Annotated in this window: 48 protein-coding genes, 1 tRNA gene and 1 pseudogene (2 of these 50 only partly in view); 26 read left to right on the top strand and 24 right to left on the bottom strand. The window is 67.2% G+C overall.

Annotated features, from left to right (window positions below):
* A protein-coding gene (locus tag AC5P7R_RS09820) for a M13 family metallopeptidase (RefSeq protein WP_111102211.1) crosses the window boundary here: on the top strand, positions 1 to 123 show its end. Its footprint begins 1,884 nt before the window's first position; the window shows 123 of its 2,007 coding nt (coding positions 1,885-2,007); the start codon falls outside the window, past its left edge; the stop codon is at positions 121 to 123.
* 132 nt (positions 124 to 255) lie between these two features.
* On the opposite strand, the gene AC5P7R_RS09815 is transcribed toward AC5P7R_RS09820, so the two are convergent.
* Positions 256 to 3,285 (bottom strand): TonB-dependent receptor, encoded by a 3,030-nt coding sequence (locus AC5P7R_RS09815; protein ID WP_227854017.1) that lies wholly within the window; start codon positions 3,283 to 3,285, stop codon positions 256 to 258.
* An 842-nt stretch (positions 3,286 to 4,127) separates the two neighbouring features.
* On the opposite strand from AC5P7R_RS09815, the gene AC5P7R_RS09810 reads away from it, so the two are divergent.
* On the top strand, positions 4,128 to 4,622 hold the full coding sequence (locus AC5P7R_RS09810) for a VOC family protein (protein WP_021203393.1): 495 nt from the start codon (positions 4,128 to 4,130) through the stop codon (positions 4,620 to 4,622).
* A 76-nt stretch (positions 4,623 to 4,698) separates the two neighbouring features.
* Positions 4,699 to 6,282 (top strand): phytoene desaturase family protein, encoded by a 1,584-nt coding sequence (locus AC5P7R_RS09805; protein ID WP_134729847.1) that lies wholly within the window; start codon positions 4,699 to 4,701, stop codon positions 6,280 to 6,282.
* A 104-nt stretch (positions 6,283 to 6,386) separates the two neighbouring features.
* Here the strand turns inward: AC5P7R_RS09805 and AC5P7R_RS09800 are convergent, their stop codons facing one another.
* From AC5P7R_RS09800 to AC5P7R_RS09770, 7 genes and pseudogenes are all read right to left on the bottom strand, one after another.
* Positions 6,387 to 7,061: a rhomboid family intramembrane serine protease gene (locus AC5P7R_RS09800; RefSeq protein WP_005410509.1), complete on the bottom strand. Its 675-nt coding sequence runs from the start codon at positions 7,059 to 7,061 to the stop codon at positions 6,387 to 6,389.
* Between the two features lie 76 nt (positions 7,062 to 7,137).
* Positions 7,138 to 7,584 carry an MGMT family protein gene (locus AC5P7R_RS09795; protein WP_425605106.1) on the bottom strand — a complete coding sequence of 149 codons (447 nt, stop codon included), beginning with the start codon at positions 7,582 to 7,584 and terminating at the stop codon, positions 7,138 to 7,140.
* Complete coding sequence (locus AC5P7R_RS09790) at positions 7,491 to 8,411, bottom strand: DMT family transporter (RefSeq protein ID WP_019660628.1); 921 nt, start codon at positions 8,409 to 8,411, stop codon at positions 7,491 to 7,493. The genes AC5P7R_RS09795 and AC5P7R_RS09790 overlap by 94 nt, the downstream gene beginning before the upstream one ends.
* A gap of 159 nt (positions 8,412 to 8,570) precedes the next feature.
* Positions 8,571 to 9,929, bottom strand: coding sequence for a glutathione-disulfide reductase (gorA, locus tag AC5P7R_RS09785; RefSeq protein ID WP_019660629.1), 1,359 nt, complete (start codon positions 9,927 to 9,929; stop codon positions 8,571 to 8,573).
* Positions 9,926 to 10,069 (bottom strand): annotated as a pseudogene (locus AC5P7R_RS09780) (amino acid dehydrogenase); the annotation flags it as partial. The pseudogene AC5P7R_RS09780 and the gene gorA, both read right to left, overlap by 4 nt.
* A 15-nt stretch (positions 10,070 to 10,084) precedes the next feature.
* Positions 10,085 to 11,329 (bottom strand): DUF418 domain-containing protein, encoded by a 1,245-nt coding sequence (locus AC5P7R_RS09775; RefSeq protein WP_155029912.1) that lies wholly within the window; start codon positions 11,327 to 11,329, stop codon positions 10,085 to 10,087.
* 99 nt (positions 11,330 to 11,428) lie between these two features.
* Positions 11,429 to 11,911 carry an FKBP-type peptidyl-prolyl cis-trans isomerase gene (locus tag AC5P7R_RS09770; protein ID WP_111098588.1) on the bottom strand — a complete coding sequence of 161 codons (483 nt, stop codon included), beginning with the start codon at positions 11,909 to 11,911 and terminating at the stop codon, positions 11,429 to 11,431.
* A gap of 111 nt (positions 11,912 to 12,022) precedes the next feature.
* Between AC5P7R_RS09770 and AC5P7R_RS09765 the strand changes: the two genes are divergently transcribed.
* Together AC5P7R_RS09765 and AC5P7R_RS09760 are read left to right on the top strand one after the other, a co-directional pair.
* A complete protein-coding gene (locus AC5P7R_RS09765; protein ID WP_031270212.1) occupies positions 12,023 to 12,562 on the top strand; it encodes a C40 family peptidase in 540 nt (179 codons plus the stop codon).
* A gap of 131 nt (positions 12,563 to 12,693) precedes the next feature.
* Positions 12,694 to 13,467, top strand: coding sequence for a C40 family peptidase (locus tag AC5P7R_RS09760; protein WP_005414115.1), 774 nt, complete (start codon positions 12,694 to 12,696; stop codon positions 13,465 to 13,467).
* A 220-nt stretch (positions 13,468 to 13,687) separates the two neighbouring features.
* Here AC5P7R_RS09760 and AC5P7R_RS09755 read toward each other — a convergent pair whose 3' ends face one another.
* Positions 13,688 to 15,022 (bottom strand): dicarboxylate/amino acid:cation symporter, encoded by a 1,335-nt coding sequence (locus tag AC5P7R_RS09755; RefSeq protein ID WP_019660634.1) that lies wholly within the window; start codon positions 15,020 to 15,022, stop codon positions 13,688 to 13,690.
* A 153-nt stretch (positions 15,023 to 15,175) separates the two neighbouring features.
* Between AC5P7R_RS09755 and AC5P7R_RS09750 the strand changes: the two genes are divergently transcribed.
* The 5 genes from AC5P7R_RS09750 (at position 15,176) to AC5P7R_RS09730 (ending at position 20,595) form a co-directional block, all read left to right on the top strand.
* Positions 15,176 to 16,882, top strand: a complete 1,707-nt coding sequence (locus AC5P7R_RS09750) for an alkaline phosphatase (RefSeq protein WP_019660635.1) — start codon at positions 15,176 to 15,178, stop codon at positions 16,880 to 16,882.
* Positions 16,879 to 17,424, top strand: a complete 546-nt coding sequence (locus AC5P7R_RS09745; RefSeq protein ID WP_021203387.1) for a WG repeat-containing protein — start codon at positions 16,879 to 16,881, stop codon at positions 17,422 to 17,424. The genes AC5P7R_RS09750 and AC5P7R_RS09745 overlap by 4 nt, the downstream gene beginning before the upstream one ends.
* 719 nt (positions 17,425 to 18,143) lie before the next feature.
* Complete coding sequence (gene tilS, locus AC5P7R_RS09740; protein ID WP_227854016.1) at positions 18,144 to 19,430, top strand: tRNA lysidine(34) synthetase TilS; 1,287 nt, start codon at positions 18,144 to 18,146, stop codon at positions 19,428 to 19,430.
* A 36-nt stretch (positions 19,431 to 19,466) separates the two neighbouring features.
* Complete coding sequence (locus AC5P7R_RS09735) at positions 19,467 to 19,727, top strand: exodeoxyribonuclease VII small subunit (protein WP_005410522.1); 261 nt, start codon at positions 19,467 to 19,469, stop codon at positions 19,725 to 19,727.
* Positions 19,717 to 20,595 (top strand): polyprenyl synthetase family protein, encoded by an 879-nt coding sequence (locus AC5P7R_RS09730; RefSeq protein WP_058982172.1) that lies wholly within the window; start codon positions 19,717 to 19,719, stop codon positions 20,593 to 20,595. The genes AC5P7R_RS09735 and AC5P7R_RS09730 overlap by 11 nt, the downstream gene beginning before the upstream one ends.
* A 111-nt stretch (positions 20,596 to 20,706) precedes the next feature.
* Here AC5P7R_RS09730 and AC5P7R_RS09725 read toward each other — a convergent pair whose 3' ends face one another.
* Both AC5P7R_RS09725 and pmbA read right to left on the bottom strand, forming a co-directional pair.
* The gene (locus AC5P7R_RS09725) at positions 20,707 to 21,078 is read right to left on the bottom strand and encodes a DUF4870 domain-containing protein (RefSeq protein WP_019662100.1); all 372 of its coding nucleotides are present in this window, start codon (positions 21,076 to 21,078) and stop codon (positions 20,707 to 20,709) included.
* An 87-nt stretch (positions 21,079 to 21,165) separates the two neighbouring features.
* Entirely contained in the window at positions 21,166 to 22,533 is a 1,368-nt protein-coding gene (gene pmbA, locus AC5P7R_RS09720; RefSeq protein WP_478435937.1) for a metalloprotease PmbA, read from the bottom strand.
* A gap of 67 nt (positions 22,534 to 22,600) precedes the next feature.
* On the opposite strand from pmbA, the gene yjgA reads away from it, so the two are divergent.
* Complete coding sequence (yjgA, locus tag AC5P7R_RS09715; protein WP_021204304.1) at positions 22,601 to 23,191, top strand: ribosome biogenesis factor YjgA; 591 nt, start codon at positions 22,601 to 22,603, stop codon at positions 23,189 to 23,191.
* Positions 23,192 to 23,232: 41 nt separating this feature from the next.
* On the opposite strand, the gene tldD is transcribed toward yjgA, so the two are convergent.
* From tldD to AC5P7R_RS09695, 4 genes are read right to left on the bottom strand one after another with little or no spacing between them, the layout of a single operon-like run.
* Complete coding sequence (tldD, locus tag AC5P7R_RS09710) at positions 23,233 to 24,678, bottom strand: metalloprotease TldD (RefSeq protein WP_019662103.1); 1,446 nt, start codon at positions 24,676 to 24,678, stop codon at positions 23,233 to 23,235.
* A 60-nt stretch (positions 24,679 to 24,738) separates the two neighbouring features.
* Positions 24,739 to 28,593 carry a YhdP family protein gene (locus AC5P7R_RS09705; RefSeq protein ID WP_478435938.1) on the bottom strand — a complete coding sequence of 1,285 codons (3,855 nt, stop codon included), beginning with the start codon at positions 28,591 to 28,593 and terminating at the stop codon, positions 24,739 to 24,741.
* Positions 28,594 to 28,623: 30 nt separating this feature from the next.
* Positions 28,624 to 30,111, bottom strand: a complete 1,488-nt coding sequence (rng, locus tag AC5P7R_RS09700) for a ribonuclease G (protein WP_019662105.1) — start codon at positions 30,109 to 30,111, stop codon at positions 28,624 to 28,626.
* Positions 30,104 to 30,712 carry a Maf family nucleotide pyrophosphatase gene (locus AC5P7R_RS09695; protein WP_021204306.1) on the bottom strand — a complete coding sequence of 203 codons (609 nt, stop codon included), beginning with the start codon at positions 30,710 to 30,712 and terminating at the stop codon, positions 30,104 to 30,106. Before AC5P7R_RS09695 ends, rng begins: the two co-directional genes overlap by 8 nt.
* Positions 30,713 to 30,842: 130 nt before the next feature.
* On the opposite strand from AC5P7R_RS09695, the gene AC5P7R_RS09690 reads away from it, so the two are divergent.
* The 4 genes from AC5P7R_RS09690 (at position 30,843) to arcD (ending at position 37,019) form a co-directional block, all read left to right on the top strand.
* Positions 30,843 to 31,580: an SIMPL domain-containing protein gene (locus AC5P7R_RS09690; RefSeq protein ID WP_227854013.1), complete on the top strand. Its 738-nt coding sequence runs from the start codon at positions 30,843 to 30,845 to the stop codon at positions 31,578 to 31,580.
* A gap of 217 nt (positions 31,581 to 31,797) precedes the next feature.
* Entirely contained in the window at positions 31,798 to 32,448 is a 651-nt protein-coding gene (locus tag AC5P7R_RS09685) for an energy transducer TonB (RefSeq protein ID WP_111099030.1), read from the top strand.
* Positions 32,449 to 32,639: 191 nt separating this feature from the next.
* On the top strand, positions 32,640 to 35,468 hold the full coding sequence (locus tag AC5P7R_RS09680) for a TonB-dependent receptor (RefSeq protein WP_021204309.1): 2,829 nt from the start codon (positions 32,640 to 32,642) through the stop codon (positions 35,466 to 35,468).
* 129 nt (positions 35,469 to 35,597) lie between these two features.
* Positions 35,598 to 37,019 (top strand): arginine-ornithine antiporter, encoded by a 1,422-nt coding sequence (gene arcD, locus AC5P7R_RS09675; RefSeq protein WP_031270779.1) that lies wholly within the window; start codon positions 35,598 to 35,600, stop codon positions 37,017 to 37,019.
* Positions 37,020 to 37,120: 101 nt separating this feature from the next.
* On the opposite strand, the gene AC5P7R_RS09670 is transcribed toward arcD, so the two are convergent.
* From AC5P7R_RS09670 to AC5P7R_RS09635, 8 genes are all read right to left on the bottom strand, one after another.
* Positions 37,121 to 37,197 (bottom strand) — tRNA-Asn (locus AC5P7R_RS09670).
* A 22-nt stretch (positions 37,198 to 37,219) separates the two neighbouring features.
* Positions 37,220 to 37,690, bottom strand: coding sequence for a 23S rRNA (pseudouridine(1915)-N(3))-methyltransferase RlmH (rlmH, locus tag AC5P7R_RS09665; RefSeq protein WP_019662111.1), 471 nt, complete (start codon positions 37,688 to 37,690; stop codon positions 37,220 to 37,222).
* Positions 37,691 to 37,754: 64 nt separating this feature from the next.
* A complete protein-coding gene (gene rsfS / locus AC5P7R_RS09660; RefSeq protein WP_005410536.1) occupies positions 37,755 to 38,165 on the bottom strand; it encodes a ribosome silencing factor in 411 nt (136 codons plus the stop codon).
* Between the two features lie 57 nt (positions 38,166 to 38,222).
* On the bottom strand, positions 38,223 to 38,888 hold the full coding sequence (gene nadD / locus AC5P7R_RS09655; protein ID WP_019662112.1) for a nicotinate-nucleotide adenylyltransferase: 666 nt from the start codon (positions 38,886 to 38,888) through the stop codon (positions 38,223 to 38,225).
* Positions 38,889 to 38,891: 3 nt separating this feature from the next.
* Positions 38,892 to 39,929 carry a DNA polymerase III subunit delta gene (holA, locus tag AC5P7R_RS09650; protein WP_019662113.1) on the bottom strand — a complete coding sequence of 346 codons (1,038 nt, stop codon included), beginning with the start codon at positions 39,927 to 39,929 and terminating at the stop codon, positions 38,892 to 38,894.
* Between the two features lie 9 nt (positions 39,930 to 39,938).
* The gene (locus AC5P7R_RS09645) at positions 39,939 to 40,523 is read right to left on the bottom strand and encodes an LPS-assembly lipoprotein LptE (RefSeq protein ID WP_019662114.1); all 585 of its coding nucleotides are present in this window, start codon (positions 40,521 to 40,523) and stop codon (positions 39,939 to 39,941) included.
* A gap of 136 nt (positions 40,524 to 40,659) precedes the next feature.
* Complete coding sequence (leuS, locus tag AC5P7R_RS09640) at positions 40,660 to 43,302, bottom strand: leucine--tRNA ligase (RefSeq protein WP_026347280.1); 2,643 nt, start codon at positions 43,300 to 43,302, stop codon at positions 40,660 to 40,662.
* A 105-nt stretch (positions 43,303 to 43,407) separates the two neighbouring features.
* Positions 43,408 to 44,010, bottom strand: a complete 603-nt coding sequence (locus AC5P7R_RS09635) for a DUF998 domain-containing protein (protein WP_019662116.1) — start codon at positions 44,008 to 44,010, stop codon at positions 43,408 to 43,410.
* A 124-nt stretch (positions 44,011 to 44,134) separates the two neighbouring features.
* Here AC5P7R_RS09635 and trxA point away from each other — a divergent pair, with 124 nt between their 5' ends.
* From trxA to AC5P7R_RS09615, 4 genes are all read left to right on the top strand, one after another.
* On the top strand, positions 44,135 to 44,992 hold the full coding sequence (gene trxA, locus AC5P7R_RS09630) for a thioredoxin (protein WP_019662117.1): 858 nt from the start codon (positions 44,135 to 44,137) through the stop codon (positions 44,990 to 44,992).
* A gap of 107 nt (positions 44,993 to 45,099) precedes the next feature.
* Entirely contained in the window at positions 45,100 to 46,800 is a 1,701-nt protein-coding gene (locus tag AC5P7R_RS09625; RefSeq protein ID WP_478435939.1) for a FecR family protein, read from the top strand.
* Entirely contained in the window at positions 46,797 to 48,422 is a 1,626-nt protein-coding gene (locus AC5P7R_RS09620) for a CHASE2 domain-containing protein (protein ID WP_227854011.1), read from the top strand. The genes AC5P7R_RS09625 and AC5P7R_RS09620 overlap by 4 nt, the downstream gene beginning before the upstream one ends.
* Positions 48,423 to 48,499: 77 nt before the next feature.
* A complete protein-coding gene (locus AC5P7R_RS09615; protein ID WP_019662120.1) occupies positions 48,500 to 48,952 on the top strand; it encodes a DUF4442 domain-containing protein in 453 nt (150 codons plus the stop codon).
* Positions 48,953 to 48,959: 7 nt separating this feature from the next.
* Here AC5P7R_RS09615 and AC5P7R_RS09610 read toward each other — a convergent pair whose 3' ends face one another.
* Positions 48,960 to 50,276, bottom strand: coding sequence for a hypothetical protein (locus AC5P7R_RS09610; RefSeq protein WP_111099027.1), 1,317 nt, complete (start codon positions 50,274 to 50,276; stop codon positions 48,960 to 48,962).
* A 76-nt stretch (positions 50,277 to 50,352) separates the two neighbouring features.
* On the opposite strand from AC5P7R_RS09610, the gene AC5P7R_RS09605 reads away from it, so the two are divergent.
* The 7 genes from AC5P7R_RS09605 to metG form a co-directional block, all read left to right on the top strand.
* Positions 50,353 to 51,048 (top strand): DUF502 domain-containing protein, encoded by a 696-nt coding sequence (locus tag AC5P7R_RS09605; protein WP_005414135.1) that lies wholly within the window; start codon positions 50,353 to 50,355, stop codon positions 51,046 to 51,048.
* Entirely contained in the window at positions 51,045 to 51,830 is a 786-nt protein-coding gene (locus AC5P7R_RS09600) for a queuosine precursor transporter (protein WP_164145225.1), read from the top strand. Before AC5P7R_RS09605 ends, AC5P7R_RS09600 begins: the two co-directional genes overlap by 4 nt.
* 94 nt (positions 51,831 to 51,924) lie before the next feature.
* Positions 51,925 to 53,865: a DUF885 domain-containing protein gene (locus AC5P7R_RS09595; protein ID WP_227854010.1), complete on the top strand. Its 1,941-nt coding sequence runs from the start codon at positions 51,925 to 51,927 to the stop codon at positions 53,863 to 53,865.
* Positions 53,866 to 53,881: 16 nt separating this feature from the next.
* Complete coding sequence (locus AC5P7R_RS09590) at positions 53,882 to 54,952, top strand: serine hydrolase domain-containing protein (RefSeq protein ID WP_227854009.1); 1,071 nt, start codon at positions 53,882 to 53,884, stop codon at positions 54,950 to 54,952.
* Positions 54,949 to 55,353 (top strand): SMU1112c/YaeR family gloxylase I-like metalloprotein, encoded by a 405-nt coding sequence (gene gloA2 / locus AC5P7R_RS09585; protein ID WP_227852895.1) that lies wholly within the window; start codon positions 54,949 to 54,951, stop codon positions 55,351 to 55,353. The genes AC5P7R_RS09590 and gloA2 overlap by 4 nt, the downstream gene beginning before the upstream one ends.
* Before the next feature lie 377 nt (positions 55,354 to 55,730).
* The gene (locus tag AC5P7R_RS09580) at positions 55,731 to 56,174 is read left to right on the top strand and encodes a DUF2147 domain-containing protein (RefSeq protein WP_005410552.1); all 444 of its coding nucleotides are present in this window, start codon (positions 55,731 to 55,733) and stop codon (positions 56,172 to 56,174) included.
* A gap of 102 nt (positions 56,175 to 56,276) precedes the next feature.
* Positions 56,277 to 57,671, top strand: the 5' portion of a protein-coding gene (gene metG / locus AC5P7R_RS09575; RefSeq protein WP_021204691.1) for a methionine--tRNA ligase. 681 nt of this gene lie beyond the right edge of the window; 1,395 of the gene's 2,076 nt are visible here — the first part of the coding sequence; its start codon is at positions 56,277 to 56,279; its stop codon lies beyond the right edge, outside the window.

Here is a 57,671-nt window from a genome sequence, read left to right as displayed (position 1 = left end):
CCGGGCCTGTGGCGCAGCAACGGCACGCTGGCGAACCTGCCGGCGTTCGGTGCTACCTTCAGTTGCAAGGCCGGGCAGCCGATGCAGCGCAGCGAAGCCGACCAGATCAAGGTCTGGCGCTGAGGTCTGATGGTTTGTTATTGATGAAAGGGCGCCTCCGGCGCCCTTTCTTTTGCGGAAACGGAGGGAAAAAGGCCCTGACGGATCAGGGCCAAACCAACCCTTGCGGCGAGAGAGAACCGCTGTTCGCGCAGGTCAGAAGTCGTATGAGGCGCTCAGGCGCACTGTCCGCGGTGGTGTGAAGTAGCTGCCCATACCGTAGATGTTGGAGACCGTGTCGGGTCCGGTCTGGTACTTGGCAGTGGACTGCAGCTGGCGCCGCTGGTTGAGCACGTTGAAGATGTTCAGTCCCAGGCCAAGCCGGTTGTCAGCAAACCCGGGGCGATACATCACGCCCATGTCCAGCTGCGCCGTCCACGGCTGCCGGCCCGCGTCGCCGGGACGCGAAGGCTTGCCATTGCAGTAGTGGTAGGCCGAGCCGTAGCCATTGAGTGGATCGGTCTGATCACTGCCGTAGTAGCCCAGACAGCTTTTCGGCATGCCCGACATCACCCGAACCGTGGCAGAGGCTGTCCATTCGTCATCGATCTGGTAGGCACCGAACGCCTTGAACTGGTGCCGGCGATCATTGGCGAGGTAGCCGCCGGCGTACTCCATCAACGCCGCCGCATCCCAGTCTTGGGTCTTGGACACATCGCTCTGGCCGATATCCGATCTCACCTGCCCTTCGGTGTTGCCGAAGCTACGCGACCAGGTGTAGTCCAGGCGGCCGGACCAGCCGTCGGACATCGGACGTTCGATGAACAGATCCAGTGCCACGTACTGGCGCTTCGCCTTCTTGCCGTCGTAGCCCCAGTCTGTCGAACTCATGCTGACCGGCGTGTAGCCGGAGCCATCACGGTGCCGTAGCTGGAAAGTGTTGGTGGCACCCGGATTGAAGATCACGCAACCGGGCAGATCGAAAGTGTCGGCATCCAGACCCATGCCTGCAAGTCTGTCGACGAAGCGGTCTGAATCGCAGGTATCGTCAATGGCCGACTGCAGCTTGCGGTAGGTGACCTTGGCACCGCTGTTCCAACGGCTGCCCAGGGTTTTCTCGAAGCCCAGGATCAGCTCGTCCTGGTACTGCGACTTCAGGTCGGTCGGCGCGACGGCCAGCGGATCGGGCGCCTGCCCGTACTCGCCGTTGGCCGACACCGGACCCGGCCCCAGTGGTGTGAGGCCGGTCGGGTTGCCGTTGGCGTCGATGCCGGTATAGGCGAAGTATTCGCGCGTGTAGGTCGATGCGGAGGCGCCGCGGATAGCCACGCTGTTGGGCAGCGCCAGGTAGTAGCGGCCCAGGTTGGCAAACAGCTTCAACGAAGCATCGCCGAATACATCCCAGCTGGCGCCCAGGCGTGGCGCCCACTGGTCGCCGCTCTCCACGTAGGCGCGGCCGTCGCTGTTGAAGTTGGTGAAGCGGTCGTTGCGAAGGCCAAGCGTCAGCAGCCAATCGGGTGTCAGCTGCCAGCGGTCTTCCAGGTAGTAGGCCCGCTGCTTCACCGACATGCTGGTGGTAGTGGAGAAAATGTACTTCTGCACGAAATAGCCCTCGCCCCCCGGCGGGGCGATGCCGAAGCCCGGGCTGGGCGATGCGCCCGGATTGCCACGCGAATAGATCCAGGCATGACCGGGGCCTGTCATGGACTGCCCTTCGTTGTTGGCCCGGTAGGTCATGTTGTCGACGCCGGCAGTCAACTCGTGGTTGCCGATGCGGTATTGCAGGTCCATGCGCAGCCCGTGGGTCGTGCTGCCCGCATCAGGTGCCTTGCTGTAGAGATCGGGCTGATCGTTGCGGATCGGCGTGCCACCGTTCAACGAGGGATCCTGGTTGCCGGCACCACTGATATAGGGGTTGCCCGAGTCCAGCGGATTGAATTCAAGGTTGCTGGTACGCGCGCGCCCCCACACGGCACTGAAAGTCAATGCATCGTTGAGGTAACCGGTGTACTTGAAGATATCGACGTCGGTACTGGACTTGACCAGGTTGGGGAACGTACCGGTGCGATCCCCCTCGGACAGTGTCTTGTAGTCGAACTCCCGGTAGTAGCCAGCGGTACGATCTGTGTCCTGGAAGCGGGTGTACTCCAGCGTATTGCCGTCGTTGATGTTCCAATCGATCTTGCCGTAGAACTTCGGCGTGTCAACGCGGTAGTGGTTGCGCACCTGCTGCGCGGCGGCTTCGTTGGCGGTTGCAACGCCTTCGCGACGGTTCGATTCGGCAGCAAGGTGGATGAACAGCCTGTCTTCGATCAACGGGCCACTGGCATAGCCGCTGTAGGTCGTCGTGGTTGCCTTGTCACCGCGCCGGTAGCGGTACAACGTGCCCGGCTTGGACGGATTCTCGAAGGCATATCCTTCAGGAAGGGTCATGTCCGGGTAGTTCACCGATGCCGGAGACTCGGCCAGCCCGGCCGGCGACCAGGTGACCTGCGCACCGAACCGCCACGCGTTGGTGCCACGCTTGCCTACCTGATTGATGACACCACCGGTGGAACGGCCATACGCCGCGCCGTAGCCGCCGGTGAAAGTTTCCTGCTGGTCGATGGAGCCGTACGGCAGGCTGATGCCGCCCAGATAGTTGAGCGGGTTGGTGACGTTGAAGCCGTTGAGGTAGTACGCATTCTCGGTGACGCTGGCGCCGCCAAACGACAGCACCGAGCGCGAGCCATTGCTGAAGGAGCCACTACCAGCGACCACGCCCGGCGCCAGCAGCGCGATGGATTCAGCGCTTCGCCCCAGCGGCAACACATCCAGCTGCTCGGAGGTGATGACCGACTTAGAGACGGTGTGGGTCACATCGATCTTCGGCATGTGGGCGACCGTGACATTGACCGCATCAAGCGTGGTCGCCGGGCCTTGTGCGGCGAAGCTCACTTCGGTACCGCTGCCCACGCGCAGCTGCACATCATCGCGCTGTTCGATGATGCGCCCGTCGCGCTGCAGGCTGATGCTGTAGCGCCCCACCGGCAACGCACCGAAGCTGTAGTGCCCCTGGGCGTCGATGACTGCCCTGCGCTTGAGGCCACTGTCGCTCTGCGCAACGACGGTCGCGCCTTCGGAGCCGCTAGCATTGCCGTACAGCGTGCCGGTCGTGCTCTGCGCGGCAACGCTGCCAACGATGGAAAACAATATTGCCGAAAGTGCGCTGCGCTTTAGCACGCGATGTATGGATGCAACTGCCATGAATTCCTCTCCGTTGATGGAACTACCGGGGAGTTATAGGCACGGGTCTGCCGCGCAAGGCAGTGCTGCAACCGGCGATGAATCGGGTGGAATACGCCACGATGCAAGCCTCGACGCGGCCCATGGTTCAATCCATGCACTTGAAAAGCCTGGATATTCAGTGGACCAAGCAACGACAGGTACGGATGCACGACGCACGCCACGACAGACAACATACGTCACGCCAGAGTGCTGACGCACAACATGCAGCGTCCAAAGCGACAGCATGTCGTTCCGATTCCGACACACCCACTGCAGACATGCTCGCCTGCGTCACCCGTCACGCAGGCTGCAGCGTGCCCCGGTAAGGCACGATGCACCTGACCAGCGGCGCGCCGATTTTCTACATCGAACACGAACTGCCCGTCCACGTCGTACTCGAAGCTGATGTCGCCAGGCAGCAGTGCGCGTGGCAGCGCGATGCCCAGCAGCGGCCAGCATCGTGGCATCAACTGCAGGCGCCCCCACCCACCACCAGCGCAAGGCCGACCGAGACCGCGCCGAAACGCTCGACCAGCGGCGCGTCACCACGACCACGGCCCTTGGTCTGCAGGGTCGGGCCGCTCGGCCTGCAGCGCCGGCGCCAGAGTACGCCAGGCCACCAACAGCTCCAGCTCCGGCAGGTCCGTCAGCAGGTGGATCAGCCGCCCACCAAGCACCCCAATCCATCCAGGATCAGGGGCTGCACGCTTCGTCCTTCGTGCTGCCGTTGACGGGAACTGCTTTCCCCTGCGCTGCAGCACGATGCCGCATTAACACCAGGCGTGCTATCGCTGCGCCTTCGTCCGCTGCGGAGCCCGACCATGGCACACAAGAACACCATCTGCGTGTGGTACGACAAGGAAGCGCTGGAGGCCGCCACCTTCTATGCCAACACCTTTCCCGACAGCGCGGTGACCGCTGTCCACCACGCCCCGGGCGACTACCCGGACGGCAAGGAGGGCAACATACTGACCGTTGAATTCACCGTCTGCGGTATTCCCTGCGTCGGCCTCAACGGCGGCACCGCGTTCAAGCACAGCGAAGCATTTTCTTTCCAGATCCAGACCGAGGACCAAGCCGAGACCGACCGCCTGTGGAACGCGATCGTCGGCAACGGTGGACAGGAGAGCCAGTGCGGTTGGTGCAAGGACCGATGGGGCGTTTCCTGGCAGATCAGCCCACGCATGCTGATCGAAGCGGTGACCAGCCAGGACAAGGCACTGGCCAAGCGCGCCTTCAACGCGATGATGCCGATGAAGAAGATCGACATCGCCACCATCGAAGCGGCAATCAAAAAAGGGGACGGAGGGGATTAAGTCGTTATTCCCCATTGTCTGTGACCCAATGCGAATTGCGACTTAATTCCCTCCGTCCCCTTTTCCCGAGGTGCTGATGTCCTGGGATGCGATCATCATCGGTGGTGGCCACAACGGCCTGGTCTGCGCGGCCTATCTGGCGAAGACCGGGAAGAAAGTGCTGGTCCTTGAACGGCGCGGTGTGCTCGGCGGCGCTGCGGTCACCGAGGAGTTCCATCCCGGCTTCCGCAACTCTGTGGCGTCGTACACGGTATCGCTGTTGCAACCGAAGGTGATCGACGACCTGCAACTGCATGCGCATGGGCTGCGCATTGTCGCGCGCCCGGTCAACAACTTCCTGCCATTGCCCGACGACCGCTACCTGTTGTCGGCACCTGGCCGCGCCCAGGCCGAAGTCGCGAAATTCTCCGAACGCGATGCGCAGGCGCTGCCAGCGTATGAAGCACGCCTGGGGATCTTCGCCGACGTACTGCGCGCATGGGCCCTGCGCGCGCCGCCGGACCTGGGTGTAGCAGGCGGTTGGCGTGCGCTGCCCGCGCTCTGGCAGATGGGCCGCCTCGGCCGCGAACTGGCAACGCTGGATGCTTCGCTACGCCAGGAACTGCTGGACCTGTTCACGCTGTCGGCGGCCGAGTACCTGGACCGCTGGTTCGAGAGCGAGCCGATCAAGGCCCTGTTCGGCTTTGATGGCATTGTCGGCAACTATGCAAGCCCGTATACACCGGGCAGCGCCTACGTACTGCTGCACCATGTGTTCGGCCAGTGCAATGGCGTGAAAGGTGCGTGGGGCCATGCGATCGGCGGGATGGGCGCAATCAGCCAGGCCATCGCCGCCGCTGCACGCGCGGCTGGCGCGGAACTGCACGTGGACGCCGGCGTGCGACGCGTACTGGTTGAACACGGCAGTGCCGTGGGAGTGGAACTGGCCAACGGTGAAATCCTGCGTGCACGCGCGGTGATCGCCAACGTCAACCCGAAGCTGTTGTACGAGCAGATGCTGGCCCCGGCACAGGTACCAGACGCGACCCGCGAACGCATGGCGAACTGGCGCTGCGGTTCCGGCACGTTCCGGATGAACGTGGCGCTGTCGCGGCTGCCGGACTTCCGCGCCCTGCCCGGGCCAGGCGATCACCTCAGCGCCGGCATCATCATGGCGCCCAGCCTGGAGTACATGGACCGCGCCTGGCTGGATGCGCGACGCGACGGCTGGTCGCGCGAACCGATTGTGGAGATGCTGATTCCCAGCACGCTGGACGCTTCGCTGGCGCCGCCCGGCCGGCATGTGGCCAGTCTGTTCTGCCAGCACGTGGCACCGGTGCTGTCCGATGGACGTCACTGGGATGATCACCGTGACACGGTGGCCGATCTGATGATCGCGACCGTCGACCGGTATGCACCGGGCTTCGCCGACAGCGTGCTTGGCCGACAGGTGCTGTCACCGCTGGATCTGGAGCGCACCTTCGGCTTGATCGGCGGCGACATCTTTCACGGAGCGCTCAGTGCCAACCAGTTGTTCTCGGCACGGCCGATGGTTGGCCAGGCTGGCTATCGTGGCGCCCTGCCCGGCCTGTATCTGTGCGGGTCGGGAACACATCCCGGGGGCGGCGTGACCGGTGCGCCGGGGCACAACGCGGCACAGGTAGTGCTGCAGGATCTCTAGAGCCGTGCCGACCAACGGTCGGCACCTACCGCGTCAGATGATCCTGGCCAAGGTGTGCCAACCGAGGTTGGCACCTACCCGCGTGAAGCGAGGCGCATCGCGCCTCACTTCACGCTGCGCAGATGGTTCGGGCGCTTCGGCGGGCCGGGCGGGCGACGCTTGTTGAACGGCGGCTGCCCGCGCCAGTAGCGGATCAGCAACCACCCGAACAGCATGCCGCCCAGGTGCGCGAAGTGGGCCACGCCTGGCTGCCAGCCGGTCATGCCCAGCACCAGTTCGCCCACACCGAACAGGATCACGAAGGTGCGTGCCTTCATCGGGATCGGCGGGAACAGCAGCATCACCCGCTGGTTCGGGAACAGCATGCCGTAGGCCAGCAGCAGGCCGAACACGCCGCCGGAGGCGCCCAGCACCGTGGCCGGATTCTCCAGCAGCGTTCCCACCAGCAGCTGGCAGACACCGGCACCGGCCACGCAGACCAGGTAGTACAGCAGGAAGCGCTTCTCGCCCCAGGTCTGCTCCAGTGGTGCGCCGAACATGAAGACCGCCAGCATGTTGAAGAACAGATGGCCGAAGCTGCCATGCAGGAAGCCATAGGTCAGCAGCTGCCAGGGCTGGAAGTTGCCGCCTGGCGAGAACGCATCGAAGCCCTGCTGCAGCGGTTGCAGCATGAACGGCTCGAAGGTCTGCATGCCGAGCAGGAACGGCTGCTGCAGCAGGAACAGGATCGCGTTGGCGATCAGCAGGGCCTTGGTGACGGTAGGCAGTCGCGGGAACATGGGAGCACCGGCATGGAACGGCCTCCATCATAGCCGCAGCACCGTGTGATGTTGGCGCGCCCCCGGGATGCCCTGTTCAGTCGCCAGCGATGCTCAGCCGGGCCCCCCACACAGCAGCATCCAGCGCCGCCGCCGGATCGGCCGCCGGCATCCGCACCCGGCCGTTTTCCACCTGCACGCCCTCGGCACGCAAGCGCTGCGACTGCTCGCGCCAGCCGGCCGAGCCTTCTGCCATGGCGATGCGGCCATCCGAACGCAGCACGCGGTGCCAGGGCAGGCCCGGGTCGTCGTTCTGGCCCAGAATGCGCGCGGTCAGGCGTGCACGCCCGGGCAGGCCCGCGCGCATCGCCACCTGGCCGTAGCCCATCACCTGCCCCGCCGGGATCGCGCGGATCACCGCCAGGATGCGCGCCCGCGCCTGCTCCGGGGTCAGCGTCGCAGGCGGGTCACCAGCAGAACGCCGATCAGCACCAGTACGGTGCCGGCGATCTGCGCCGGCCCCATCGGTTCGTCGAGCAGCCATAGGCTCATCACGATGGTGGAAACAGGGCCCAGCATACCGACCTGCGCGGCAAGCGAGGAACCCACGCGCTGCACCGCCAACATGATCGCCAGCACCGGCAGCACCGTACAGACAGTGGCATTGACCAGCGACAGCCACTGTACCGGCGCCGGTGCCTGCCACAGCAGTGGCAGCGGATGGGTCACCGCGAAATGCAGCAGCACCAGCACGCTGGCCACGCAGCTGGCATAGGCGGTCAGCCGCACTGCACCGATGCGCGCGACCACCTGCCCGCTGCCGAACAGGTACAGCGCGTAGCTGAGCGCACTGCCCAGCACCAGCAGGCTGCCGACGATGATCTGGCCGCCCTCGCGCTGCAGGTCGTGCCCGAAGGCCAGCAGCACGCCGAGGTAACTCAGCACCAGCGCGCCGATCTGCCAGCGTCCCGGCCGCTGGCGCGCCAGCAGCACGTTGATCAGCAGCACCAGGGTCGGGTTCAAGTACAGGATCAGCCGCTCCAGGGTCACACTGATGTACTGCAGGCCCTGGAAGTCGAGCAGGCTGGACAGGTAATAGCCGGTGAAGCCCAGCCACAGCACGCGGGCGCGATCAGCCCAGGACAGCGGCTCGGCCCGGCGCGCGGCCCACAGGGCCATCAGTACGAACAGCGGCAGCGCCATCAGCATGCGCAACGCGAGCAGCGTGGTGGCATCGACGCCATGGCGCAGGCCGAGCTTGACGATGATCGCCTTGCCCGACGCGGCAATGGCGCCGATCGCGGCGAGGCCGATGCCGCCCAGCGCAATGCGCGGGGAAGCAGTGGCGATGCGGGAAGCGGGAGTGGACATCAGGAGGACGGCGGGCCGCGCAGGGCGGCCCGGTAAGACGTGGGGACGCCCATTGTCGCATGGGGGCGCCCGCTGCCCTGTAGAGCCGAGCCCGCGCTCGGCTTCGCCAGGCCGGGGCGAAAGGCAGCCGAGCAGGGCTCGGCGCCACAACGGCCCGGCTCAGCGCATCAGCACCACTTCTTCGGCCGAGGTCGGGTGGATCGCCACAGTGTCGTCGAACTGGGCCTTGGTCGCGCCCATCTTCACCGCCACAGCAAAGCCCTGCAGGATCTCGTCGGCCGCTTCGCCCAGCAGGTGGATGCCCACCACGCGTTCTTCCGGGCCGGCACAGACCATCTTGAACAGGCTGCGCTGGGGGCCGTTGGCCAGCGCCTGCAGCATCGGGCGAAAGCGGCTGTGGTAGACGCTCACCTGGTCGAAACGCCGGCGCGCTTCCTCCTCGCTCATGCCCACCGCGCCCAGCGGCGGATGCGAGAACACCACGCTGGCCACGTTCTCGTAATCCATCTTCGACTGCGGGCGGCCCCCGAACAGCCGGTCCATCAGCCGCCGCGACGCGGCCACCGCCACCGGGGTCAGGCCGACCTTGCCGGCGATGTCGCCGACCGCATGCACGCTCGGCACACGGGTGGTCTGCCACTCGTCCACCTGCACCTGCTCGTGCTCGCCGATGTCGATGCCGAGCGCTTCCAGACCCAGGCCACGGCTGTTGCCGCGGCGGCCGGCAGCGAAGAACACCGCATCGAACACGCTGTCGAGCGGGCCATCATGGCCGAATGCACGTACGCGCTCACCATCGCGCTGCAGTTCGCGCAGGCGATAGCCGAAATGGATGCGCACGCCCTGCTGCTTCAGGTTCTCGGCCAGCTGATCGGTCAGCTCGTAGTCGAAGCGATCCAGCAGCCGCTGACCGCGCACCAGCAGGCTCACCCTGCTGCCCAGTGCCTGCAGCAGGCCAGCCAGCTCCACCGCGATGTAACCGCCACCGATGATCGCCACCTCGGCCGGTGCCGCGCGCAGATCGAAGAAATCATCGGAAACCAGGCCCAGTTCCGCGCCGGGAATGTCCGGGCGCAGCGGGTGCGCGCCGGTGGCGATCAGGATGTGTTCGGCGCTGTAGCGCACGCCATCGCTGCAGGCCACGGTGTGCGCATCGAGCAGATGGCCGCGCGCCGGAATGCGCACCACGCCGGTTTCGTCCAGGCGCTTGTGGTAGCTGGTATGGATATTGCTGATGTAGGCCTGGCGATGTATCACCAGTTCCTTCCACGACAGCGCCGGGCGCGCTTGGACATCGAAGCCCATCGCACTGGCCAGGCCGATGCGCTCATGCAGGTCAGCTGCCAGCCACATGGCCTTCTTCGGCACGCAACCGACGTTGACGCAGGTCCCACCCAGTTCGCCCGGCTCCAGCAGCGCCACGCGCTTGCCGTGCTGCGCGGCGCGGATCGCACCGGCCAGGCCGGCGGAGCCGCCGCCGAGGACGATCAGGTCGTAGTCATAGGGTGCAGTGCTCATCGGAATCGCTCGGGTCGGTAGGGGGCAGGGTCGATCACCGGCGTACGGACGCAGACGAGATCGGCGATCAGCTGGCCGTTGCCGGCGCTCATGCTGATGCCGAGCATGCCATGCCCAGCTGCAAGCCAGACGTGAGGATGCGCGCCCTGCATCGATCAGCCCTGCCCGGCTCCACGCCGCATCGGTGGCCACTGGCGGTAGGTCATTGCACGCCATAGCCATTCCACCGGACCAAAGCGGAAGCGCGCCAGCCACGCGTGCGAAACAGCCACCTGCGCTGCGAATACCAGCAGCGCGAACAGCAACTGCACGCTGCGCGGCATCCGCTCGAACCCGCCCAGGCCATAGTGGTAGAACAGCCAGGTACACAGCAACGACTGGGCCAGGTAGTGGGTCAATGCCATGCGCCCCACCGGCGCCAGCCATCCCAGCCGCGCGCGCCAACGCACGATCCACGCCAGGTAACCCAGGCACATCGGCAGCCCGCCGATCGTCACCAGTGCCATCGCTGCGGTCACCGGCAGGTCGTAGGCGCCCGGTGCCAGATACGGCTTCCAGGCAACGCCGAGCAGCGTGACCGCCAGGCCCAGCGGCAGCGCCACCCAACGCAACAGCACGTACAGCCGTGGGAAGCGCTCGGGTGATACCAGTGCACCGCTGCTGGCGAACCAGCTGCCGATCAGGAACATGCCCAGCACTTCCGGACCGGTAATCAGCAGCGCGCCCATCGACGATCCGAACTCGTGCAGGCGCTGCGCGGTGGCCTGCATCCAGCTGCCGTGCCCGTACACCAGGCGCTGCTGCGCGATGGCCTGCTGTGCTTCGGCAAGCATCTTCTGCATGTCTTCGGCCGAAGCCATCGACACCATCGCACCCACCAGCAACATCATCGCTACACCGCCGAGGTAGACGATCACGCCCATCCACGGCAGCCAGCTGCGCGGCGCCTCGCGGCAGGCCAGCAACGGCAAGGAGACCAGTGCATACATCACCAGGATGTCGCCGGACCAGACCAGCAGTGCATGGCACAGGCCGATCAGCAGCAGGCCGGCGCTGCGGCGCAGGTAGAACGGGGTGAAGTCGCGCCCGGCCACCTCGGCGCGTTGCGCCATCACCGCAAAGCCGGCACCGAACAGCAGCGAGAACAGGGTGAAGAACTTGCCCTGCACGAACACATAGACGAAGGCGTCGGCCCAGTGATCGATGCCCCGCCAGTGCACGTCAATGCCGGTGAAGGCCAGGTCCAGCGGACCGCTGAAGGCCTCGATGTTCATCAGCAGGATGCCCAGCAGCGCGGCACCACGCAGCACGTCCAGCACGGCGATGCGTTCGCCGGAAGCCACCGGCTGCAGGGAAGGAGAGACAGCGTTCACGGGGCGTCCGTCAGGCAGGTCCGCCATTATGCCGCCGGCCCGCGCGCCATGGATGGCCGCGCCATGTTCCAGAAACGCAACGGCCCGCCGAAGCGGGCCGTCGCATCCATCACGATCGCGCTGCGATCAGTGCTGGTGACCACCGTCGCCGTGGACGTGGCCGTGGTCGAGCTCTTCCTTGCCGGCTTCGCGCACATCGACGATTTCCACGTCGAAGTGCAGGTCCTTGCCGGCCATCGGGTGGTTCAGGTCGACGTCCACGACGCTCATGCCGACCTTCTGCACGGTCACCGCACGCGGGCCGAAGTTGGTCTGCAGCACCACCTGCTGGCCCGGGGCCAGCTTGGTGTTGCCGAAGTGCTTCTTCGGCACGCGCTGGGACAGGCCCTCGCGGCGCTCGCCGTAGGCATCGGCCGCCTTGACGTCGACGCTGAAGGTCGCGCCGGCTTCCTTGTCCATCATGGCGTTTTCCAGGCCCGGGATGATGTTGCCATGGCCGATCAGGATCGCCAGCGGCTCGCCGCGGTCCTTGGACGATTCAATCGGCTCCTGGCCGACTTCGGAAACGGTGTAGTGGAAGCGGACAACGCGGTCTTTTTCGATCTTCATGCGCAACTCTGTCTGGATCTGCCGGAGGCAGGCGGGTTGGGGCGGGTTGTCGCCCGACGGGGACGCCGCCATCATGACGGCCATTCCAAGGTGGCGCATTATCCGGAGATCATGCACATCACGCCAGTTTCGTCCGGCCCGCGCCGGTTTCTCGCCCCGGCCCTGCTGCTGGCCCTGCCCGTGTTGATGACCGCCTGTGGCGGCGGCAAGGCCACCCGCCCGGCGCCGCCCCCGCCGACGGCGAACTGGCCCAAGACCGTGCCGGACAACCCCGAGGCCGCCAACTCGGTGCTGATGCGGGCCATCAGCCTGGTCGGCACGCCCTACCGCTATGGCGGCAACACCCCGGACTCGGGCTTCGACTGCAGCGGGCTGGTCGCCTATGTCTATCGCGAGATGCTGGACCTGCGGTTGCCGCGCACCTCGCGCGACTTGGCGGCGGTACAGGGCCCCAGGATCGATCCGCAACGCCTGGCCACCGGCGACCTGGTGTTCTTCGGCAGCCGCGGCAGCGTCACCCACGTGGGCATCTATGTAGGTGAAGGGCGTTTTGTGCACGCGCCGAGTACCGGCGGTACGGTTCGCCTGGACTCGCTCAGTGGCCCCTACTGGAAAGACCACTACACGGGCGCGAAACGTGTCCTTCGCTAAGCTGAACAGGCGATATGTCTAAAACTGTGACATACGTCACTATATAAATAACGATTTTATAACGGAATTTTTAACTTATCCGCGCTTTTACAGGGCATGATGCCCCATCGTTTTTTTCCTGTGACCGACGCGTGACGACTGACGACCTGAAAAGCGAAGGCCAGACTTCCGTATCTTCACGTAGTGCCCGCCCGCTGTTGCTTGGCCTGGCACTGTGCCTGACCAGCCTTCCGGCCTGGTCGCAGACTGCTCCAAACCGTTCCGATGTGACCCCGGCCCCGGTGGCCGAGAGCACCGCCCGACCGGCCGCCAAGGCCGAGGCTGCCGCTCCGCAGCGCAGCCGCGTCGATGCCGCCGCCAGTGCCACGCTGGCCGCCCTGCTGCCGCACCTGGCCGCCAACGACACCATTCCGCTGATGGATCGCTCGGCCGTGGTGGCCGGTGACCTCAGCCGCCTGCTCGCCAACTACGACACCAGCAGCGCCGCCAATGGCAGCGTCGTCGGCACCGCTGCCGACAACGGCAAGGTGCAGTCGCTGCTGCGCCGCGCGATGACCCTGCTGGGCACCCCGTACCGTTGGGGTGGCAGCAACCCGGACAGCGGTTTCGACTGCAGCGGCCTGGTCGGCTATGTGTTCCGTTCGGCGCTGGGCATCGAGTTGCCGCGCGTCTCGCGCGAGATGGCGCACGATGACAACGCCGAACTGATCAACGACCGCACCGCGCTGGCGGCGGGCGACCTGGTCTTCTTCGGCCGCAAGGGCCGCGTCGACCACGTCGGCATCTATGTCGGCGACGGCCGCTTCCTGCACGCCCCCAGCTCGGGCAAGGATGTGCGCGTGGACACCCTGCTCAGTGGCTACTGGGGCAACAAGTTCATGCAGGCCCGCCGGGTGGATCTCTGACCCGCTGGCGCTACAGCGCCGCCTGATGCGAGAAGCCGCTGCCCTGCAGCGGCTTTTTTGTTGGGCCCGTAATGGTGGGTGGCTGCCGACCTTGGTCGCCACCGGCTCCATCCATGCATGGTGTGGATCAAGCGGAGGCCGCCTTGGCCGACACCGCCTCGGCCATCCCCAAACAAAAGGCCCGCCGGTCAGGGCGGGCCTTTCAATTCAGCACACCACCTCAGGCGCGTGGTGGTGTCGGGTCGGGATCATCCACGCCCACGTTGCTGGACGGGTTGTCGTACACCGCCTGGTCAAGCAGCCCGGTCTCCTTGGCCACGATCACCGGTACCAGCATCTGGCCCGTCACGTTCGTCATCGTGCGCATCATGTCCAGGATGCGATCAATGGCATACAGGTAGCCGATGGTCTCCAGCGGCAGGTTGGCCGCACTCAGCACCACCGTGGCCATGATCACCGCAGTACCCGGCACGCCGGCGGTACCGAAGCTGCCCAGCACCGAGGCGATCAGCACCACCACGTACTGCTCCGGAGTCAGCGGCACACCGCTGTACTGCGCGATGAACACCGCGCACAGCGCCGGGTAGATCGCGCCGCAGCCGTCCATCTTGATGCTGGCGCCCAGCGGCACCGCAAACGAACCGTAATCCTTGTTCACGCCCAGGTTGTGGGTGATCGAACGCAGTGCCACCGGCATCGCCGCGAAGCTGGACGAGCTGACGAACGCAACCTGCATGCCCGGCGCCGCACCACGGAAGAACTTCAGCGGGTTCAGTCCATGCGCCAGCAGCAGTGCGCTGTAGACCACCACGATGTGCAGGGCGCAGGCCACGTACAGCGCCAGCACGAAATGCCCCAGCGGCAGCAGCTTCTCGAACCCGTAGCTGCCGACCAGACCGGCGATCAGGCCAAAGGTGCCGATCGGGGTGACTTCCAGCACGAAGCGGGTCACCTGGATCATGATGTCGCTCATCTGGCCGACCAGCTTGCGCGCCTCGGTCACCTTCTCGCCGAGCTTGACGATGGCGAAGCCGACCAGGCCAGCGAAGAAGATGACTGGCAGGATCGAGCCACGGCCGGCGGCCAGCACGGTTTCGCCGGCCGCGTTGACCTTGGTGCCGATACCGGACAGCGCGTAGAAGACATTGGCCGGCACCACGTCCAGCAGCACCTGCACCACGCTGGGGACCTCGCGCGGCACGTAGTTGCTGGCCATGGTCAGCTGCAGGCCACCGGCGCCGGGCTGCAGCACGGTACCCACGCCCAGGCCGACGCATACCGCCAACGCGGCGGTGATCACGAACCACAGGAAGGTGCGGCCACTGAGCGCGGCGACCGACTTCTGCCCGTGCAGCGATGAGATAGCGTTGATGACCGCGAAGAACACCAGCGGCACGGCGATCATCTTGATCAGGGTGACATACAGCTCACCCAGCGGGCCAAACCACGTTTCTGCGGCCGGGCCAAGCGCCCAGCCGGCCAGCGCACCGAGCACGAAGCCACCGACCACGCGCTGCCAGAATGGAATCCGCAGCCAGGCAGAGACCAGCTTCATAGGCAATCCAGAGGGAAGGAAGGGATGCTGGCACGATAGTCCAAAGCGGCCTGCGGAACGACCGCCGGGCCGGCAAATCAGTGTGTCATCGGCGTGCCTTGCGAGGGCGGGCATAATGAACGTCCCGTTACAGTTTGTGAGATCCCAGCGTCCATGCGCCGTTCCGTCTCCCTGTTGGCCGCCTGCGCCACCACCCTGCTGCTGGGCGCCTGCGCCAGCACCACCCCCGCCTCTGCCCCGGCCGGCCTGAAGGTCGCCGTCGATCCCGTCGCCCACCCGGCCGGCGAAACCCCGCAGTGGTGGTACCGCAGCGGCGCTGCCCAGGCCGCCGCCAACGGCGCGATGTCCGGCAAGGCCAAGAACGTCATCCTGTTCCTCGGCGACGGCATGAGCCTGACCACCGTGGCCGCCTCGCGCATCTACGAGGGCCAGCGCAAGGGGGGCTCCGGTGAAGAGAACCTGCTGTCCTGGGAGCGCTTCCCGGCCACGGCCTTCAGCAAGACCTACAACACCGATTCGCAGACCCCGGATTCGGCCGGCACCATGACCGCCATCACCACCGGTGTGAAGACCCACATGGGTGCGATCGGCGTCAGCGCCGGCAGCCGCACCGACTGTGCCGACAGCCTGTCCAAGGGCCTGCTGACCTGGCTTCAGCTGGCCGACAGCGCCGGCCTGGCCACCGGCGTGGTGTCCACCGCGCGCCTAACCCATGCCACCCCGGCCGCGACCTACGCGCACTCGCCCGAGCGCAACTGGGAAAACGATACCGACCTGACTGAAGCGGCGAAGGCGGCCGGCTGCAAGGACATCGCCCAGCAGCTGCTGTCGACTTCGCGCTACGGGCGCGGCCCGCTGGTCGCCCTCGGCGGCGGGCGCGGGGAATTCACCACCGTGGAAGAGCGCGACCCGGAGTACGACGACAAGGTCGGCCAGCGACTGGATGGGCGCAGCCTGGTGCAGGAATGGCAGCAGGCCCATCCGCACGGCGCCTACGTGTGGAACAGCAAGCAGCTGGCCGCCGCCGCCAACGCACCGGCGATCCTCGGCCTGTTTGAACCGGACCACATGCGCTACGAGTACGAGCGCCCGCAGGATCCGGGCGGTGAGCCGAGCCTGGCCGAACTGACCGCAGCGGCGATCAAGAATCTGTCGAGGCACCCGGAAGGCTACGTGCTGATGATCGAAGGCGCACGCATCGATCACGCCAACCACAGCGGCAACGCCTACCGTGCACTGACCGAAACCGTGGCGCTGTCCGATGCGGTGCGCGTGGCCAGCGAGCTGACCTCGGCCGACGACACCCTGATCATCGTTACCGCCGACCACTCGCACACGCTGAACTTCGTCGGCTACCCGGCGCGCGGCAACCCGATCCTGGGCAAGGTGAAGGACAAGGGCGGCGAAGATGGCGCCGGCAAGCTGGACTACGCACTGGACGGCACCGGCCAGCCGTACACCACGCTGAGCTACGCCAATGGCCCGGGCCACACCGGCAGCAGCAACCAGCAGCCGGCCGGCCCGAAGCGCTATCCGCACAACCCGAGCAGCTTCGAACCGGCCAACGGCCGCCCGAACCTGCGCGAGGTCGACACCGAGCATCCGGACTACATGCAGGAAGCGCTGGTGCCGATGAAGTCCGAATCGCACGGTGGCGAGGACGTCGGCATCTGGGCACGCGGCCCGGGCAGCAAGGCGATCCGCGGCACGCTGGAACAGAACGCGATCTATCACATGATCGTGCAGGCCACCCCGGCCCTGCGCGAGCGCCTGTGCCAGGCCGGCACCTGCGATGACAAGGGCGTGCCGGTGCAGCTGCCGGCACCGACCGCGTTCGAGCGCAAGGCCGAGGCCAAGTGATCGCACGGCAGGCCCGCCCTGACGCTGCCAGCGGCTGCTTCGCGCGGTCGCTGGCCCTGCTTGGCATGCTGGTCAGCGCCACTGCAGCGGCACAGGCACCGGCATGCAAGCTGCTGACCGACGAACACGGGTTGTGGCCGCTGCCCAACTGCGAGGTGATCGATCACCGGCCGAAGATCAGTACCGAGACGTTGAAGGGCCTGAACTACGACGACCACGGTCTGGCGGTGGTGTACGCCGACCAGGGTTTCCACTACGTCGACCGCAAGGGCCGCAGCCTGCCGGTGCTGACCTGGGACAACGGCCCGGAGACGCCGCAGGAAGGCCTGTTGCGCGGCCGCGTAGGCAACCGCGTGGGTTACTTCGACCTGACGTTCCGCCAGGTGGTACCCGGCACGTTCGATTTCGCATGGCCGTTCCAGGACGGCGTCGCCGAGGTCTGCAATGGTTGCCGTCGTGGTACGCCGGATGCCGATGGCCACACGCCGATGGAAGGCGGAGAGTGGTTCCGCATCGACCGTTCGGGCCGTCGGGTGAAGTAGGTTTTCGGCAGGGCTGCGCCCTGCACCTGCAGACGCAACGGCAACGGCAACGGCCGGAAGCAACAGCAACAGCGTGCATTCCATGGGATGGCGGGGCACTGTGGGTGTGCGGGGACGGCGCGAGTACGTCCATGTAGCCTTGGTCGCCGCATCCATGCGGCTCACACCCCGCAAACCCACAGTGCCCAGCCTTCGACAGTTTTCCGGCGGCTGTTGGTAGGTGTCGACCTTGGTCGACACATCTGTCAGATATCGAATGAGTCATCCACGCATGGCGTGAATCTACTGTGTCCACCAAGGTCGACACCTACCAAAGTGGTGCAAGACGCCGTTCCGACAGATCGCGGCAATCTGTCGAAGGCGGGGTGGGTCCGGTTGCGGGGGCGTGAGCCGCATGGGCCCGAGGCATGCCTCGGGCGGGTTGGGCAGGACGCCCAACCCCGGTCTTGCCGTGTGCGCAGGACTGCGCACACGTGCAAGCGGCGACCGAGCTTACATGGGTGAGGGCGCTTTGCTTGCGAAGCACTGCTTCGCAAGCGCCCGAACGCACAGCCGCCAGCGGCTGGGCCGGGCCCCGGAGGGGGACTTGCAGCGGCCCCCGCAACCGGACCTACCCCGCCTCCCCTCAGGAGGCCAGCTTCTGCTGTTGCTGTTGCTGTTGCTCTGGATCGTAGCGGGTGCAGGGCGCAGCCCTGCCGAGCAACCCTATACTTGCCGCCGTGACCGCCTTCCCTGCCCTCGTTCCGCTGGATGTGCCGCTGCTGGTGGGCTACAGCGGCGGTGTCGACTCGACCGTGCTGCTGCACTGGCTGTGGCGCTGCGCTCAGCTTTCCGGCACGGCACTGCGTGCGGTGCACGTGCACCATGGCCTGCAACCGGCCGCCGATGACTGGGTGCTGCATTGCCAGCAGCAATGCGCAGCACTGGGCATCGAACTGGCCGTGCATCGCGTGCAGATCGACAACCGCGCAGGCCTCGGCCTTGAGGGCGCAGCGCGGCATGCCCGGCGTGCGGCGTTCGCGGCCGAGCTGCGCGACGGCGAAACGCTGGCACTTGCGCAGCACCAGGACGACCAGGCCGAGACCTTCCTGCTGCGCGCGCTGCGCGGTTCAGGCGTCGACGGCCTTGCAGCGATGTCTGCACACAGCCATCTTGGCGAACATCCCCTGTGGCGACCACTGCTGTCGACGTCGCGCGACGCGCTGCTCCACTACGCCCGGCAGCACGCGCTTCAATGGATCGAAGACCCCAGCAACGCGGAAGACCACGCCGATCGCAACTTCCTGCGCCTGCAGGTGTTGCCGTTGCTGCGCCAGCGCTGGCCGCACGCGGCGTCGGCATTGGCCGGCAGCGCGACGCATTGCCGGCAGACCCGCGAACTGCTGGACGAGGAAGACGCCGAGCTGATCGCACATCTGGAAGTGGCACCGCGCGTGCTGTCATTGGAACTTCTGCGCCAAGTGTCGCCGGGCCGCGCCGCACGCGTGCTGCGCGTCTGGGTGCTGGGCCATGCTGCAGCACCGTTGCCGGCCACGGTGCTGAAACAGGCGCTGGACGAACTGCTGCCGGCCGGCAACGATCGCCAGGCACGTGTGCGCTGGCACGATCACGCGATCCAGCAATGGCGCGACCATGCCTACCTGCTGCCAGCCCGGCTACCTGCGCTCCCCCCCGCGTGGCAGGCCGAATGGGACGGACGCGCGCCATTGGCGCTGCCCGATGGCGGACAACTGCGCCTGCAGGGCGCCCCGGCCTTCGAACGCCCATTGCAGGTACGTGCGCGCGCGGGCGGTGAGCGCATCCTGCTACCCGGTCGCCAGCATTCGCACGCGCTGAAGGACTGCCTGCAACGTGAGCGTCTTGCCCCGTGGCGCCGCGCGCAGCTGCCGTTGATCTTCGATGGCCCGCAGTTGCTGGCCGCCGCCGACGTGGTCATCGCCGCGCCCCTGCAGGCCTGGTTGCAGGCGAACGGGGCACAGCTGCGTTGGCATCCCGGCGGCTGGTGAATTGACCCCCGCGCGCGGCCCGTCCACACTTGCCGCATGGCCAAGAAGTCCCCCGAAAACGCCTCCCCGGTCGCCCAGTTCGAGCAGTCGCTTGAATCGCTGGAACAGCTGGTGGAGCAGATGGAAACCGGCGAGCTGAGCCTGGAAGCCTCGCTCAGTGCTTACGAACGTGGCGTCGGTCTGTATCGCCAGTGCCAGCAGGCGCTGGAACAGGCCGAACTGCGCGTGCGCCTGCTCAGCGATCCGGCGCAGCCGGAAGCATCCGAGCCGTTCGATCCGCCCAGCCATGACGGCTGAAGCCCTGTTCGCGCGCTGGCGCGACCGCATCGAGAGCCAGCTCGACGCCGCCCTGCCCTCGCCCGCCGAGGCCCCGCAACGCCTGCACCAGGCGATGCGCTACTCGGTGCTGGGTGGCGGCAAGCGCATGCGGCCGCTGCTGGTGTACGCCAGTGGCCACCTGTTCGGCGCGCAACTGGAGCACCTGGACGCGGCGGCGATGTCCGTCGAGCTCATCCACGCCTATTCGCTGGTACATGACGACCTGCCGGCGATGGACGACGATGCCCTGCGCCGCGGCAAGCCGACCACCCACATCGCCTTCGACGAAGCTACCGCCATCCTCGCCGGTGACGCCCTGCAGACCCGTGCCTTTGGCCTGCTGGCCGATGCGCCGCTGACGGCCACGCTGCGCGTGGCCTGCCTGCAGACCCTGGCCCACGCGTCCGGTGCCTCCGGCATGTGCGGCGGCCAGGCGCTGGACATCGATGCCACCGGCCAGCAACAGACCCTGGCGGCACTGACCCGCATGCATGCACTGAAGACCGGCGCACTGATCCGCGCGGCGGTGCGCATGGGTGCGCTGTGCGGCCAGGCCCACGAACCGCAGCTGGCCCAGCTCGACAGTTTCGCCGATGCACTCGGCCTGGCCTTCCAGGTCCGCGATGACATCCTGGATGTGGAAGCCAGTTCTGAACAACTGGGCAAGACCGCCGGCAAGGACCAGGCACAGGAAAAGAGCACCTTCCCGGCGCTGCTGGGCATGGACGGCGCCAAAGCACAGCTGCGCGAACTGGCAGCGCGCATGCAGGCAACCCTGGCCGGCCATGGCGAGGAAGCCGATCCGCTGCGCGCGCTGGCAACGCTGGCGGTGGAGCGCAATCACTGATTGCTGGCGGCGACGCTGCCGCACTGCGCTCACCGCGCTTGGCCCGGCAGGAGCGCCAAACAACAACGCCCGGCAATGCCGGGCGTTGCATGTATCCGCGTGCGGACGAACTTACTTGATCAGGCGCAGCGCGAACGGGTAGCGGTACGCCTCGCCGTTGTTGGCCTTGACGGCGGCAATGATGCAGAACACCAGGCTGACCAGACCAACGATCGGCATCAGGATCGCGCCGATGACGACGATGGTCAGGATCATGCAGATGACCATGGCGATGGCCACGGTGATCTGGAAGTTCAGCGCTTCCTTGGCCTGGTCGGTCACAAAGGCCTTGCCCGCATCATCCTTGTTGATCAACCAGATGATCAGCGCGCCGATGAAGCCGGTGAAGATGCCCAGCAGGTGCGCAGCCAGCGCCATCGTGCGCTGGTCGGCCGGGGCCTCGGTGGTCGCCGGCGGCGGCGGGACGTTATCGAATTCGCTCACGACAAAACTCCTTTTCATTGGGTGGTCTTGACCCACCAGCACCAAGCTGGCTGCGTCAGGCGGGCATAGCTTACGCCATCGACGCCATCAATCATTACCGGCAATGGTCATCCGCCCCACCAGGATCGAGCCGGTGCGGATGTGCGAGCGCGGGTCAACATCACTGCCCACCGCTTCGATGCTGCTGAACATCTCGCGCAGGTTGCCGGCGATGGTGATGCCATCCACCGGATACTGGATCTCGCCATTCTCGACCCGGAAGCCACCGGCGCCCCGCGAATAGTCGCCGGTCACCCCGTTGACGCCCTGCCCCATCAGCTCGGTCACCAGCAGGCCATTGCCCATCTGCCGGGCGATGTCCTGCAGCGCGCCAGCATTGGCGGCCAACTGCAGGTTGTGCACGCCACCGGCATTGGCGGTGGTCTGCAGGCCCAGCTTGCGTGCCGAGTAGCTGCCCAGCACGTAGCGCTGCAGGACGCCGTCACGGACCAGCGCCGAAGCTCGGGTGGACACGCCATCGCCATCGAAGGCGGCCGAACGCAGGCCACGGCGCAGATGAGGCAGTTCCTCGATCTGCATCCAGCCGGGGAACAACTGCAGGCCGACGCTGTCCAGCAGGAAGCTGGCCTGGCGGTACAGGGCACCGCCGGACACCGCCGACAACAGGTGGCCGACCAGGCTGCGCGCCACTTCCGGGGCGAACAACACCGGCATGCTGCCGGTGGCCATCGAGCGAGGCTGCAGGCGAGCGACGGTGCGCTCGGCAGCACGACGACCGACCAGGCCCACCTCCTCCAGATCCTCGCGGGCCAGCGCACTGGTGTACCAGCCATCGCGCTGCATGCCATCGCCCTGGCCGGCAATCAGCGCACAGCCCACCGAATGATGGGTGCCGCGCTCACGGCCGATGAAACCATGCGAATTGGCATAGACCGACAGGCTCTGCATGCTTGACACCGAAGCGCCGTCGGAATTGCGGATCTGCGCATCGGCCTCGCGGCCTGCGTTCTCACAGGCCAGGGCCAGGTCCACCGCCTCGTCGGCCTGCAGCGCCCACGGGTGCCAGGCATCCAGATTCGGGAAGTCGGTGGCCATCAACGCGGCCTCGGCCAAGCCGGCAGCCGGGTCATCTTCGGTATGCCGGGCGATCGCACAGGCCTGTTCGACCGTGGCGGCAAGGCTGGCCTCGTTCAGGTCGCCAGTGCTGGCACTGCCCTTGCGTTGCCCGAAATAGACGGTGACGGCGATACCGCGGTCACGGGTGGACTGCACGGTCTCAACCTCGCCAAGGCGGACATTGACCTCCAGGCCACGATCCTCGCTGCAGCTGACCTCGGCCTGGCTGGCGCCCAGCGCGCGGGCACGGTCGAGCAGCTGCTGGGAGAGGTCGGCCAGCCGTTCCAGCCGGGCCGCGCTGTCGTCGCCGACGGCCACTTCAGGGGCGATCACGTTCAATGCTTTATCCTGTACGGGTTGGGCCCGGCATCACGCCGGGCGACTTTTTTGAAATCAGGTATGGACGATGCGCGGACGCGACGAAGAAACCGGTGAATTCCACGACAAGAGCCGCAGCCAGAACCGGCGCGACGCGCTCGACGTCCTGGCCCTGGGCGAGAAGCTGGTGTCGTTGACCCCGGCCCAGCTGGCGCGCCTGCCGATCCCGGAAGACCTGCTGCCGCATATCGCCGAGTGCAAGCGCATCACCGCCCACATCGCCCACAAGCGCCAGCTGGCGTTCCTGGCCAAGCACATGCGGCGCGAAGAAGAGGCCACGCTGGATGCGATCCGCGACGCGCTGGACGCCAACAGCGAGACCGGCCGCCGCGAAGTGGCAATGATGCATCGCGTTGAGGGCTGGCGCGACCGCCTGCTGGCCGAGGGTGACAAGGCACTGGCGGCCCTTCTCGACGATTATCCGCAGGCCGATCGCCAGCAGCTGCGCACGCTGGTGCGCAACGCGCAGGCCGAAAAGGCCAGGAACAAGCCGCCGCGCGCCTACCGTGAGATTTTCCAGGTGCTGCGCGGCCTGATGCTGCCGGCCGCGCTGGGCCTGAAGACGGCGGGCGACGAAGACGCCGGCCACGTCGAGACCGACGAAGCCGACGAGGACTGAGTCCGCGCCGGTCGGGGCGGTGGCGCTGGCCATCGCCCGGCTCAGGCCTGGGTACCGCCGACGGTGATGCCCTCGATCAGCAGCGAGGGCTGGCCGACACCCACGGGCACGCTCTGCCCGTCCTTGCCGCAGACGCCCACGCCCTCGTCCAAGGCCAGGTCATTGCCGACCATGCGCACCTTCTGCATGGTTTCCGGACCGTTCCCGATCAGGGTCGCGCCCTTCACCGGCGTGGTGACGCGGCCATCCTCGATCAGGTAGGCCTCGGTCGCCGAGAACACGTACTTGCCGCTGGTGATGTCGACCTGGCCGCCGCCGAAGTTGACCGCGTACAGACCCTTCTTCACCGAACGGATCATCTCCTGCGGGTCGTGCTGGCCGGCACGCATGTAGGTGTTGGTCATGCGCGGCATGGTCATGTGCGCGAATGATTCGCGGCGGCCATTGCCGGTAGGCGCCACGCCCATCAGGCGCGCATTGAGGCTGTCCTGCATGTAGCCGACCAGGATGCCGTCCTCGATCAGCGTGGTGCACTGGCTGGGATGGCCCTCGTCGTCGATGTTCAACGAACCGCGGCGTCCGTCCAGCGTGCCGTCATCGACGATGGTCACGCCCGGGGCGGCAACGCGCTCACCGATGCGGCCCGCGTAGACGCTGGTGCCCTTGCGGTTGAAGTCGCCTTCCAACCCGTGGCCAACCGCTTCATGCAGCAGCACGCCCGGCCAGCCCGGACCGAGCACCACCGGCATCACCCCGGCCGGAGCCGGAACGGCGTCCAGGTTCACCAGCGCCTGGCGCAGCGCCTCGCGGGCGAAGGCCTCGGGGCGCCCGTCCGCAAACAGTTCTTCATACCCGTAGCGGCCACCGCCGCCTGCATAGCCGGACTCGCGGCGACCGTGGTGCTCGACGATCACCTGTACGTTCAGGCGCACCAGCGGCCGCACATCAGCACCCAGCACACCGTCGCTGCGTGCGATCAGCACCGTGTCGACGCCGCCGGACAGGCTCACCATCACCTGCTTCACGCGCGGATCGGCGGCACGCAGGTAGCCATCCAGGCGCTTGAGCACCTCGACCTTGGCCTCGTTGCCGATACCATCGATCGGGTCCAGCGCCGGGTACAGCGCGCGCGCGTTGCCACGCAGTAGCGATCGCCCGGATTGGGCACCGCCTTCGCGTGAGATCGCACGTGCCGACTGCGCCGCCGCCAGCAGCGCGTCGGCGTGGATGTCATCGGAATAGGCGAAGCCGGTCTTTTCGCCGGAAATTGCCCGCACGCCCACGCCCTGTTCGATGGAATGGGCGCCATCCTTGACGATGCCGTCTTCCACGCTCCAGCTCTCGCGGCGGGCATGCTGGAAGTAAAGATCACCGAAGTCCACACCGGGGCCAAGCAACTGGCCGAAGGTGCGCTCCAGGCCAGCGGTATCCAGGCCGCCGGGGCGCAGCAGGCGGTCTTGGGCAAGCGTCAGGGCGATGTCAGTCATGGTTCTCGATCTGGGGATGCGGGGGCGCTCAGGCAAGCCCCGTGAACAGGAAGGCCGCGCTCACCGCGGGCGCGGCAGGCCGGTGACGGTCGGTGGAATGGCCGGCGCCGGTGCCGGCGCGGGTGGTGGAGCCTTGTCGCGGCTGCGTTCGATCACTTCCACCTTGGGCTCCTTCCATGGACCGGTCACCTTGTAGGTACGGGCGCCAATCTCGCCCAACGGCTTGGACAATACCGCATTGGTGGCCGCGCCCAACGCCGCTCCCACCGGGCCACCGGCCACTGCCCCCACCACGGTCAGCAGATTGCCGGCACGCGGGTTGACGTCGATGGTCTGGTCGAACTGCTGGTTGCACAGGTCGGCCTGGCCGCGGATGGTGATGTTGGCTGCCGGGCCTTCGATCAGCACCTTGTCGGTGCGCGCCATGCCCTGGCCGAACTGCATGCTGCCGTCGATCTGGTTGAACGCGAAGCCCTTGGAGAAGAAGTCGCGGAAGTCGAACATCAGGCGCCGCGGCAGCTGGGTCACGCTGAGCAGGCCCAGCACGCGGCCAGCACCCGGCTCCAGCTCCAGCAGCTGGCCGTTGCGTGCGTGCAGGTCCAGGCGGCCCTGCAGGTTGCCCAGCTGGAAGTCCGACGGCCCCCCGCTCCAGGTGGCCTGCAGCTGGGCCTGGCCGGAGCCACCACGCAGCTGGCCGCCGTAGTCCAGGTTCTGCATCAGTCCGCCCAGATCCTCGCTGCGCACCTGGGCGGTCAGCTCGGTGCGGGCTCCGCCGGCACGGCCCAGCCAGCGACCGCTGATGTCGATCTCCTGGTCCGGCGCGCGGAAGCGCAGCTCGTCCACGTTCAGGCCATTGGCCAACGGTCGTGTGCGCAGCACCGCCTGGCCCAGCACCACCTTGCCGAACTTGAGGTCGGCGATGTCCAGCGCGAACGGCGGCAGCTTGGCCGGGTCCATATCGTTGGCGCCGGCCTGGACCCGGGCCGGTGCGGCCGGTGCATCCGGAGCTGCCGGCAGCGATTGCCAGTGCACACGGTCGAGCTGGCCGCTGATGGTGCCGCCGTCAGCATTGGGGACAGTCAGGCGCCCGGCCAGCGACGGGCCCGCCAGGCGCACGTCCAGCGCCTGCGCGCCCGGATGCAGCTGCAACCGGGTCTGCTCGAAAACGCCACCGATCAGCTTCAATTGACCGACCTGCACGTCCACCGCACGCAGCGGCATCGTGTTGTCATCGCTGCCGCCCCGCGCCAGGCCGATCCACTCCAATGCGTCCAAGGTCGGGCTGCGGCCGTTGACGGTCAATCCGCTGGGCGGCGGCTCGCGATCGACATGGTCGCTGCCCAGCGTCACCTGCACGCCGGTCTGGTTGTTGTGGCTGCGCGCGGCCAGCGCCAGGCGCTGGCCGAACGCCACATCGATGCGGCCGGCACCCATCGGCAGCTGTGCGGCCACGGTGGTCGCCAGCGGCTCGGCAGCCGGTTTGTCCAGCGGCGCCGGCAGATCCAGCCGGGTGCCGACCAGATCGGAGCTCAAGCGCAGCTCGCTGGGCGGCGCAGGAGCACCTGGCGCCACCTTGGGCAGGTTGACCGCGATGGTCCACGGCGAGGTCCCGGTGATGTAGGGCTTGAGCCAGGCCATCTCCGGTGCGCGGTCGATCAGCACGCCGGCGTCAAGCGTGGCCGACAGCTTCGATTCGAAGGCCAGTCTGCTGTCGTGCACGTAGCCACCAGCACGCAGGCTCAGGCGGCCGTCCTGGCCGAGGTGGCGCACCGACAGTTCCTCGGCATCGAAACCGCCATTGCTGTAGCGCGCCTGCCCGTGCATGTTGTCGAAGGCGAGCTGGAAACGCTTGTCGACCAGCTTCACGCCGGCCAGGTCAACCGTCCCCTGCAGATGGCCACCGCCTTCATCGTGGTGCAGCGGTTGCAGCAGATCGAAGGTCACATGCGCCGGGCCCGCTGCGGTGAGGTTGTCCAGGGTATCGCCATAGTCCTTGTGCAGCGGGCTCTGCCGCAGCATGGCCAGCAGTCTGCCGGCCTCGCTCTGTGCATCGGCGCGCACGTACAGTGGCTGCTGCCCGAAATCCTGGATGCCCGCCTCGAACTTCTGCACCGCCACGCCGGCCAGGTCGCCGCGCCCATGCATGTCGAAGCCGGGGCCGATGAAGGCGATATCGGCATCGACCTGGCTCATCAGCGGCCAATCATGCTGGAAGCGGATGTCGCCATTGGTGATGTGGCCGGTGGCCTCGAAGCGGCCATCGTTGTTGTCGAACGGCCAGTCGTCCAGGTCACCGGTGACCAGGCCGACGCCGCCACGTACCTGGCCGCCGGCCAGTGCCATGTCCAGCCAGTCGGTGGCGCCCTTGCTCATCTTGGAGTGGATCCAGAAGCGCTTGGCCGCCGTCATCGGCACGTCGTCCAGCTTGGCGGCCAGCTGCAGCCACGGCCGCGTACCGTCGCCCTGGAACCACACACCGCCGCGCACGTCGGCCGCATAGTCGGTACCTTCCACACGCATCGCCGGCGTCCCGATCCGCCAACCACCGCCCTCGTCGCGCCAGCCCACGATCTGCCCGGCCAGCTGCAGGTCGTGGCGCACGCCGAAACCGGTGGGCCAATCGAACTGCAGCTGCCGTTGCGGCTGCAGCTGCAGGCTGAAGCCGTTGGCATCGCCTTCGAAACGCCCGCCAAGGCCGCGCAGCCCCGGTGAATTGCCGACGCTTGCAAAGCCCAGCGACTGCAGTTCACCCTGCGCCCACAATGGGCCATCGCGTTCGCCGGCCAGCTGCAACGCGCGCACGTCCAGCTGTGGCCTGGACAGGAACAGCCAGCGACGCAGGCCCGGCTCAAGGCGATCGCTCAGGGCCAGCGCACGCAGCGCGATGCCGGCCTGCACTTCACCGGAACGCACCCGCAGCTGTTTGCCGACCTGCAGCTGCAGGCCATCGAGGCGCTGCTCGCCGTCTTCATTCTTCAGCCGCAGCCGCGGTACCTGCAGCGCCCAGCCCTCGGCCTGGCGCTGCCAGCGCAGGCGGGCCTGCAGTCGCTGCAGCTGCAGCTGCGGCGCCGCCATGCCGGGTATCGGTGCGCCATCGATGCGCACGTCGCGCAGGTCCGAATCCGTGGTCACCGCCACCGGCACGAAATCGCGCAGGGTCAACCACAGGTTGAGTTCGCCCTTGCCCTCGCGCAGGCGCACACCGCCGGCCGCCAACAGCGGAGACCAGGCATGGAAATCGACCGGATCGGCGCCCAGCCAGGCCTCGCCGTTGCCACGCGTGCGGTCCACATCCAGCACCGCAGTCAATGGCAGCGCTTCGGCCTGGGCCCAGGCGCGCACGCCCACGCGCAGGCGATCGCCATTGACCCGCAGGCGCAGGTCGATGCGCGGCAGCGTGGTGTCGATGCCCAACGTCGGCGAGTGCACGCCCAGGCGCCCCCCGATCACCTGCAGCTCGCCCAGCCGGCGCAGCGCATCCAGCGGATCTCCACCGTCGGCGGACTGTGGCAGCCCACGCACCGACCAGCGACCGCTTGCATCCTGCTGCAGATCCAGCGCCAGCCCACGCAGGCGCAACTCGGTCAGCGAACGGCCAGGCAACAGGCCGCTGTACATCGATACCAGCACCTCGGCCTCGCCAATGGCCAGGCCGCGGCCCGCGCCGATATGCAGGCCTTTGAGCTGCAGCAACGGGCCACGACGGGTCCAGGCCGTCTGCAGCTGGTCGAAACGCACCGGCTGGCCGGCACGTTCGCTCAGCCAGGCCGCAATCCTGTCGGGGTGGCGCTCGGCCAGCGGCAGCAGCTGGCTGAGGGTGCCCACCAGCAGTGCCAGCCCGACCAGGCCCACCGCGCAGGCGGCAATGAGATGACGGCGGATCCTTCGCAGTCGCAGGCGCGGCGGCGCGCTCATCGGCCACCGCCGGCCTGCAGCCGGCGAGGATCAGAGCAGAACGACATCGAACTGCTCCTGCAGGTATTGCTCGTCCGCCTGGAAGCGGATGCTCTTGCCGAGGAATTCCTCCAGCTCGGCCACCGCCGCCGATTCCTCGTCGGTGATGCGCGCGACCACCTTGGTCGAGGCGATCACCAGCAGGCGCGCGGCGTCGAACTGGCGCACCGCGCGGGTGATCTCGCGGAAGATCTCGTAGGTCACCGTCTCGGTGGTCTTGATGCTGCCGCGGCCGCTGCACTGCGGGCAGGTTTCCGACAGCTGGCGCTCCAGGCTTTCCACCGTGCGCTTGCGGGTCATCTCCACCAGGCCCAGCGGCGAGAAGTCATAGACTGTTGTCTTGGCATGGTCGCGCGCAAGCGCCTTTTCCAGCGTGCGCAGCACCTGGCGGCGGTGCTCGGCATCATCCATGTCGATGAAGTCGATGATGATGATGCCGCCCAGGTTGCGCAGCCGCAGCTGCCGCGCCACCGCCTGCGCAGCCTCCAGGTTGGTGCGGAACACCGTTTCTTCCAGGTTGCGCTGGCCGAGGAACGAACCGGTATTGACGTCGATGGTGGTCATCGCCTCGGTCTGGTCGATGACCAGGTAGCCACCGGATTTCAACGGCACCTGCTTGTCCAGCGCGCGGCCGATCTCGTCCTCCACCCCGAACATGTCGAAGATCGGGCGATCGCCGGAATACAGCTCCAGCTTCTCGGCCAGCACCGGCATGTACTTGGCGACGAAGGCCTGCAGCTGGCCGAAGGTCTCCTTCGAGTCCACCTTCACCTTGTCCACATCCTTGCGGATCAGGTCGCGCACCGAACGCAGCGGCAGGCTCAGGTCTTCATAGATGATGCTGCACGAGGGCGCTTCGCGGCCACGACGCTCGACCACGTTCCACACGCGCGACAGGTAGGCGATGTCCTCGGCGATGGCCTCGGCCGGCTGGCCTTCGGCGTTGGTGCGCACGATGTAGCCGTAGCCGCCGTGCTGCGCCGACAGCTCGGTCACCAGCGCCTTCAGTCGGGCGCGCTCGGCTTCGTCCTCGATGCGCGCCGACACGCCCACCACCTTGGACTGCGGCAGCAGCACCATGTAGCGCGAGGGAATGCTGATCTGCGTGGTCAGGCGTGCGCCCTTGGTGCCGATCGGGTCCTTCACCACCTGCACGACGATGTCCTGGCCGTCACGCAGCAGCTCGACAATCGGCACGCTGGCCGGCGGCGGCAGGGTGGTGTTCTCGGTATCGGCACTGGCCACCGGCGCCGGCCGCACCACGTCATTGGCGTGCAGGAACGCGGCGCGCTCCAGCCCGACTTCGACGAAGGCGGCCTGCATGCCGGGCATGACCCGCTGCACCTTGCCCTTGTAGATGTTGCCGACCACACCCCGGCGCCAGCCACGCTCGATGTGCAGTTCCTGCAGCATGCCATTTTCGATCACCGCGACCCGGGTCTCGCGCGGGGTCACGTTGACCAGGATTTCCTCAGACATCTGCAGCCTCCCTGGCGGCATCGGCGGTGGGGGCCGGCACGCCGCAGCGCGCCAGCAAACGATCGGTGTGCAGCAACGGCAGCCCCATGACGCCGGAGTAGCTGCCGGACAGGTGCTCGATCCAGCGCTCGGCCCCGCCCTGGATGGCGTAGGCACCGGCTTTGTCCAGCGGTTCGCCGGTGGCGACATAGGCGGCGATGTCGGCAGCGTCGATCGGGGCGAAGGTCACTTCGGAAATGACCAGTTCGCTGTCCAGCCCGTCCGCGCCGACCACCACTACGGCCGTCATCACCTGGTGGGTACGCCCGGCAAGACGCGCCAGCATCCCCCGGGCATCGGCAGCGTCGGCGGGCTTTCCAAACACCTCGCCATGCAGCACCACCTCGGTGTCCGAACCAAGCACCCGCGCCTGCGGGTCATTGGCCAGCACCCGGGCCAGGCCGGCGCGCGCCTTGTCGGCGGCGACCCGGCAGACGTACTGTTCGGCGCTTTCAGCGGGCGCACGCTGCTCGACGACCTCCAGATCCAATGCCTGGAAGGGGCGTCCGAGTCGGGCCAGCAGCTGGTTGCGTCGGGGGGAGCGGGAAGCTAGGTAGAGCATCGGCACAGCATAACCTGAGGCCGCCACCTGAATCGTCGGCAACCCGTCCCGGAACGCGTTCAACCCCGAACGGACTCACAACGCGTTCATCGCTACGACACCACCCTCAACGGCACAACAAGGAGATCCCATGCGCCTGACTGCCACCCCGCTGCTGCTCGCCCTGTCCCTCGCCCTTGGAACCTCGATGACCGCCCATGCCGCTCCGTCCTCGCCATCGATCGCCGCACCGGCCGAGGGCACGCTGCTGAACATCTCGGCCAATGCCGAGGCCACCCGCGTGCCTGACGTGGCCACGCTGTCGGCCGGCGTGGTGAGCCAGGCTGCCGATGGCAACAGCGCCATGCGCCAGAACGCCCAGCAGATGGACAAGGTGCTGGCCGCGATCAAGGCCGCCGGCATCGCCGAGCGCGACGTGCAGACCAGCGGCGTCAGCCTCAACCCGCAGTACCGCTACGCCGACAACGAAGCGCCGAAGATCACCGGTTACCAGGCCAGCAACACGGTCAGCCTCAAGGTGCGCGACATCGCCAAGCTCGGCAAGGTGCTGGACGCGCTGGCCGCGCAGGGCGCCAACCAGATCAACGGCCCGAGCTTCGAGATCGACCAGCCGGAACCAGTGTATGACGAAGCCCGCCTGGCTGCGCTGACGAAGGCCCAGGCCCGCGCCCAGACCTATGCCAAGTCACTGGGCCTGCAGGTGCGCCGCATCGTCAGCATCTCCGAGAACAGCAATGGCGGTTTCCGCCCGATGCCGATGATGCGCACCATGGCGGCCGGTGCGGCGATGGACAAGGCCACCCCGGTCGCGCCGGGTGAATCCACCGTATCGGTCAACCTGGACGTGGTGTTCGAACTGGGTCGCTGAGCCGTTGGTCATTGCCGACAGAGGCGGGTTCCCCAGGGGACCCGCCCTTTTTTCGTGCATTCCGACGGCAGTGGCTGAAGGCCAGCCCAACACGGGTGCCCCTGCCTCTATGCAGTGGTCGCCCGGGCGCGCTACTGATGCACTGCCAGCCGCGTGCGGCAACCCCGCCACGGGCCCTGGTGCGTTGAGGACTTCGTCACTGGCATGGAGGTGGACCATGGTTCGTACGTATCCCGTTGCATCCCTGCACTTCGACCCCGCCCGCGTTGCCGCCTGGAGCGCGGCGATCGCCCTGCACCTGCTGGCCTTCCTGTTGCTGCTCATCCCTGCGACCTACCAGGCCGTGCAGGCCCCGCGTGAAAAGACCACGGTCAGGCTGATCGAGAAGATCCCGCCAACGCCGCCGCCCCCGGTGCTGGAACCGCCCAGGGAGGTCGCCCGGGTCGTACCGAAGCCACAGACGCAGCCGGCCGCGCCGCCGCTTCCAGCTCCTACCGCAACCGTGGAAGAAGCCCAGGGCATCGCGCTGCCGGCCGCCGAACCGGCCCCGCCCCAGCTTGCACCGAGCATCGATGCCTCCGCACCACTGGCCGGCGCCCAGCTGCAGTACCGCAGCGCCCCGCCGCCGGCCTATCCGCTGGCGGCATTGCGCAACCGCGAACAGGGCACTGTGCTGTTGCGGGTAGAGGTGGACACCCGCGGGCAGCCGACGGGGGTCAGCATCGAGCGCAGCAGCGGTTCGCGCAGCCTGGACCAGGCCGCGCGCCTGCAGGTGCTCCGGCACTGGCGCTTCGAGCCGGCCCAGCGTGATGGCGTGGCGGTACCGGCCATCGGCATGGTGCCGGTGCAGTTCTCGCTGCCGGAGTGAAGTGATCGCCGGCCCGGCCACCTGCCGGGCCGGCGCTTCCCTGCACGTGCCAACGGACGGAACCGGATCAACCGTTACCGATTAAGCAAAAATTCACGACTTCGTCACCTACCGGAAACCTAGATTGATCCGTCCCGGAATCTTCCGGAGACAGCCCTCAACGCTACGGTTTTCCAGTTAGGAGAGAAGCTGTGAAACACCTGATCCAACGGCCCGCCAGCCGCCGCCGCAGCACTCTGGCATCGTCCATCACCCATATCCTTACCGGCAGCACCCTGTTGCTGGTTGGCGCCGCGGCTTCCACCTCCGCCTTCGCGCAGGATAAGGCCACCAACCTGGACCGCATCACGGTCACCGGTTCGAACATTCCGCGCACCAACACTGAAACGCCGTCGCCGGTGCAGGTAGTAACCCGCCAGGAAATCGACCGCACCGGCAAGACCACGGTTGCCGAATACCTGCAGACCCTGACCGCTGATGGCTCCGGCTCCATCCCCAAGACCTTCGGCAACGGCTTTGCCGGTGGTGGCGCCGGCATTTCGCTGCGCGGCCTGGGCGCGGGCTCGACCCTGGTCCTGTTGAACGGCCGCCGCATGGCCACCTACGGCCTGGCCGACGACGGCCAGAAGGTCTTCACCGACCTGAGCACCATTCCGCTCGATGCCGTCGAGCGCGTGGAAGTGCTCAAGGACGGCGCCTCGGCAATCTATGGCTCCGATGCCATCGCCGGCGTGGTCAACATCATCCTGCGCAGCGACTTCCAGGGCGCCATCCTGCGTGGCTCCTATGGCCTGTCCGGTGACAGCGATGGCGACGCGAAGAAGGCGACCCTGACCGCCGGCACCGGCGACCTGGCCACTGACGGCTGGAATGCCTTCTTCAGCCTGGACGTCGGCAAGACCGACGCGATCAAGATCAGCGATCGCAAGAACCGCAAGTGGATCGGCACCGGCGACATCCGTCCTTGGGGCTATGGCAACAATGCCCAGTTCCTCGGCGGCGCCTACCTCAATGGCCGCACCAGCGGAGGCGTCGGTCCGAATGGCTCGGTGTATGACGACCGCAATGTCACGGCGACCAATCCGGCAAGGCTCGTGCCACTGCCCGGCTGCCAAGGCCTGACCACCATCCCGGGCCAGACCGACGCGTCAGTGGCGGCCCAGGGCTGCCTGTGGGATCCGGCGCAGCAGTTCCGTGATCTCACGCCTGAAGAGAAGTACGTCAACGTGTTCGGCCGCGCCAGCTTCGCCTTCGGCGAAGGCGGCGAGGTCTACACCGAGATCGGCTACTCGAAGAAGGAAACGATCTTCAGCAACACACCGTCCGGCGTCTCCGGCAGCTGGGGCTATCCCCTTGGCCCGCGCAATGCCAGCAGCGGCCCGGGCGCCGTGGTGCTGTCGCCGACCCATCCCGACAATCCGATCCAGGGCCAGGCCTCGCGCCTGCGCTACTCGGCCTGGGATGTCGGTCCGCGCGTGACCAACAACACCAATGAGTTCAACCGCTTCCTGGTCGGCGTCAAGGGCAACTGGGGTGACTGGAGCTACGACACCGCCTACCTGCACTCCGGTACCGATCTGGTGAACAAGCGCACCGGGTTCCTGCGCTACAGCGCTGTACAGTGCGCGCTGGGCAACCCGAACTGTGCCGGCGGCGTGTGGCGTATTGGCGACAATGCCAACCTCAACTCGCAGGCGCTGTACGACTTCATCTCGCCGACCATCAGCGCACGCGCCAAGTCCAGCCTGGACATGTTCGACTTCACCGTGTCGCGCAGCCTGATGGACCTGAAAGGTGGTCCGCTGGGCCTGGCAATCGGTACCGAGTGGCGCAAGACCAGCAACAGCCTGACCCCGCAGACTTACACCGACCAGGGTGACATCATCGGCCTGGGCTATTCGGCCTATGACGGTACGCAGAATGTCTACGCCGGCTACGTCGAACTGTCGGCACCGGTGCTGGAGCAACTGGAACTTTCCGGCGCGCTGCGTTACGACAAGTACGAAAGCGGCGAAGGCAAGGCCACGCCGAAGCTGGGCATCAAGTGGACCCCAGCCGACTGGATCGCTCTGCGTGCCAGCTACGCCGAAGGCTTCCGCGCCCCCAACCCGGCCGAGAACGGCGATGGTGGCCTGGCCGCCTTCTCCAACGCCCGCGATCCGGTGCGCTGCGCCGTCAGCCCGCCGGCCGATGTCGGCACCAACTGCAGCTCGCGCCCGGTCGCGATCATCACCCGCCCCAACAAGGACCTGAAGCCGGAAGAGTCCAAGAGCTACTCGGTGGGCATCGTGCTGCAGCCGACCTCCACCACTTCGATGACCGTGGATGCCTGGCAGATCAAGCGCACCAACGAAATCGCCCAAGGCTCCACGGCCGATGCCATCGCCGCCGGCAACGTGCTGCGTGACATCGACCTGATCAACGGCATCGCTGGCACCGGCAGCATCCTGGCGGTCAACACCGCGTACATCAATGCGGCATCCACGCGCGTGCGCGGTATCGATACCGATATCCGCCAGACCTTCGATATCGGCCCGGGCCAGCTGGAAATGGACCTGCAGTGGAGCCATGTGCTGAAGTACGAGCGCACCGACTCCGACGAGACCTTCGACTATGCAGGCACCCACGGCAACTGCGACGTGACCAACTGCATCGGTACGCCAAAGGATCGGATCAACTTCGGTACCACCTGGCGTCAGGGGCCGTGGAGCGTGAGCGGCGTCGCCAACTACATCTCCAAGATGGACAACAAGGATTTCCGTGGTCCGGAGGGTTCGTACCAGTTCTCCTACGCCGACGGTACCGACGTCACCAAGATCTCCTCGTTCACCACCTTCGATCTGTCCGGCCGCTGGAACATCACCGAAGCCTTCGAACTGAACGCCTCGGTGCAGAACGTGTTCGATCGCATTGCTCCGCTCGATCCGACCACCTACGGTGGCGTGAACTACAACCCGCTGCACTTCAGCGGCGCCATCGGTCGCTACTTCACCGTCGGCGCCAAGTACACCTTCAAGTAATACCGTTCAACGCATCAACTTCGGAGGCCCGGGCAGCAGCCCGGGCCTTCGTCGTTGCACGCCTTGCATGCACGTTCACAGGCACGTGGCTACCGTGTGCAAGCGGCACTACCGCCGCAGGGGATCACCATGGCCACGACATCGCAACGCCTGGGCCTGCCCGCGTTGACTGCACTGGTAGTTGGCTCGATGGTAGGCGCCGGCATCTTCTCATTGCCGCAGAACGTGGCGCGCAGCGCCGGGCCGGCCGCCGCGCTGATCGGCTGGGCGGTCAGTGGCGCCGGCATGCTGATGCTGGCCTTCGTGTTCCAGGCCCTGGCCAACCGCCGGCCGGATCTTGATACCGGCATCTACGCATACGCGCGTGAGGGCTTCGGCAACTACATCGGGTTCTCTGCGGCCTGGGGCTACTGGGTCGCCTCGGTGCTTGGCAATGCCAGCTTCTTCGTGCTGATCTTCAGCGGCCTCGGCCATTTCCTGCCAGTGTTCGGCGAAGGCAACACGCCTGCCGCCGTGGCGGCGTCGTCAGTGCTGCTGTGGACCGTGCACCTGCTGGTGCTGCGTGGCCTGCGTACGGCGGCCATTGTCAATGGCCTGGTGACGGTGGCCAAGCTGCTGCCGATCACGCTGTTCCTGATCCTGGCAGCAGGTGCGTTCCGCATGGAGGTGTTCCGTGCCGATTTCCTTGGCACACCCGCGCTCGGCGATCTCGGCCAGCAGCTGCGCGGCATGATGCTGGTGACCGTGTGGGTATTCATCGGCATCGAGGGCGCCAGCATCTATTCACGGCGTGCGGCGCGCCGCGCCGACGTTGGCCGCGCCACGGTGATCGGTTTCCTGGGGGTCTGGCTGCTGCTGGTGCTGGTCAGCCTGCTGTCGATGGGCGTGCTGTCGCAGGCCGAACTGGCCGGGCTGCCCAATCCGTCGATGGCCTATGTGCTGCGCGCCATCGTCGGCGAATGGGGCGCGACGGTGATCATCATCGGTTCGATCATCTCCGTCCTCGGTGCATTGCTGGCCTGGGTGCTGCTGTGCGCCGAAGTGCTCTATGCCGCCGCGGGCGACGGCACCATGCCCGCCTTCCTCGGCCGCGAGAACGCGCGTGGTGTGCCGGCCAATGCACTGTGGTTGAGCAATGGCCTGATCCAGTTGTTCCTGCTGCTGGTGCTGGTCAGTTCGGGCAGCTACACCGGGCTGGTGCTGCTCGCTGCGTCGATGAGCCTGGTGCCCTACTTCCTGTCCACCGCGTTCGGCGTGCAACTGGCCTGGCGCGGACAGTCCTACGCGGGTGAGCCACGCGTGCGCTGGCGCGATTTCGTGGTCGCGCTGCTGGCCAGCGCCTACGCGCTGTGGCTGGTGTATGCCGGCGGCCTGAACAACCTGCTGCTGTCGGTGCTGCTGTACGTGCCCGGCGTTGTTCTGTTTGCGCAGACCCGGCGCCAGCGCGGCGAGCCGGTTTTCACGCGCTGGGAGTGGGCGCTGTTCGGCGCGATCCTGGCAGTAGCAATCGCCACGCTGGTAGCGTTCTGGAAGGGCCGGATCACGCTGTAGCGGCGAGCGCATGCCCGGCTTGGAGGATGCAGCCGAGCATGGGCTCGCCGCCACAACACGGCAAAAAAAAACCTCCATCTCGCGATGCAGGTTTCTCAAGGTGGCGCCCGAAGTTGGACTCGAACCAACGACCCCCTGATTAACAGTCAAGTGCTCTAACCGGCTGAGCTATTCGGGCAGACGACTAGTATAACCACTCTTCACGCGCGATGGTAGGGGTGATTGGCAATCATTGCGGCAGCCCGATACAGCTGCTCGGCCACCACCAGCCGCACCAGCATGTGCGGCAGCGTCAATGGTCCAATCGACCACTTCTCATCGGCCAACGCGGATACTTCCGGCGAATGCCCTTCCGGGCCACCGATCAGGAACGCCAGGTCCCTGCCCTGCCCGCGCCAATGCTCCAGGCGTTGTGCCAGCTGTTCGGAGCTGAGCTGGCGGCCCGGCACATCCAGCGCCACCACATAAGCGTTCTTCGGCAGCGCAGCGATTACCCGCCTGCCTTCATCCTCCGTGGCGCGGCGCGGATCGCGGCCCTTGCCGCGCAGGCCAGGCTCGATTTCGACCAGCTCGAACGGCAGCCAGTGCGACAGCCGCTTCTGGTACTCGGCGAAGCCCTGCGCGACCCAGCTGGGGGCGCGTTCACCGGTGGCGATCAGGCGGGCTTTCATCAGCGGTCCTCCAAAACGTCGACGGCGCCATCGGCGCCGTCGAAGGGATGCATCATCGTGTGGCTCAGGCCACTTCGTCGTCGCTGGACGGCGGCTGGTCGCCGACGGTCCACAGGCGCTCGAGGGCGTAGAACTCACGCACGCGCGGCAGCATCACGTGGACGATCACGTCGCCCAGGTCGACCAGCACCCACTCGGCCTCGCGCTCGCCTTCCACGCCCAGTGGCATCACGTCCAGGTTCTTGGCGAAGCGCACGACTTCATCGGCAATCGACTTGACGTGGCGGGTCGAGGTGCCCGAAACGACGATCATGTAATCGGCAACGCTGGACCGGCCGCGCACGTCGATCTCGACCAGGTCCTTGGCCTTCAGGTCTTCGGTGGCTTGGCGGACGCTGGCCAGCAGTTCCGGCACGGACGGCGGCGGGCTGGGAAGATCGACCTTGATGGTCTGGGGCTGGGTCTGGTTGCTCAAAGTGGATCGACTCGATAAACGTGGGGCGATTATACGGGGATGGCGCGGCCGCGCCATTCACGCCGTGGCCGGGCGGTACAGCCCGTGTGCAGCGACATAGTCGGCCACGGCCGGTGGCAGCAGTGCGCGCCAGGGGCCGCCAGCGGCAATCTGCGAGCGCACGGCGCTGGCTGATTCCTCGCGCAGCGGGTGGTGCAGGCGCAGGACGCGCCCGGCCGGGCTGGCGAACAGGGCCTGCTCATTGTCGGCCCAGCGCCCTTGCAGGGCACGCCCCAGCTCGCCATCGATCGACGCCTGCAACGGGCTGCCCGGCCGTTCGGCCACCACGAAGTGGGCCAGGTCGAACAGGGCCTCCCATTCGTGCCAGCCGGACAGGCCCAGCAGGCTGTCGGCGCCCACCAGCCAGGCCAGCGGCCGGCTCGGGCCCAGCTCGCCACGCAGCTCGCGCAGGGTGTCGACGGTGTACGACGGACGACCGGGGCAGCGGGCGGCACGATCCAGTTCGCGGCGGTCCAACAACAGCCCCGGCTCGTCGCCGATGGCCAGCGACAACATCGTGCAGCGCTGCTCAGCGGTGGCACCGGGCACCGCGCGGTGCGGCGGATCGGCGGCCGGCAGCAGGCGCACGGCGACCTGCAGTTCATCACGGGCCGCACGCGCGATCGCCAGGTGCCCCAGGTGCACCGGATCGAAGGTGCCCCCGTAATAGATCCGCAGGCTCATTGCTCAGGCCCGCGCCAACAGGCGCACGGCACGCGGTTCGGCCACCACCACCAGCAGGCGCTCCAGCGCCAGCCAGGCATCACCCTCGGCGCGGCCCTTGGCGATGCGGTCAACCAGCCCGGCTTCGGCCACGAAGCGTTCCCAACGCTTGCTTTCCGGATGCCGCTGCAGCGCGCGCTTGTACGGGGCCTGCCGCGATTCCCAGATACCGCGCGATTTCATTTCAGCCGCCAGGTTGCCGCCACGGGCCTGCACCCGGGCCAGGCCAGCGCCCGCCAGCAGCTCGCGGATCACCATCGGCATCAGCGCAGCCACCGCCTCGCCCTCGCCGCGCAGTCCGGCCAGCATGCGCAGCACCGCCGGCGGTTGGCCGGAAAAGGCCGCTTCCACCAGCCGGAACACGTCATAGCGGGCGGCATCGGCCACCAGCGACTCCATGCGCTCCACGTCCAGCGGCTGGCCATCGGCCAGCAACGCCAGCTTGTCGATTTCCTGGGCAGCAGCCAGCAGATTGCCTTCCACCCGCTCGGCCAGGCGCTGCACGGCGGCAGGATCGGCACGCAGTCCCTTGCCACGCAGGCGGCGCTCGATCCAGTCCGGCAATTCATGCGGCTTGACCGCCCAGGCCACCGACAGCACGCCGATGCGGTTGATCGCTTCGGCCCACTTGCCCTGGTGGGCCTTGCTCCATTCACTTGCGGTGATCATCAGCACCACGTCCGGCGCCGGGTTGGCACAGAACTGGCTGATCACTTCGGCCCCGTCCTTGCCAGGCTTGCCGCTGGGCAGGCGCACCTCAACCAGGCGGCGGGCACTGAACAGGCTGGGCGCGTTGAAGCTGGCGTCGAGCTGGTTCCAGTCGAAATCACGGCCATCGGCGTCGAACACTTCACGTTCGCCAATGCCGGCGGCGCGTGCGCGTGCGCGGATGGCGTCAGCTGCCTCCAGCACACGCAGGGTTTCCGGGCCGGCAATCAGGTAGACCGGCGCCAGCGCGGTATCAGCGCCCTGGCTGGCCAGCTGCTCCGGACGCAGTTCCATGGCCGCGGCTCAGTGCTTGGCTGCGGGGACCGGCTCGGCCGGTACCGCGCCTTCAATCGGCTTGGCTTTCGGCGCCGACAGGCTGCCGCCCTTCTCGAGCTCGGCACGCACCACGCTGTCGATGCGGCGGATGATCGAGGCGGACATTTCCCGGCGCAGCTCGTTGGCCAGGATCTCGCGTTCGGTGGTGGTACCGGTGGCGTCGGTCGGTGGCGACACGTAGTCACGCGAGAGCTCGATCACCTGCTGCGGCACCAGTTCGCTGCCATCCTCGCGACGGAAGATGAAGATCACCGCATAGCGCAGGCTGTACTCCTGGGCGCGGCCCTGCGAGTCGATGGCGATCGGCAGGTCGCCCCAGCGCTCGGACAGCACCTGCAACTGGGTACTGGGTTCGTTGCTGTCCTCATCAGCCAGCCTGGCACCGGAAGCCAGCAGGCTGCGGTTGAGCAGCTTGACCAGTTCACTGTACGGGGCGGTGGATACCACCTTCACCGGGGCGGTGTCGGTGGGCAGCATCAGCTTGTTGCGCAGATGGAAGCCGCAGCCGGCAAGGCCGAGGACAAGAACGAGGGCAAGCAGGATTCGGGTCATGGAGACAGTCTGGCGGAGCCGGGCGATCACGGCAACACACAGCGTGCCCGAAGCCGCGTGAATGCAGGGCCATCAAACGCCTGGCCCTGCACCGGAATGGCACCGGCCACCATACGGGTGGCCGGTGCGGGGTACATCAGGCGGCGACGATGTTCACGATCTTGCCGGGCACGATGATGATCTTGCGCACCGTCAGGCCTTCCAGGAACTTGGCCGCGTTGGGCTCGGCCAGCGCCAGTGCCTCCACCTGCTCGCGCGCGGCGTCGGCCGCCACGTCGATGGTGCCACGCAGCTTGCCGTTGACCTGCACCGCCAGGGTCAGCGCGTCGCGCACCAGCGCACTGGCATCGGCCTGCGGGAACGGCTGGTCTTCCAGCAGCGTCTCCGCGTGACCCAGCACCTGCCACAGGGCGTGGCTGGCATGCGGGGTGATCGGGTTCAGCAGCAGCACGATGGCCTGCAGCGCTTCCTGGCGCACCGCACGGCCCTGCTCACTGCCGTCCTCGAACTTGGCCAGTGCGTTCATCAACTCCATCACCGCAGCGATCGCGGTGTTGAAGCTGTGGCGGCGGCCGTAGTCGTCACCGACCTTGCCGATGGTTTCGTGGGTCTTGCGGCGCAGCGCCTTCTGGTTGGCGTCCAGTGCTGCAACATCCAGCGCCGGGGCGGCGCCGTCGGCGGCATGCTTCTGCACCTGGGCCCAGAGGCGGCGCAGGAAGCGGGCCATCCCGTCCACGCCGGCCTCGTTCCACTCCAGCGACTGCTCCGGCGGCGCGGCGAACATCGAGAACAGGCGCACGGTGTCGGCGCCGTACTTGCCGACCATCGCCTGCGGGTCCACGCCGTTGTTCTTCGACTTGGACATCTTCTCGGTGCCACCGACCACCACCGGCTGGCCGTCGGCGATCAGGGTGGCGCCGGTGATGCGGCCGCGCTCGTCGCGCTGCACTTCCACATCGGCCGGATTGATCCAGTCCTTCGAGCCGTCCGGGTTCGGGCGGTAATAGGTTTCGGCGATCACCATGCCCTGGCACAGCAGGTTGCGCGCCGGTTCGTTGCTGTCCACCATCCGCGCGTCGCGCAGCAGCTTGTGGTAGAAGCGGAAATACATCAGGTGCAGGATCGCGTGCTCGATGCCACCGATGTACTGGTCCACCGGCAGCCAGTAGTTGCCGCGCTTGTCGACAGCGTCACGGGCACCCGGCGAGGTGTAACGGGCGTAATACCAGCTCGACTCCATGAAGGTGTCGAAGGTATCGGTCTCGCGCTCGGCCGCACCGCCGCAGTCCGGGCAGGTGGTCTTGCGCCATTCCGGGTCGGTCTTGATCGGCGAACCGGTACCCGAGAACGCCACGTCCTCCGGCAGCACCACCGGCAGTTGTTCTTCCGGCACCGGCACCGCGCCGCACTTGGCGCAGTAGATCACCGGAATCGGGCAGCCCCAGTAGCGCTGGCGGCTCACGCCCCAGTCGCGCAGGCGGTAGTTGACGCGGCGCTGCCCCTGGGCCTTGCGCTCGAAGCGTTCGGCCAGCGCTTCGAACGCGCCCTGGAAGTCCAGGCCGTCGAATTCGGCCGAGTTGACCAGCTCGAAGGCACGGCTCTTGTCGCTGTACCAGTCCTGCCAACGGCTGCCGTCCCAGGTGCGCTCTTCGTCGGTGCGCGGATCCTTCAGCGCGATGACCTGCTTGATCGGCAGCCCGTACTTGTTGGCCACTTCATTGTCGCGCTGGTCATGGCCCGGCACCGCCATCACCGCGCCGGTGCCGTAGCCCATCAGCACGAAGTTGGCGACCCACACCGGGACCGGCTCGCCGGTCACCGGGTGCAGCGCGCGCAGGCCGGTATCCATGCCGCGCTTTTCCTGGGTTTCCAGCTCGGCTTCGGACACCCCCCCCTGCTTCAGGTCGACCAGCAGCGCGGCCAGTTCCGGATTGTTCTTCGCCGCGTGCAGCGCCAGCGGGTGTTCGGCGGCAATCGACACGAAGGTCACGCCCATCACCGTGTCCGGGCGGGTGGTGAACACACGCAGCGGGTCCAGCGCGCTGCCGTCGACATCGCGCACGTCGAACTGGATTTCCAGGCCTTCGGAACGGCCGATCCAGTTACGCTGCATGGTCTTGACCGATTCCGGCCAGCCGTCCAGCTCGTCCAGGCCATCCAGCAGCTCCTGGGCATAGTCGGTGATGCGCAGGAACCACTGCGGGATCTCGCGCTTCTCGACCAGGGCACCCGAGCGCCAGCCGCGGCCGTCGATGACCTGCTCGTTGGCCAGCACGGTCTGGTCGACCGGGTCCCAGTTCACCACCGCATTGCGGCGATAGGCCAGGCCCTTGCGCATCAGGCGGGTGAACATGCGCTGCTCGTGGACGTAATAGTCCGGGCGGCAGGTGGCGAACTCGCGCGACCAGTCGATGGCGTAGCCCAGCGACTTCAGCTGGCTGCGCATGTGGTCGATGTTCTTGTAGGTCCACGCCGCCGGCGCGGTCTTGTTCTTGATCGCGGCGTTTTCCGCCGGCAGGCCGAACGCGTCCCAGCCCATCGGCTGCAGCACGTTGTGGCCGGTCATGCGCTTGTAGCGGCTGATCACGTCGCCAATCGTGTAATTGCGCACGTGGCCCATGTGCAGCGCACCGGACGGGTACGGAAGCATCGACAGGCAGTAGTACTTCGGCTTGTCCGAAGTCTCGTCGACCTCGAAGGCACGGGTAGCGTCCCAGTATTGCTGGGCGGCGGATTCAACCTGCTGCGGGTCGTAGGCGTTGGTTTCAGCGCTGGTCATGGAACACGCGGATGCGGCGGCAAAGCGGTACAGCGTACCGCAGTGCGGCAAACGTCTCCAATCCTGCCCGCCGGAGGCAGGCGCCGCGACGCCCCGGGAGGCGTCTCAGCGTGGGCGCGACAGCGGCAGGGCCGCCCCCAGCCAGACTGCCCAGCACGCAAACGCCAGCCGTTGTGCCAGCGGCGCCGGCAGTACGCCCTGCAGGGCAAACGCGGCCAGCGCGGCCAGCATGCCGCAGCCCAGCGCCAGTACGCCCAGCGCGCGGCCATGCACCTGGCGCAGACCGGATACGGCCAGCAGCAGGGTTCCGGCGACAAAACCCAGCACCCAGATCATCCAGGCGCTGGCATGCAGTTGGCTGGCCGGCCCGTGCAGGTCATCCACATCCAGCGGCAGCAACCCCATCGCGGCGAAGGCCAACCCGGCCAGCAGCAGCATCTGGCTGCCCACCCGTGGCGCCCAGCCGGCGGTTGCCGGCAGCCCGCGGCGCAGGCACTCGGCCACGATCGCCGCCAGCAGGCCCGGCAGCACGAAGCCCAGCAGATTGAAGGCCAGCGCATGCGGCACCCCCTGCGCGCCCAGCAGTGCCACCGGATGACGGGCTTGTGCGTAGCCGTCCAGGCCGGCGCCGAAACCGATCACCGCCAGTACAAACAGCAGCGCGGCGACCAGGCCAGGCAGGCGCAGCAACGGTGACAGGGACGACATGCAGACTCCGGAAAGTACGGCGAGAGGAAGACTGCATTGTCAGGCATTTACCACAACCCGGGTTGAGACCGGCATCGATCGTCACCATAGAATCGGACTCCAGACGCCAAACGATGCCTCCCCCATGACCGAGACGACCTACGTATTCGACGCCACCACTGCGACCTTCGAGGCCGAAGTCCTGCAGAAGTCGCTGCAGACGCCGGTGCTGGTCGACTTCTGGGCCACCTGGTGCGGGCCGTGCAAGACCCTGGGCCCAATGCTGGAAAAACTGGCCGCCGAGTACAACGGCGCCTTCGAACTGGCCAAGGTCGATGTCGACAAGGAACAGCAGATCGCAGCGGCCTTCCAGATCCGCTCGGTGCCGACCGTGTTCCTGGTCAAGGGCGGCCAGCTGGTGGATGGCTTCCCGGGCGCGATTCCGGAAGGCCAGCTGCGTGAGTTCCTGGCCCAGCACGGCATCGTGCCGGCCGATGTCGGCGACGCCGCGCCCGAAGATGACGCCCCGCTGGACCCGCAGGCGCAGGTCGATGTGCTGCGTGCCCAGATCGCCGCCGAGCCGGACAAGGACGAACTGAAGCTCGACCTGGCCCTGGCCCTGCTGCAGATCGGTGGCGTGGACGAAGCCGGCACCCTGATCGACGGCCTGCCCGCCAATCTGGCCACCGACGACCGCGCCGTGCGTGCCCGCGCCCGCCTGGCCTTCGCCGCCGCGCTGAAGGATGCCCCGGCCGCTGAAGTGCTGGACGCCCGCATCGCCGCCGATGGCAAGGACCTCAAGGCCCGCCATCTGCGCGGCGTGCAACTGTTGCTCGGGGGCCATGACGAAGCTGCGTTGGCCCAGTTCCTGGAAATGCTGCGGATCGACCGCACGTTCGAGGAAGGGCTGCCGCGCAAGGCCCTGATCGACGCCTTCAATGTGATCTCCGACGAGGACCTGGTCGGCCAGTACCGTCGCCGGATGGCCTCGCTGCTGTTCTGAACGGGAGCCGTCCTCGTTCAGAATCCCTGCACTGAACGCGGGCAATAATGCACTGGATGGCGGCCGTGCGGCCGCCACGATCCGTTCGGGGGGATGAGGTCGGGGCCATGGGGTCTTGCAGCTGCGCCCCCGCATTGCCGGGATTGCAAACTGTGACCTTCGTCCGCTCGCTGTCGTTCGCCATGCGCTTCCAGGGCGCGCTGCTCTGCGCTCTTCTCTTCCTGCCGGCCATTGCCGCGGCCCAGGACTGGAACTACCGGGTCCGTCCCGGCGATACCCTGTGGGACCTGGGTGGCCTGTATCTCAAGCCCTCGGTACGCTGGCAGCAGCTGCAACAGCACAACCGCATCGACAACCCCTACCAGCTGCCGCCGGGGCAGCTGCTGCGCTTCCCGATCAGCTGGCTGCGCATCGAACCAGCCCCCGCCCGCGTGCTGTCGATAAGGGGCAAGGTCGAACTGTCCGGCGCCGATGGCAGCGCCACGCGCGCGCTACTGGCCGGGGAACAGCTTCGCATCGGTGACACGGTGCAGACCGAGGGCGACTCCAGCGTCACGCTTGAATTCGCCGACGCTTCCCGCCTGCAGCTGCGCGAGCATTCCCGGCTGCGCCTGGACCAGCTCAGCCGTTACGGCCACACCGGCATGGTCGATACCCGCGTGCGCCTCCAGCAGGGCCGCGCCAGCAACCGGGTGACGCCTGCCCGTGGCCCCGCCTCGCGCTACATCATCGATGCACCTACGGCGACCAGCAGCGTACGCGGTACCGTATTCCGGGTCAGCGCCGGTGACGCCGGCCACGTGGCTGCCACCGAAGTGCTGCAGGGCAAGGTGCAGGTCGGCAACATCCACGGCAAGCGCCTGGTCCAGCCTGGACAGGCCAGCCTCAGCAGCAGCGCCGATACGGCGCCGGATGCTGTCTCCGCCCTTCTTCCAGCACCGCAGCTGCGCAGCGACGGCATGCGCCTGGCGCCCTTGCCGGCCCTCCTCGCCTGGGACCCCGTCGACGGCGCCGCCCGCTACCGCGTTGAAGTGGTGCTGTCGGCAACGCCGGAAATCCTGCTGTTTGCCGCCACCACCACCGATACCCGGCTGGCGATCGGCGACCTGCCCCCCGGCCAGTTGCGCATCCTGTTGCGCGCCGTGGATGCGCAGGGTGTGGAAGGCCTCGACGCCAGCGCCGATTTCGAACTCGGCGACCAGCCCCCGCCGCCACTGACGGTGGCCCCGCTGCACGGGCAGACCATCAACAGCGACCGACCGCGCTTCCGTTGGAGCCAGGCGCCCGGTGCGCGCAGCAGCGTGCTGCAGATTGCCGCCGAGCCGAACTTCGAGCAACCGCTGCAGGAACAAAGCACCCCGGGCACCGACCTGCGCCTGGCGCAGCCGCTGCCGCCCGGCCAGTACTTCTGGCGGGTGGCCTCGCGCGATGGCAACGGCCACCAGGGCCGCTATGGCCAGGCCCTGCCCCTGCAACTGAGCAATGAACCGGTCGACCCGGCCCTGCAGCCGCCTGAGGCCACGCGTGGCGAACTGACCCTCCGCTGGCAGGCCGGCAGCGAAGGCCAGCGGTACCGGGTGCAGGTGGACCGTCGAGGCGACTTCCGGGCCCCCCTGGTCGACCAGACCGTAAGCGAGCCGCAGGTCAGCTTCAAGCAGCCGTGGAGCGGCACCCTGCATGTGCGCGTGCAGTACATCGACGACGACGGGCATGCGGGCGAGTACTCGCCGGCCCAGCAGATCAAGCTGCCTTGCCGTCTGTGCTACGGCGCTGGTGGCGGCGCCCTGCTGCTGTTGCTGTTGTTATGAGGCGCTCGCCGCTGCCGTGGTCGAAGCGGATTCTGCTGGCACTGCTGGCCGGCGTGCTGACGGTGATCGCCAGCCACGGCCAGTGGCTGTGGCGCCAGGACGAAGCCGCCTATGACGCCATGGTTGGGAATTGGGAGTACCGCCCCGACCCCAGCGTGCTGATCGTGGCCATCGACGAGGGCAGCCTGCAGCGCATCGGCCAATGGCCCTGGCCCCGTTCGGTCCATGCGCGCCTGCTGGACCGGCTGACCGACGCCGGCGCCGAGCGCATCGCACTGGACCTGATGCTGTCTGAGCCGGATCGACGCGACAGCCAGCAGGACGATGAACTGGCCACAGCGATCCGCCGCAGTGGCCGGGTGGTGCTGCCAGTGCTGGCGGCGCCGGCCGCCGGCGACCGCATGGCCGAGGAAATGCTGCCGATTCCGCAGATCGCGAGCAGTGCTGCGGCAATCGGCCATACCGATGTGGAAGTGGACGGCGATGGCGTCGCGCGCGGTGTGTATCTGCATGCGGGCATCGGCAAGGCCCATTGGCCGGCATTGGGCCTGGCGCTGGCCGACCTGCCGCCGGGCACGGTGCACGGCCTGCCCGATCCCGATCCGCAGATCGGTTCGCCCTATCAGTGGCGACGCGACGACTACGTGCGCGTGCGCTATGCGGGGCCGCCCGAGCGCCTGCCGCAGGTGTCCTATGCCGACGTACTTGATGGTCACGTGGACACGGCGATGCTGCATGGCCGCCGCATCGTGGTGGGCATGACGGCCAGCGGCATCGCACCGCGGCTGTTGACCCCGACCACCCGCGAGTACTGGATGAGCGGCAGCGAATACCAGGCCAACATCGCGTCGATGCTGCTGCAGCACAAGCAGATCGATCTGCTGCCACGCCTCTGGCAGCACGCCATCAGCGGCGTGCTGGCCGCGTTGTGCGTGCTCCTGCTCGGCCTGCGCCTGCCATGGCTTGCCGCACTGTGCTCGCTGCCGCTTCCACCGCTGCTGAGCTGGTTGCTGTTGCGTGCCGGTGACCTGTGGTGGGCACCGGCAAGCGCAATGCTGGGCATCCTGCTGGTGTTGCTGTCCTGGGCGATCTGGCGGATCTCGGCCTGGCACCGCCAGGCCAACCGTGATGCGCTGACCGGCCTCGGCAATCGCCTGCGTTTCGAGCAGTCACTGCAGCAGGAATGCGATGCCGCGCGCCGCAGTGGCAGGTCCTTGAGCCTGGCACTGATCGACGTCGACCATTTCAAGCGCCACAACGACCGCCACGGGCATCAGGTCGGCGACCGCGTGCTGCGCGATGTTGCACGGCTGATCGGTGCGCATGCTCGGCGCCCACGCGACATGGCCGCGCGCTACGGTGGCGATGAGTTCGCACTGGTGCTGCCGGATACCCCGGCCGAAGGCGCACGCCAGGTCATCGAGGACCTGATCGCCTGCGTGCGTGCACTGCCGGCCCCCGGTGATGGCAGCGACGGTGCCGTCACCCTCACCATCGGCGTGTTCACCCGCGTGCCTGACGGCACGCTGCAACCGCATCATTTCGTCGAAGGCGCCGACGCCGCGTTGTACCAGGCCAAGGCCAACGGCCGCGACGGGTATGTGATCGACGACAAGACGTGACCCTCGCCGCCGCCGGGGTGCAACATACGCATGCGAATGGCTAGACTGGGCGCCTCGCCCTGCGTCCCCGCACCCGCATGAACGCCCACCTGTTCCGCTTCGGTATCAATCTCTGGCCACCGTTCCTGTTCACCGGCATCCATGTCACCCGCATCACGCCGGACTACCGGCAGATAGATGTCGAGCTGCGCCTGCGGCCATGGAACCGCAACTACGTCGGCACGCACTTTGGCGGCAGCCTGTTCGCGATGACCGATCCATTCTGGATGCTGGGCCTGCTGCACATCCTCGGGCGCGACTACTACGTGTGGGACCGAGCAGGCGCCATCGACTTCCTCAAGCCCGGCCGCGGCACCGTACGCACGTCATTCCGCATCGACGACGCGCTGCTGGATGAACTGCGCACGGAAGCAGCCAGTGGTGAGAAGGTGCTGCGCTGGTTCAGCAACGACGTGGTCGATGAGAGCGGCGAAGTGGTCGCCCAGGTGCGCAAGCAGGTCTACCTGCGGTTGAAGCCACACGCACGCTGAGCGCGCCTCAATCGCGCGCCAACGCAGCCGAAGCTGGCTCCGCCTGCAGCGGTACCGTCAGCCACGGGTTCTCATCAGCGCTGCGCGCTGGAGAGCGCCGCGGCACCTGCAGATGGTGGCCATCGGCGGACAGCTGCGGCGACCGCACCGGCGAGCGGAACTGCGCCGGCAGCCGCTGCAGGGCGTGCACCGGATCGTCCGTCTGCTGCCGCAGCCAACGCTGCGCCCCCAGCAGCCGCACCATCGCCGCGGCATCCTGTGGCCGTGACGAATACGCAGGATAGACGGGCGCGGCAATCTCGGTCAGCACGCACCCCATCACATTGGACAGGCAACCGAAATCCCGCTGCGGCGGCGCTTGTAACGGCAGCGGCCGATCGGCCTCCAGCGCGGCCGTGGCGGCTGCGCCACAGGCCCAGCCAAGATTGCCGGCCACGCGCGCCAACGTGCTGCGCCGGTCAAGCACCAGGACGCCACCAAATTCCCGGGCCGAGGACTCGATCGCCGCCCGGCTCATCGCGTACTCGCCCTGCATAGCACGGCACAGGCTCTGTTCCTCGGCCCGCAACGGCTGCATGGCCTGTTCGCACTCGGCCGGCAGGGGGTGGTCGGCAGGCAGTTCAACCAGCATGTCGGCCAGCAGCTGGGCATTGGCCTGCACCAGGCTGGCACCGATGATGCTCTCGACCAGATAACTGCTGCCGGGCACCAGCCGCCGGCCCAGCTGCAGGCCACGGCAGGCACCACGCAGGGCACCGTCAATGTCACCCTGCACATAGGCCAGCGCGCGTGCACTGGTGGCGTCCATCACTACGCCATAGGCCGGCAACGGGACCAGAATGCCCTCGCCCTTCGGCGGGAACGGCGACGCGAAGTAGTCGGCGTCGGCCAGCTGATCCAGCCGCGCATGCAACTGCTGGTGCCCGGCGTGGGCCTCCACGAAGCGTTGCGGGTCCGCGCGGACCTGGGCGAGACAGCCGCTGGCGGCCGGCCCGCAACTGGCCCCGGGCCGCGAGTGCAGCTCGGCATGGTTGGCTACCAGGTGTGTCCGGCCGCTGCTTCCGCCATGTGCATCGGCTTCCCAGCGCCGTACATCCTCGGCCAGCGCCTGCTCGCGCTGCTGGGCATCCAGATCGTCGAACGGCAGCGTCCACAACAGTGCATATCCATTGCGGCCGCTCACCGGCAGGCGTGCTTCCAGTCGCTGCTGCGCCTGCAGGCGCGATTCGGGCACCGGCCACATGCGCGAGGCGCACCACACCACGATGGCCAGCACCAGCAGGCCTGCCAGGGTCCAGCCCAGTCCGCGCAGAATCTTCAACACAGCTTCCCTTCCATGTGCCGTTGCCGCAGTCGATTCCCCAGCGTAATCGACCGGCCGTGACCGCTACAATGCGCGCATGTCGCTCGAAGCCCCCGCCCTGGTCCCCCGCCCCTCCCTGCAGCGCCTGTTCCTGACCGGCCTGCTGACCCTGCTGCCGATCTGGCTGACCTGGGTCGTGGTCAAGTTCGTGTTCGTGCTGCTGTCGGGTATTTCCAGCCCGCTGGTGGTGCCGCTGTCCGAACAGATCGCAACCAGCTTCCCGCACTATCTGGGCTGGGTCCGCGCCGAGTGGATCCAGGACACCATCGCCCTGCTGGCCACCCTGCTGGTGATCCTGGCGGTGGGCGTGGCCAGCCGCCGCGTGCTCGGCCAGCGCCTGCTGCGCTGGGTCGGCGCGGTCATCAAGCGTATTCCGTTGGCCAGCATCATCTACGACAGCGCCAAGAAGCTGCTGGACATGCTGCAGACCGAACCGGGCAGCACCCAGCGCGTGGTGCTGATCGACTTCCCGCATCGCGACATGAAATCGGTCGGCCTGGTAACCCGCGTGATCAAGGAACACGGCACCGACCGTGAGCTGGCCGCGGTGTATGTACCGACCACGCCGAACCCGACCTCGGGCTATCTGGAAATCGTGCCGGTGGAACTGCTGACCCCGACCGACTGGACCGTCGATCAGGCCATGAGCTTCATCATCTCCGGCGGTGCCGTGGCACCATCCAGCGTGCCGTTCACCCGCGCCGGCGAACGCACTGGCGAACGCACCGAATGACACCGGCGCCGATCGAGCGCCCGCTGCAGGACCGCGCGGTCCTGCTGTTCATCGTGCTGGCCGCGTTCTTCTGCGGCAACGCGGTGCTGGCCGAGCTGATCGGGGTGAAGATCTTCGCGCTGGAAGACACTCTGGGCATCGATCCGCTGAACTGGAACCTGTTTGGCCAGACCGGCTCGCTCAGCTTCACCGCCGGTACCCTGCTGTGGCCGGTGGTGTTCATCATGACGGACACGATCAACGAGTTTTTCGGCAAGCGCGGCGTGCGCTTCATCTCGTGGTTGGCCGTGGTGCTGATCGCCTATGGCTTCCTGTTCGCCTTCGCAGCGATCTCGCTGGCTCCGGCCAGCTGGTGGGTCACCTCGATGGACGGCCACGGCGTGCCGGACTACCAGGCGGCATTCGCCGCGGTGTTCGGCCAGGGCATGTGGACCATCGCCGGTTCGCTGGTGGCCTTCCTGCTCGGCCAGCTGATCGACGTGGCCGTGTTCCATCGCATCCGCCAGGCCACCGGCGAGCGCCACGTGTGGCTGCGTGCGACCGGGTCCACCGCTGTTTCGCAGGTGGTGGACAGCTTCGTGGTGATCTGGATCGCCTTCGTACTCGGCCCGCAGCACTGGCCGACGTCGCTGTTCCTGGCCGTCAGCAGCGTCAACTACATCTACAAGATGGGCTTTGCGATCGCATTGATCCCGTTGCTGTACCTCATGCGGCGCGCGATCACCCGCTACCTGGGCGCCGACAGGGCCGCCGCCCTGCGCGCCGCGGCTGCGGCTGACTGAAGCCCCAGCGGCAAAAAGCTGACTGCGCCTTCACGCTGGCCGTACGCGGCCGGATCGTGCAAGCTCCACGGTCTGTGTTCCACGGAAGCTCCTGATGCCGCATCCCACCCGCGCCCTGGCCGTCGCCATCGCCGCGTTGTTCCTGTTCAGCGCCGTGCCGTCGGCCGAAGCAGCGAAGAAGAAGGCCAGCCGCCCTGCCGCCGCGCAGACCCGCCAGGCCGCCAAGCCCAAGGCCCGGCCCGCCCGCGCCACCGCGCCGGCCCGTGGCAGTTCGGCGCGCCGCGCCGCGCCGCGTCCGGTCGCAGCGGCCCGGGCCGTGCCCAAGCAGGTGCAGCTGGAGCGCCTGTACGACGAATACTGGGATGCCTCGATGCGGTTGAATCCGCTGCAGGCAACCTTCCAGGGCGAGGCCCGCTACAACGACCAGCTGCCCAACATCCTGTCCGCCGCCTGGCGCCAGCAGTCGCACGACTTCACCACGCAGTGGCTGGGCAAGGTCGAAAAACTCGGCAGCGACGGCCTGCAGGGCCAGGACCTGCTCAGCTACGAGATCTTCGTGCGCGACGCGCGCGCCTCGCTGGCTGCCGAGCGTTACCCGAGCTGGATGATGCCGATCAGCCAGTACTACAACATCGGCAGCATCATGGCGATCCTCGGCTCAGGTGCCGGCGCGCAGCCGTTCAACACCGTGCAGGACTACGACACCTGGTCGCGCCGCTCGCTGGGCATTCCCGAGCTGTTCGACCAGGCCATCGACAACATGCGCCAGGGCATGAGGGCCGGCGTGGTGCAGCCCCGCGACCTGATGGAGAAGGTGCTGCCGCAGCTGGATGCGGTGATCAAGCCGACTGCCGAAGAGAGCATCTTCTGGTCGCCGATCCGCACCATGCCCAACACCATCGGGGCGGAGGACAAGGCGCGCATCAGCGCCGAGTACAAGCGCATGATCGAGCTGCGCATCATGCCGGCCTACCGCGCCCTGCGCGGCTTCATCGCCACCGAATACCTGCCGGCCACGCGCACCAGCAGCGGCCTGGGCGCGCTGCCCGATGGCCAGGCCTGGTACGCCAGCCTGATCGTGCAGACCACCGCCAGCGACCAGAACGCCGCGCAACTGCACGCGCTGGGCGAGCAACGCGTGCAGGAGCTGCAGGCGCAGATTGCCACCGTGGTGAAGGATGCCAAGCTGCGCGGCACGCCGACCAAGCTGCTGCGCAGCATGCGCAACGACCGCCAGTTCCAGTACGGTGACGCCAACGCATTGATCAACCGTTACCGCCAGGTGCAGCAGCAGGTCAACGCACGCCTGCCGCAGGTGCTCGATACGCTGCCAAAGTCCGCACTGGACGTCCGTGCGGTGGAACCGGAGCGTGCGCTCACCGCCGCGGCAGCGGCCTATCAGCCGTCCGCGGCCGGACAACAGGCCGTGTTGTACGTGAACACCCGCGACCTGCCCACCCGCAAGCGCTGGAACGTGCCGGTGCAGTACCTGCATGAAGCGATTCCCGGCCACCACGTGCAGCTGGGCCTGCAGCAGGAACTGGCCAAGCTGCCACGCTTCCGCCGCCTCGGTGGCGATCTCGCCTTCGTCGAAGGCTGGGGCCTGTATGCCGAAACGCTGGGTGAGAACCTGGGCATCTACACCGATCCCTACGACCGCATCGGCTACCTGTATTCGCGCCTGCTGCGCGCCGCCCGCGTGGTGGCCGACACCGGCGTGAACGCACAGGGCTGGAGCAAGCAGCAGGCCGTCACCTACCTGCAGAAGACCGTGGACATGAGCAGCGACGACGCCAACGCCGAAGTCGAGCGGATCATGGCCCAGCCCGGCCAGGCGCTGTCCAACGTGGCGGGCCTGACCACCATCGTCGCTCTGCGCGACAAGGCCAAGGAACGCCAGGGCGCCGCCTTTGACCTGCGCCGTTTCCACGCCGAACTGCTGAAGGACGGCTCCATGCCGCTGGACGTGCTGGGCCGCAAGATGGAACGCTGGATGGCGCAGCCCGCCAGCGCCACACCAGCCCCTTCACCCTGACCCCTCCGGAGCCGCCATGCGCCCTGCCGTCGCCCTGTTCGCCGTCGTGCTGGGCCTGCTGCCAGTGGCGGGCTCCGCCGCGCCGGTGCTGACCCCACCGGATGCGGGCATCGACGGCCTGATGCAGGCCTACGATGGCCGGGTGCCCGGCGCCGCCGTGCTGGTGCTGCATGACGGGCAGCCGGTGTTCCGCCGTGGCTACGGCCTGGCAGTGGTGGAGGACGGTACTGCGGTCACTGCCGCCAGCAACTTCCGGCTGGCCTCGGTCAGCAAGCAGTTCACCGCTGCGGCGGTGCTGCTGCTGGTGGAGGATGGACGGCTGGGGTTGAATCAGCCTGCACGACAGTGGCTGCCCGAACTGCCGCCGGCTGCAGCGGCCATCACGATCCGCCAACTGCTCTCGCACACCAGCGGCCTGCTCGATTACGAAGACCTGATGGACCCGGCTGACACGCGGCAGGTGCATGACGCCGACGTGCTGACCCTGCTGTCGCGCGAGGACCGCCTGAATTTCGCACCCGGCACGCAGTACCGCTACAGCAACAGCGGCTACGCGCTGCTGGCCCTGATCGTCGGCCGCGCGTCCGGCCAGGATTTCGCCACCTTCCTGCAGCAACGCATCTTCCGCCCGCTTGGCATGGCGCATACCGTGGCCCACCAGGACGGCGTGGACACGGTCGCCGCGCGCGCCTATGGCTACAGCCGGATCGACGGCCGCTGGCAGCACACCGACCAGAGCACCACCAGCGCCGTGCTCGGCGATGGCGGCATCTATTCCTCGCTGGACGATCTCGCCCGCTGGGACGCCGCGCTGTATGACGACCGGCTGCTGTCGAAGGCTTCGCGCCGCGCGATGTTCAGCCCGGCCACGGCCACATCGGAACCGGACGTGCCGCATTACGGTTTCGGCTGGCGCCTGAACGGCCCGGTGCAATGGCACAGCGGCGAGAGCATCGGCTTCCGCAACGTGATCGTGCGCCACCCGGAAAAGCACCTGACCGTGATCGTGCTGACCAACCGCAACGATCCCGAACCGTACCCGCTGGCGCAGAAGATCGCCCAGCGCTGGCTGGACACTCTGCAATGAACACCGGTTCCGACGCCCTGCTGGGCATCCACCACGCCGCACTGATCTGCAGCGACTACGCACGCTCGAAGGACTTCTACGTGCGCATCCTCGGCCTGCGCGTGCTGGCCGAGAACCACCGCGCTGCGCGCGATTCCTGGAAACTGGACCTGGCCCTGCCCGACGGCGGCCAGCTGGAGCTGTTCTCCTTCCCCTCACCACCACCGCGCCCCAGCCGCCCCGAAGCCCAGGGCCTGCGCCACCTCGCGTTCCGGGTGGCTGTACTGGAACCCTTCATCCAGCGCCTGGCCGCGCATGGCGTCGCCTGCGAACCGGTCCGCGTGGACGAGTACACCGGCCGCCGCTTCACCTTCTTCGCCGATCCGGATGGCCTGCCGCTGGAGCTGTACGAAGTCGATTGAGCGTTTTCAATCGTGATTCATCCATGCATGGCATGGATCTACGTGTCGACCAAGGTCGACACCCACCAAGAGCAGGCCGTTCCATTCCGGCAGATCGCAGGAATCTGTCAGAGGTGGGGCGGTGTGGATGGGCAGGACCGTTGGCGCCATGGATGGCGCCATCGAGCCCCCATGGATGGGTTTACGGCGTGTCCTGCCCACCCACACCGCCCCGCCATCCCACGGATAGCTCGCTGTTGCGCTTGCTTCGGCTGTTGCCGTTGCCTCTGCGGGTGCAGGGCGCAGCCCTGCAAAGCCCCCCTTCCCCATACCCCGCCGAATGGGTATACAGTCGACCCATGCCGGCACCGTGCCGGAATGAACCCTGGGAGGGGACCATGCGCAAGACCTTCAAGACCCTGCTGCTGGCACTGCCGCTGTGCCTGGCCGCGCTCTCGGCGCAGGCCGCCGATGGCGCCGCAGGCCGCTGGAAGACCATCGACGACAAGACCGGCAAGGTGAAGTCGATCGTCGAGATCACCCAGGCCGCCAACGGCACCCTGACCGGCAAGGTGGTCGACATCCTGCACTCGGACAAGGGCCCGAACCCGGTCTGTGACGGCTGTGAAGGCGCCAACAGGAACAAGCCGGTGAAGGGCATGACCATCCTCTGGAACCTGAAGGCCGACGGCGCCAACAAGTGGTCCGGCGGCACCATCCTCGATCCGGCCAATGGCAAGACCTACAAGTCGAAGATGGAACTGCAGCCCGGCGGCACCCGGCTGGACGTGTCCGGCTGCATCGCCTTCATCTGCCGCGCGCAGACCTGGCAGCGCGAATAAGCGCCTTGGCCCCCGCTTGAACCCCGTGACCCGGCCCCGGCCGGGTCACCTCGTTGCGGGCATGCGATACTCTGCGGTTCCCCTCGGCTTCACCCCGCGACCATGACCCGTACCGCGCTCGTCACCACCGCTCTGCCCTACGCCAACGGCCCGCTGCACCTGGGCCACCTGGTCGGCTACATCCAGGCCGACATCTGGGTGCGTGCGCGGCGAATGAGCGGCGGCAGGGCCTGGTTCGTGTGCGCCGACGACACCCACGGCACGCCGATCATGCTGGCCGCGGAAAAGGCCGGGGTCACCCCGGAAACCTTCATTGCCAACATCCAGGCCAGTCACGAACGTGACTTCGCCGCCTTCGGCGTCGCCTTCGACCACTACGACTCCACCAACTCGGCGGCCAACAAGGCGCTGACCGAGCAGTTCTACCTGAAGCTGGAGGCAGCCGGCCACATCAGCCGCCGTTCGGTGGCGCAGTTCTACGACCCGGCCAAGGGCATGTTCCTGCCCGATCGCTACGTCAAGGGCATCTGCCCGAACTGCGGCAGCCCCGACCAGTACGGCGACAACTGCGAAGTGTGCGGCGCCACCTATGCGCCGACCGACCTGAAGGAGCCGCGTTCGGTCATCTCCGGTGCCACGCCGGAAATGCGCGATTCGGAACACTTCTTCTTCGAGGTGGGCCACTTCGATGCGTTCCTGCGCGAATGGCTGGCCGGCGACGTCGCCCTGCCGGGGGTGAAGGCCAAGCTCGGTGAGTGGCTCAATGCCGAAGGTGGCCTGCGCGCGTGGGACATCTCGCGCGATGCACCGTATTTCGGGTTCCAGATTCCCGGCCAGCCGGGCAAGTACTTCTACGTCTGGCTGGACGCGCCGATCGGCTACCTGTCCAGCTTCCAGACCCTGTGCGGCAGGATCGGCGAGGACTTCGACGCGCACCTGCGCGCCGGCACCGCCACCGAGCTGCACCATTTCATCGGCAAGGACATCGTCAATTTCCACGGCCTGTTCTGGCCGGCCGTGCTGCATGGCACCGGCCATCGTGCGCCGACGCGCCTGCACGTGAACGGCTACCTGACCGTGGACGGCGCCAAGATGAGCAAGTCGCGCGGCACCTTCGTGATGGCCCGTACCTTCCTCGACGCGGGCCTGGAACCGGAGGCACTGCGCTACTACTACGCCGCCAAGTCCAGCGGTGGCGTCGACGATCTCGACCTGAACCTGGGTGACTTCATCGCCCGCGTCAACGCCGACCTGGTGGGCAAGTTCGTCAACCTGGCCAGCCGCTGCGCCGGCTTCATCAGCAAGCGCTTCGAAGGCCAGCTGGCCGCGCAGCTGCCTGATGCCGCGCAGTACCAGCGCTTCGTCGACGGCCTGGCACCGATCCGTGAAGCCTACGAGCGCAACGACCCGGCTGCGGCGATCCGCCTGACCATGGCCCTGGCCGACGAAGCCAACCGCTACATCGATGACGTCAAGCCATGGGTCATCGCCAAGCAG

The organism is Stenotrophomonas sp. YJH_SMC_27, from assembly GCF_059369815.1.
This window is presented reverse-complemented; position numbering and strand designations above follow the sequence as displayed.

Bases quoted from the DNA above. Each gene is read 5' to 3' on its own strand.
- AC5P7R_RS09635 (WP_019662116.1), bottom strand. From the start codon at position 44,010: ATGTCGTCCCTGTCACCGTTGCTGCGCCTGCCTGGCCTGGTCGCCGCG.
- AC5P7R_RS09695 (WP_021204306.1), bottom strand. From the start codon at position 30,712: ATGCTCTACCTAGCTTCCCGCTCCCCCCGACGCAACCAGCTGCTGGCC.
- leuS (WP_026347280.1), bottom strand. From the start codon at position 43,302: ATGACCAGCGCTGAAACCAACGCCTACGACCCGCAGCAGGTTGAATCC.
- AC5P7R_RS09735 (WP_005410522.1), top strand. From the start codon at position 19,467: ATGGCCAAGAAGTCCCCCGAAAACGCCTCCCCGGTCGCCCAGTTCGAG.
- AC5P7R_RS09750 (WP_019660635.1), top strand. From the start codon at position 15,176: ATGCGCCGTTCCGTCTCCCTGTTGGCCGCCTGCGCCACCACCCTGCTG.
- gloA2 (WP_227852895.1), top strand. From the start codon at position 54,949: ATGAACACCGGTTCCGACGCCCTGCTGGGCATCCACCACGCCGCACTG.
- AC5P7R_RS09775 (WP_155029912.1), bottom strand. From the start codon at position 11,329: ATGGCGGACCTGCCTGACGGACGCCCCGTGAACGCTGTCTCTCCTTCC.
- AC5P7R_RS09705 (WP_478435938.1), bottom strand. From the start codon at position 28,593: ATGAGCGCGCCGCCGCGCCTGCGACTGCGAAGGATCCGCCGTCATCTC.
- AC5P7R_RS09620 (WP_227854011.1), top strand. From the start codon at position 46,797: ATGAGGCGCTCGCCGCTGCCGTGGTCGAAGCGGATTCTGCTGGCACTG.
- rng (WP_019662105.1), bottom strand. From the start codon at position 30,111: ATGTCTGAGGAAATCCTGGTCAACGTGACCCCGCGCGAGACCCGGGTC.
- AC5P7R_RS09685 (WP_111099030.1), top strand. From the start codon at position 31,798: ATGGTTCGTACGTATCCCGTTGCATCCCTGCACTTCGACCCCGCCCGC.
- AC5P7R_RS09805 (WP_134729847.1), top strand. From the start codon at position 4,699: ATGTCCTGGGATGCGATCATCATCGGTGGTGGCCACAACGGCCTGGTC.
- rlmH (WP_019662111.1), bottom strand. From the start codon at position 37,690: ATGAAAGCCCGCCTGATCGCCACCGGTGAACGCGCCCCCAGCTGGGTC.
- trxA (WP_019662117.1), top strand. From the start codon at position 44,135: ATGACCGAGACGACCTACGTATTCGACGCCACCACTGCGACCTTCGAG.
- arcD (WP_031270779.1), top strand. From the start codon at position 35,598: ATGGCCACGACATCGCAACGCCTGGGCCTGCCCGCGTTGACTGCACTG.
- gorA (WP_019660629.1), bottom strand. From the start codon at position 9,929: ATGAGCACTGCACCCTATGACTACGACCTGATCGTCCTCGGCGGCGGC.
- AC5P7R_RS09770 (WP_111098588.1), bottom strand. From the start codon at position 11,911: ATGAAGATCGAAAAAGACCGCGTTGTCCGCTTCCACTACACCGTTTCC.
- AC5P7R_RS09810 (WP_021203393.1), top strand. From the start codon at position 4,128: ATGGCACACAAGAACACCATCTGCGTGTGGTACGACAAGGAAGCGCTG.
- AC5P7R_RS09815 (WP_227854017.1), bottom strand. From the start codon at position 3,285: ATGGCAGTTGCATCCATACATCGCGTGCTAAAGCGCAGCGCACTTTCG.
- AC5P7R_RS09600 (WP_164145225.1), top strand. From the start codon at position 51,045: ATGACACCGGCGCCGATCGAGCGCCCGCTGCAGGACCGCGCGGTCCTG.
- AC5P7R_RS09615 (WP_019662120.1), top strand. From the start codon at position 48,500: ATGAACGCCCACCTGTTCCGCTTCGGTATCAATCTCTGGCCACCGTTC.
- AC5P7R_RS09795 (WP_425605106.1), bottom strand. From the start codon at position 7,584: ATGGCTGCTCGACGAACCGATGGGGCCGGCGCAGATCGCCGGCACCGT.
- AC5P7R_RS09645 (WP_019662114.1), bottom strand. From the start codon at position 40,523: ATGACCCGAATCCTGCTTGCCCTCGTTCTTGTCCTCGGCCTTGCCGGC.
- AC5P7R_RS09800 (WP_005410509.1), bottom strand. From the start codon at position 7,061: ATGTTCCCGCGACTGCCTACCGTCACCAAGGCCCTGCTGATCGCCAAC.
- AC5P7R_RS09625 (WP_478435939.1), top strand. From the start codon at position 45,100: ATGGGGTCTTGCAGCTGCGCCCCCGCATTGCCGGGATTGCAAACTGTG.
- AC5P7R_RS09595 (WP_227854010.1), top strand. From the start codon at position 51,925: ATGCCGCATCCCACCCGCGCCCTGGCCGTCGCCATCGCCGCGTTGTTC.
- AC5P7R_RS09730 (WP_058982172.1), top strand. From the start codon at position 19,717: ATGACGGCTGAAGCCCTGTTCGCGCGCTGGCGCGACCGCATCGAGAGC.
- AC5P7R_RS09790 (WP_019660628.1), bottom strand. From the start codon at position 8,411: ATGTCCACTCCCGCTTCCCGCATCGCCACTGCTTCCCCGCGCATTGCG.
- yjgA (WP_021204304.1), top strand. From the start codon at position 22,601: ATGCGCGGACGCGACGAAGAAACCGGTGAATTCCACGACAAGAGCCGC.
- AC5P7R_RS09605 (WP_005414135.1), top strand. From the start codon at position 50,353: ATGTCGCTCGAAGCCCCCGCCCTGGTCCCCCGCCCCTCCCTGCAGCGC.
- nadD (WP_019662112.1), bottom strand. From the start codon at position 38,888: ATGAGCCTGCGGATCTATTACGGGGGCACCTTCGATCCGGTGCACCTG.
- AC5P7R_RS09590 (WP_227854009.1), top strand. From the start codon at position 53,882: ATGCGCCCTGCCGTCGCCCTGTTCGCCGTCGTGCTGGGCCTGCTGCCA.
- tldD (WP_019662103.1), bottom strand. From the start codon at position 24,678: ATGACTGACATCGCCCTGACGCTTGCCCAAGACCGCCTGCTGCGCCCC.
- AC5P7R_RS09580 (WP_005410552.1), top strand. From the start codon at position 55,731: ATGCGCAAGACCTTCAAGACCCTGCTGCTGGCACTGCCGCTGTGCCTG.
- AC5P7R_RS09755 (WP_019660634.1), bottom strand. From the start codon at position 15,022: ATGAAGCTGGTCTCTGCCTGGCTGCGGATTCCATTCTGGCAGCGCGTG.
- AC5P7R_RS09690 (WP_227854013.1), top strand. From the start codon at position 30,843: ATGCGCCTGACTGCCACCCCGCTGCTGCTCGCCCTGTCCCTCGCCCTT.
- holA (WP_019662113.1), bottom strand. From the start codon at position 39,929: ATGGAACTGCGTCCGGAGCAGCTGGCCAGCCAGGGCGCTGATACCGCG.
- AC5P7R_RS09765 (WP_031270212.1), top strand. From the start codon at position 12,023: ATGCACATCACGCCAGTTTCGTCCGGCCCGCGCCGGTTTCTCGCCCCG.